The organism is Stenotrophomonas sp. 22DLJC03 (genome assembly GCF_056861405.1).
Genome location: NZ_JBSPUG010000005.1, coordinates 226188 through 282459, shown reverse-complemented (window position 1 = coordinate 282459; position 56272 = coordinate 226188). Strand labels below are relative to the sequence as shown.

Here is a 56272-nt window from a genome sequence, read left to right as displayed (position 1 = left end):
GCGGTTCATGAGGTTGCCGGCTCCGTGTTGCATCCACCCGGTAGTGCCGGCCGCTGGCCGGCAACCGCGTCCATCTCCGATCAGCGCAGCAACACCTCGCGCAACGCCGCATAGTCGGCGGCCAACGGGTCGGCATGCGCCGGTCGCTGCAGCAACGCCTCCAGCGCCGGCGGCACCACTACTGCTTCGCCGATGAGCGGCTCGACCACGGATTCGAACTTGGCCGGATGCGCGGTGGCCACCACCGCCCAGTCCCCCTTGGCACCGCCACTGCGCAGATCCTGCAGCACCTTCACTGCGGTGGCCGTATGTGGGCAGAACAGCTCGCCACGGCTGGCATGCTCAGCCGCAATCGTGGCGCGGATGGTCACGTCATCCACCGCGAACGCACGGAACGCTGCACGCAGTTCCGCGTCATCGCCGTGGTAGAGCCAGCGCAGGCGCTCGAAGTTGCTGGGCGCCCCCACGTCCATCGCGTTGGCAACGGTGGCAACACTGGCCTGCGGCTGATAGTCGTCGCCATTGAAGTAGGCCGGCAGTACGGCATTGGCGTTGGTGGCCAGCACAATCTGCCCGATCGGCACGCCCAGCGCGCGCGCCAGCACTGCCGCCATTGCGTTGCCGAGGTTGCCGGTGGGCACCACCAGGTTGAGCCGGCGTCGATGTGCGGCATGATGGCTCAACGCCGCATGCGCGTAGTAGCTCATCTGCGGCAGCAGGCGGCCCAGGCTGATGCTGTTGGCCGAACTCAGCGGCACCTGTGCCTGCAGCTCGCGGTCGGCCAGCGCCTGCTTGACCATGGTCTGGCAGTCATCGAACGAACCGGCCACGCGCAGCGCCCGGATGTTGTCACCGAAGCAACCGAGCTGATGTGCCTGACGCGGCGACACACGCCCATCCGGATACAGCACCACCACGCGCACGCCGGGTTGGCGATGGAAGGCCGCGGCAACGGCGGCACCGGTATCGCCGGAGGTGGCGACGACAATCGTCAGATCGCGCTCCTTGTCCGCCTGCAGTCGCGACAGCGTACCGGCCAGGAAGCGCGCGCCGATGTCCTTGAACGCCGCGGTCGGCCCATGGAACAGTTCCAGCACGTGGTCACCATCGCCGAGAGAGCGCAGCGGGACCGGGAAGTCGAAGGCCTCGCGGCAGATCGACGGCAGCGCGCCTTCCAGCGCATCGCCGGCAAAGAACGGTGCCAGCAGATCGGCGGCGGTATCGGCCAGGGTTGCACCGGCCTGCAATTCACGAGGTGCAGGCAGAACCTCGGGCACATACAACCCGCCATCGGGCGCCAATCCTGCGGCGATTGCCGCACTGAGGCCGACAGCAGGCGACTGGCCACGGGTCGAAACGAAATGCATGGGCAAGGTATCCAGTAGAGGGGAAGGATTCAGCACAGCCGCGCTCCCGGCGCGTCCAGCGGCGACACCCAGGCATCGCTGTCAAAGCCGGCCGCTGCAAATGCTGCGCGCACCGGTGCTGCTGCGGCATGGGCCTGATCGGCATCCTCGAACCAGGCGAACACGCTGGGTCCTGCGCCTGAGATGCCCGCGCCCATCGCATGGGCCGACAGCGCTGCGTCGCGTGCTGCTTCGAAACCGACAATCAGTCCGGCGCGACGCGGCTCCACCAGCACGTCGCGCAGGCCAGCGCGCACCAGCGAGGCATCGCTGCGATGGCAGCCACTCAGGACCAGCGCAAGATTGGCACTCTGTGCGACGAATTCACCCAGCGCATAGCTGCCCTGCAGCGCCTGGCGTGCACGGCGCGTTTCCAGCACCGCATGCGGATGCACCAACAGGCTGTGCCAGCTGGCCGGAACCGGAATCGGCAGCAGGCGATCAGCGGTGCACAACGCCAAGCCGCCCAGCAGCAGCGGGCCGACGTTGTCACCGTGGCGGCCGCCACTGGCCACCGCCTCGCCATCCAGCGCAAACGGGTACAACGCCTCGCGCGGCAGCGGTGCGTCCAGCAGTGCATTGGCGGCGACCAGGGCTGCAACGCTCGACGCCGCCGAACCGCCCATGCCGGAGCCGAACGGAATGCCCTTGTCGATCTCGATCGCGAAGCCGAAGTCCAGACCCAGCCCCTCGCGCAACGACATCAACGCGGCCCCTGCGGTATTGCCGGCAGCGTCCAGCGGCAGCTCGACCGCACTGCCACGGATTGCCTCGATCCGCACCACCAGTTCATCGATGCGACGCACGCTCACGGTATCGCCGACACCGGCAATGGCATGGCCGAGAATATCGAAGCCCACCGCCACGTTGGCCACCGAGGCCGGTGCGAACGCACGTGCGATCACAGCCGCGCTCCTTCGCCGGCGGCCACCCGCAGCAGGTCGGCGAACACGCCTGCGGCCGTGACTTCCGGGCCGGCGCCTGGTCCCTGCACCACCAGCGGGTTGTCGCAGTAACGGCGGGTACGGAACTGGACCACGTTGTCGGTCAGCCGCAGATTGGCGAACGCATGCTCGATGGGTAGTTCCTGCAGGCCGACCGAGGCACCGTCGGCACCCAGCCGCGCCACGTAGCGCAACACCGCACCGCGCTGCCGTGCGTCCTGCAGGCGCTGCAACAGGCTGGCATCGCTCTCGCCCAGGCGCGCCATGAAATCGTCCACGCCACCCTCGCGCAGCAACGCTGGCACCAGGCTTTCCACCTGGACCTGTTCCAGGCTGAGCGGATGACCGGCTTCGCGAGCCAATATCACCAGCTTGCGCGCGACATCGATGCCGGACAGATCGTCACGCGGATCCGGCTCGGTGTAACCCATCGAGCGCGCCTGCGCGACCAGTGCCGAGAATGGCTGGCTGCCGTCGTAACGGTTGAACAGCCAGGCCAGCGTGCCGGAGAAGATGCCTTCGATGGCCAGCACCTCGTCGCCGGTATCGACCAGGTCGCGCAGCGTGGTGATCACCGGCAGCCCAGCACCCACCGTGGCTTCATAGCGGAAACGCGCGCCGCTGGCAGCGGCAGCAGCGCGGATGCGCTGATAGCGCGCCAACGGACCGGCACCGGCCTGTTTGTTCGGAGTGACCACGTGGATGCCGGCGGCCAGCCAGCCCTCGTAGCGCTCGGCCACCTCGGCACTGCCACTGCAATCGATCACCACCGCGTGGGGCAGGTGCGCGGCCAGCAGGTGCTCGGTGAAACGATCCAGGTCACTGGCCTCACCCGCCTGCTGCAGCGCCTGCCGCCAATCGGCATGCAGGCCATCAGCCTCCAGCCGCATGCGCGAACGCGAGGCCAGCGCGCGCAGGCGCAGGTCGACATTGGCCTTGGCCAGCAGCTGTGGGCGCGCCGCCAGCAACTGGTCCAGCAGTGCGGCGCCGACATTGCCCGGCCCGATCACACCTACCGCAAACGTCTGCGGCGACAGCCAGAAGCCGGCATGCGCAGCGCGCAGCGCACGGGTGGCATCGGCACTGTCCACCGCCACCGAGATGTTGCGTTCCGACGAGCCCTGCGCGATCGCCAGGATGTTCACCTGCGCCCGGCCGAGGGCCTCGAACAGGCGCGCGGCGACGCCGGGCTGGCCCGCCATGCCGTCGCCAACCGCCGCCAGCACGCTGACACCGTCGCCGACCTGCACGCGCTGCACGTGGCCTACCGACAGTTCATGCGCAAATGCCTGCAGCAGCGCCTCGCGGCCACGCGCGGCCTCGGCCGCACGCACCACGCAGCAGATCGAATGCTCCGACGACCCCTGCGAGATCATCACCACCGAAACCTGCGCCTGGCGCAATGCCGCGAACACGCGTTCAGCGGTGCCGGGTACGCCGATCAGTCCAGTACCTTCCAGATTGAGCAGGGCCAGTCCGGGACTCAGGGTCAGGCCTTTCACCGGCCCGCGCGGCGAGCGCTCGGCACTGATGCGCGTACCCGGATGCGCCGGGTGGAAGGTGTTGCGGATGAAGATCGGCAGGCCAAGGCGGATCGCCGGCGACATCGTCTGCGGATGCACCACCTTGGCGCCGAAATAGGCCAGCTCGCAGGCTTCGTCGTAGCTCAGTGACTCCAGCTGCACCGCTTCCGGGACCAGCCTCGGGTCCGCCGACAGCACGCCGTCGACGTCGGTCCAGATGTGCAGTTGGTCGGCGTTGAACAGTGCCGCGAAGATCGCGCCGGAGTAGTCGCTGCCATTGCGACCGAGCGTGGTGATGCGATCGTGGCGGTCGCGGGCAACGAAACCGGTGGCGACCAGGCGCGACTGCGGATGCTGCAGGCGCCACCTGGCCAGGCGGTCGGCGCTGGCTTCCCAGTCCACGTCCACACCCAACTCGCCGTGCGCGACCACCAGCACGTCGCGCGCATCGAGCACGGCGCAGTCCTCACCCAGCGCGCGCAGGTGGGTACCGAGCAGCTGCGCGGAGAACACTTCGCCCAGACCCTGCACGCGATCGAGCACCTCGCGCGGCAGTTCGCCGATGACCGCCAGTGCCGCCAGCACTTCGGCCAGCTGATCGAAACGCACGTCAATCCATTCCACGGTCTCGCCCACCTGCTCGCCGAGCAGGGCCACCGCCGCGCCGCGGTGGCGGGCGCGCAGTGCATGCCAGGCCTCGCGCCAGCCTTCGTCACCCTTTGCTGCCATCTGGGCCAGTTCGATCAGCGCGTCGGTGACGCCCTTCATTGCCGAGACAACGGTGACCTGCAGCGATTCGGGGCGGGCCAGCAGCAGGCCGGCAACGTGGCGGTAGCGCTCGGCGTCGGCCACCGAGGTGCCACCGAACTTGTGCACGACAGTGGACGGCGCAGCCAGATCGGACGGAGCAGCGAGATGGGCGGGGGCGTGGGAAGACATGCAGACCTCGGTAGGAGGCCCCGTCGCATGCAGGTGTCGAGTTTCCCCGTCACCTGTATGGTGCGGGGCCGTGGTTTTCGGGAGTTACACGAAGACGACGGGCCGCACCAGGGCAGTGGTGACGGTGGTGGTGGTAATGGTGGTGGTGGCGACCGGCGCAGTCGAACGGCCCGCAGTGGCGGGGGCGATCAGGCTGGCGTGGGCGGCATCAAGGACCATGACGCACAGAAAACACCGGCCGCCGGGGTGCTGTCAAGTGCTGCGGTGCAAAAAATCGCTGCGACGATCATCGGTCATCGTGCCGCCATTTGGTTGCATCTGTGACAAAACCGGCATCAGCGCGCTTGACGACGGCATTCAGCCGGCATGTTCGGCGATCGCCCGTGGCGTACGGTGGGCGTGCGCGCACAGCATCACGCCCGCCACCAGGAAGACGATCGCCAGGGCTTCGAGCAGCGAGGGCCAGCGCTGCTGCCAGGCGAATGCGTAGAGCAGCGCGAACAGGGTTTCGAACACGATCATCTGCCCGGTCAGGGTCAACGGCAGCAGGCGGCTGGCGCGGTTCCAGAACGCATTGCCGAGGATCGAGGCCACCACCGCCACGCCGGCACTGATCGCCCAGAAGCCACTCCACTGCGCTGAGGTGTGGCTGCCGGTGTGGCCGATGAACGCCATCGGCACCAGCAGCAGGGCCAGCCCGCCGGTGGTGACGCCGGTCAGCAGTGACCAGTCGTGGCTGGACAAGTCGGAACGGCGCGCCAGCCAGCGGCTGTTGCCGATCGAGTACAGCGCCCACGAAAACAGCGCACCAAACGCGCACAGCAGGCCGATCAGGCGCTGCCGCCAGGGCGTTGCCAGATGCTCGGACATCAGTGCTTCCCAGCCAACCAGCGCCACGCCGAGCACGCACAGGCCCAGTGCCGGCAACAGCTGCTTCAACGGCACCGCGCCCTGCTCGCGCACACCAACCAGCGTCACAACCACCGGAATCAGGCCGACGATCAACGACGCCGCCGCACCTCCGGCCCACTGCACGGCCGTGGCCAGCAGCAGGAAGTACACCAGGTTGCCAGCCAGGCTCAGCCACAGCAGACCGATCCACTCGGCACGACCAAGCCGCGGGGCCAATCGCTTCCAGCGCGGCAGCAGCAGTACCACAGCGATCAGACCGTAGACCAGGTAGCGGCCGGCAGAGAGCTGCAGGGCATTGAACGACTGCAGCACGGCGGGCGCGAGGAAGACCACGCCCCACAGCGCGCCGGCGGCAACGCCATTGACGATGCCCAGGGCCATCGGGTTGTTGCGCATTTCGGGTTCTTGGGGGGAGAACAGGCTGCGCAGTGTAAGCGGTGGCCAGCGCGAGCTCTTGACCGAGGCTACTGCCCTGCCGCCGTTGTAGAGCCGAGCCGTGCTCGACTACTTTTGCACGACCCCTCGCGAACGGCAGTCGAGCACGGCTCGACTCTACAATCCGGCACCCCTGCGCCAGGCGGCCGGGGTCTGCCCACACTCACGCCTCAGCGCGCGGGTCAGTGCGCTCTGCTCGGAATAGCCTGCGGCCAGCGCGATATCGCTGATCGGCGCGGCGCTCGTACGCAGCTGGTGCTTGGCCCAGCGCAGCCGGCACGCACTGAGCCAGGCCTGCGGGCTGAGCCCGAATTCTCGCTGGAACAAGGCATGCAGACGGCTCTCGCTGACGCCCACGAATGCCGACATGCGTGCCACCGGCCACGATAGTCCCGGGTCGGCCTGCACCGCCGCGCACAGCCCCTGCATCCGCGCACCGCTACCAGCGGGTGCGAACACCTGCAGCAGCTGCGGAAGCAGGGCCGGCATCGGCTGGCCGCCCTGCACACCCGCCAGGCGGTGTCGCAGCGCCAGCGGCAGGTGCAGCCAGCGCTGCCGGCACAGATGCTCCTGCGTACCGTCATCGAGCACGCCCGGGGGGCAATCGACAATCACGAAACCATTGGGGCCATCGGCCATCTGGTCATGTGCTTCACCAGCAGCCACGAAAGCGCCCTGCAGCAGGTCCAGGCGACCGCCGCGGCCTTCCATCTCGAACTGCAGTTCGCCCTGCAGTGGCAGCACCCATTGCGCATAGTCATGACGGTCCAGGCCGGTGGCCTGTCCGTAGTGCCGCAGATGGAAGATGGCGCCCATCCTGACAGTGTGCGCGTGTAGCAACGGCCGTGCAAACCGCTGCTATAGTCGGGCCGTCATCCAACGCAGGGAGTGCAGGTCATGACCCATCAACACGTGTTTGTGGTGCTGGCCGCAAGTCTCAGCCTGGCAGTCGCCAGCTCGGCATCGGCACAGGAACGCACCCCGCCCGCTCCGCACTGCATGGATGCGGTCGGCGTGCAGGAAGTGGAGCAGGCATCACCGCGCTCGATTGCATTGCGCGCCGCCTCCGGCCAGGCCTATCGCATCGATTTCAACGAAGACTGCCCCGGTGTCCGCGGTGCCAGCACGCTGAAACTGGAAGCACCGGCCGGCTGGGCCTGTGGTCGTCCCAGCGAACGCGTCGTGGTCGACGGCCGCAGCTGCGCCGTCAGCGCGGTTACCCCGGTACAGGATCGCGACTACGCCAGCGTCGCCCGTGACAGCGATCGCCTGCGCACGGCCACCCTGCCCGCCGTGACCATCCGCGAGCGCAAGGAAATCCGCCGCAGCTTCGGCGGCTCACCGTCCTACTGCTTCGCCACCCGCAACGTCCGTGCCTGGTCATCCGACCCGCAGGGCATGCTGGTGGAGACCAACCCGCGTCGCAATGGTGGTCACCGCTACTACCGCGTCGAACTCGGCGGCCACTGCCGTCAGCTCGACCGCGCGCCGCAGCTCAGCTTCCGCTCCGGCATGCAGAACGGGCTGATCTGTGGCAATGCCGGCGATCGCATCCTCACCGCCGATTTCGAGAATGGCGACCTGCGCAACGATGCGCTGGCGCCGCTGCCGCAGTACACCCGCGGCAGCTGTACGATCCAGGCCGTCTACCCGGCATCCAGCCAGGCGTCGAACTAACTTTCGACGCCGAGGAAGGTGAACGGCGCGCTGGGCACGAAGTGGCCCAGTGCGTCGCCGGCGAACGTGTTGCGCTGGTCCTTGCCGAGCTCGAGCTTGAGCACCTGGCCACCGAAATCGACCTTTTTCAGATCGACCCAGAAGGTATTCGGGGTCAACGCCGATTCGAAGAAGTACAACCGCCGCTTGTGGTCGGCCACGGTGCGCCAGCGCGTGGACGAGATGTTCGGCTCGCCCGGCGTGGTGATGCCGTACGGCACCGACGCGTTGCGGATCACGCTGAACACACTGGCCAGGGCCTCCACCGGATCCTCGGCCTTGGGAATGGCATTGATGTAGAACGAAGCCCGCGCGAAGCGGTCGGATGAGCGGTTGGTACCCGGCAGCATCACCGTGCCACCGATCTGCTGCCAGTAGCTGTTGAGTGCCAGCTGCTGCTCGAAGATCGGCGAGTTGGTCATCACCTGGTAGCGGCGGTCGTGATGGATCACCTGGCGGCCGCCGATGTATTCGACAATGGCGCTGTCGCCGGTGGCATCGGACAGTGACAGGTGCAGCGTCGCCTGGCGGTCTTCGCCGGGAACCTTGTCGGTGACGATCGAGTACGGCTCGCGCTTCAGCGCCGCCACCGCCTCTTCCACCGTTGCGAAATTGTCGAGCACGTACTGCGCCCACAGCGAGATGGCCAGTCCCGGCTTGTTGCCGCGCTGCTGCGGGTACTCCGACTCCACCAGCCACAGCAGGTTGGCGACCAGGCCCTTCTCGTTCATGCCATCGGTGGTCGATACGTCGTAGCCGGTGGCCACCACGCTGCCGTAGCGCGCGGTCCACGCCAGCGACTTCGGACCCGCCTGGCCGGTGCGCGCAATGCCGCGCGGCAGGACGTAGAGATTGGTCGCTACGTCGACCTTCCAGTCCATCGAACGTGCGGTGATCACATCACCGTTGTCACCCAGGTACACCGCGCGCGTACAAGCCAGTGCCGGTGTGATCGCGGCGGCCAGCGCCACGGCCAGCATCGCCCTACCCTTCCACTTCATCCGTGCCATATCAGTACGCTCCTTTCCCCGTGGTCCGTGGATCTGACCCGATCCATCGTGACACAGCGGTGAAACCTCAGCGTACGAAGCGGTCGTGCAGCCAGAAGCCCAGCAGCATCGCGGGTACGAACCACAGCGCTTCGCGAGATGCCACCGCCAGGCCGGCAATGGCCGGACCGGGGCAATAGCCTGCCCAGCCCCAGCCTATGCCGAACAGTGCGGCGCCCAGCAGCAGGCGCGCATCGATATCACGTACGGTGGGCAGCTGGAAGCGGGCCGCACACCAGGGGCGCGTGCGTCGCAGCACCCAGCGCTGCCCGACCGCACTGACCAGCATCGCCGAGGCCAGCACCCACATCAACGTGGGATCAAAATCACCGGCCACATCGAGGAAGCCGAGCACACGACGCGCGTCGGTCATCCCGGAAAGCGCCAGCCCAGCGCCAAACAGCGCACCAGCCACAGCGGCGGCCCATAATGCGCGACTCATGCCAGACCTCCGCCGTGCCGGATCAGGAAGGTGGTCAGCATTGCGCAGGCCATGAACACCAGCACTGCCAGCAGCGAACGCTTCGAGCCGCGGGCCATGCCACAGACGCCGTGGCCACTGGTGCAGCCGCTACCCAACCGGGTACCAAAGCCCACCAGCAGGCCGGCGCCGACCAGCTGCCAGGCCGGCAACGCATCACGCAGCGGCACCTGCGGCGATGCCTCCGGCACCGATTGCCACAGCAACACCAACCCCGCCGCAGTGAGCAGTCCGAGCAAGAACGCCCAACGCCAGCCGCGCTCCCCTTTTGCTGCGCGCAGGCTACCCGCAGCGATTCCGCTGATGCCGGCCACACGCCCGAGGGTGGCGAGTAACAGCACCGCGGCGGCGCCGATCAGCGCCCCGCCAGCCACTGCACTCCATGGCAGGTTCACGCCCTGCCCCTGTCGATTCCGTTCATCGGCTTGCCTTTTTATTTAGCTTTTTCTAAATTAGCTTCTTCTAAACAAAAAGGTCAACCATGGCCCACATCGAGCTCGACAGCGCAGCAATGGCCGAGCACGCCACGCAGGCCGCCGCTCTGCTCAAGCGCCTGGCTCATCCTGCGCGGTTGCGCGTGTTGTGCCGGCTGGTGGAAGGCGAAGCGCCGGTGCCGGAGCTGCAGGCGCTGACCGGGCTCAGTGCATCGGCGCTGTCGCAGCACCTGGCGGTGCTGCGCGAACTGGATATCGTTGCGACCCGGCGCCAGGCGCAGGCCATCCACTACCGCGTGGTCGATGGCCCGGCGCTGGGTGTGCTGAAAGCGTTGCATGCCGCCTACTGTGGTGGCGACCCGCGCTGAGCGGGGATGCGGGCTCAGCCGACGTGCAGGACCGGCTGCACTACCCTGTCGAGCAGATCCACCGGCGTCGGCGCGGAACGGTCGCCCTGCAGTGCGCGGGTGAAGCCCGACCAGTCACTGGAAGACAGCTGGCGCAGCAGCGCAGCATCCACCGGCAGCGCGCGCATCGACCAGTACGGGAACTGGCGCTGGCCCAGCCGGCCGCGTGCCAGCTCGACGATGTCGATATGGCTACCAGCCTGCAGGATGCGCTCATACACCGAATCGATGCCGTCCGGTGGGCCCTCGATGTACTGCAGGAAACGGTCGCCGTCATGCAGCAGCACGCCGGTCACCCCGGCCAGCTTGTTGAAGCGTGCCGCGTCCTCGACCAATACATGCAGGCGTTCGGCGGAAAGATCCGGCAGCACCTTGCTGACGTAGGCGATGGCACGCAATGGCATGGAGCTTCCTTGGCAACGTGAGTCGCCACGGTAGCAGTTGCGGACGAGCCCGTCTCAGTATCGGGAAACGTTTGCTGAAGAATTCAGCTTGCGGCCGCCAGCGCTCCGTCACTGCGCCTCGGCAACAACGCCTCGAACACCACCTGCCCTGCTTCGTTGCGGGCACCGATACGACCGCCATGCGCCCGCACGAACTGATCGACGATGTACAGGCCGAGGCCAAGTCCGTTGCTCTGGTGGAAGCTGGCCTTGAACGGTTCGAACAGGCGCGGCAGCAGCGCCGCATCGATCTCCCCGGCATTGCGCACCCGCAACAGCACGTTGCGCGGGTCACGGCCATCCACCTCGACCTGTGCCTCGTTGCCATGCGTCAGCGCATTGCCGATCAGGTTTGCTGCAACCTGTCCCAGTCGATCCAGGTCGCCCTGAAGCTGCGTGTCGCCGTGTGTATCCAGTCGGATCCGGCCCGCACCATGCGCACTCCCCACCTCCGCCACCACCGCCCGGGTGACCTCGGCCAGATCGCAGGTACTGGCCTGCAGGCGCAGGCCGCCGCTGCGGATCCGCGAGAAGTCCAGCAGCTGCTCCACCATCCGCGCCATGCGCAGGGTGCTGGCCTCCAGGTACTGCAGCGTCTGCTGCGCACCCGCGTTGCCTTGCGGAAGGTCCAGCGCCAGCTTGTCGGCGCACAGCAGGATCGCCGACAGCGGCGTACGCAGGTCGTGGGTCAGTACCGCAGCCATCGTCTCGTTGAGCTTGAGCGCACGCTCCAGCGCTTCGTTGCGCGCCTTCAGCAACTGCCGTTGCTGGTACAGCTCGATGAAGACGTTGACCTTGCTCAGGATCACCTGCGGCGCCACCGGCTTGTGCAGGAAATCTACCGCGCCGGTTTCGTAGCCCTTGAACGCGCGCACCGGATCATCCGGCGAGGCGGTCAGGAAAATGATCGGTACCGTGCGGCTGCGATGCGAACCGCGCATCAGCTCAGCCAGGGTGAAGCCATCGATCTCCGGCATGTGCACGTCCAGCAGGGCCAGCGCGACCTCATGCTCCAGCAGCAGCTCCAGCGCCTGCGCACCGGAGCTGGCCAGCAACAGATTGACGCCCTCGCGCTGCAGCAGCGCCTGCATGGCCACCAGGTTCTGCGGCACGTCATCGACGATCAGCAGGTTGACCGGGGACTGCGACTGCGCAGGGTCCGGTGGCAGCAGGTTCATGCAAACAACTCCTTCAGGCGACGACACATCAGTTCAAGGGGCAGCACGGCATCGGCGCCGGCATGCTGCAGGGCGGAAGCCGGCATCATCGATGCCTCGGCCTCCTCGGGGCATTGCAGCCAGGCGCGGCCTCCGGCGGCGCGTACAGCGGCTACGCCTTCGCTGCCATCGCTGCTGGCACCGGTCAGCAGCAGCGCCAGCACCTGCGGACCAAACACCGCAGCGGCCGATTCAAACAGCGGGTCGATGGCCGGGCGCGAGAACAGCACTGGCGCGTCCACCGACAAAGCGACCGCGCCGGCATCCTCCACCAGCAGGTGGTAGTCCGGCGGGGCGAACGTCACCGTTCCGGGCTGCAGCGGCTGCTTGTCCTCCGCCTCGCGCACCTGCAGCGCGCAGTACGGCGCCAGCACTTCGGCAATGCGGCTGGAGCGGTCGCGCGGCAGGTGCAACACGGCCAGCACCGGCGCCGGCAGCCTGGCCGGAAGCGCACCCAGCACAGCCTGCAGCGCCGCGACGCCTCCTGCGGAGGCACCGACCACCAGCACCGCTGGGCGAACCTGCACCGCCATCAGGCCACCTTCCGGTACAGGCGATGCTCGCGCGAACAGACCTCGAAGGCATCGTGGTGGCGCCCGAACTGCAGCGACTCCTTGCTGCCCAGGCCGAGGAATCCCCGGTGCACCAGCGCCTCGCGGAACAGTCCCACGGCCCGGTCCTGGAGATCACGGTTGAAATAGATCAATACGTTGCGGCACGACACCAGATGCACTTCGGAGAACACGGTATCGGTGGCCAGGCTGTGGTCGGCGAACACCACGTTGCGACGCAGCTGGCGGTCGAACACGGCGCCATCGTAGGCCGTGGCGTAATAGTTGGACAGCGACGCGGTGCCACCGGCAGCCAGGTAGTTACGGCTGAACTGGGCCATCCGGTCGATGCCATAGGCGCCCGCCTCGGCCGTGGCCAGCGCGGCCGGATTGATATCGGTGGCATAGACGATGCTGCGCTCGAGCAGCCCTTCTTCATGCAGCAGGATCGCCAGCGACCACACTTCCTCCCCGGTGCTGCAACCGGCCACCCACAGCTTCACCGACGGATAGGTGCGCAGCACCGGCACCACCTGTTCGCGCAGCTCACGGAAATAGGCGGGGTCCCGGAACATCTCCGAGACCTGCACGGTGAAGAACTGCATGGCCTGGGCGAACAGCTCCGGCTCGTGCAGCAGGCGATGCTGCAGGTCCGCCAGGCGCTCGCACTCATAACGCTGCATGGCCTGGCGGATACGCCGGCGCAGCGACGACACCGCATAGCTGCGGAAGTCATAGTGGTAGCGCTGGTACAACGCCTCCAGCAACACCTTCAGTTCCAGATCGAACAGCGCCTGCTCGTTCATTGCCGCGAGCACCAGACCCGGCACAGCGAGACCAGCTTGTCGACATCGATCGGCTTGGCGATGTAGTCATTGGCACCGGCCTGCAGGCAACGTTCGCGGTCGTCCGGCATGGCCTTGGCGGTCAACGCGATGATCGGCAGGTCCTGCAGGTGGCGCTGCGCGCGGATCTCGCGCATCGCGGCCAGGCCATCCTTCTCCGGCATCATGATGTCCATCAGCACCAGGTCGACCTCACGCTCGGCCAGGCGGTCAACCGCCTCCTGGCCGTTGCGCGCGATCTCCAGGGTCACGCCAAGCGGTTCGAGCACGCTGGACAGCGCGAAGATGTTGCGCACGTCGTCCTCGGCCAGCAATACGGTGCGGCCGTCGAGCACGGTGTCACGGCGGCGCGCCTCCCGCAGCAGACGCTGCTGGTCGCTGGGCAGACTGGCCTCGACGCTGTGCAGGAACAGGGTCACTTCGTCCAGCAGGCGCTCCGGCGAACGCGCGCCCTTGATGATGATGCTCTTCGAGTAACGGCGCAGGCGCTGCTCTTCTTCGCGGCTGAGCGCCCGGCCGGTGTAGACGATCACCGGCGGGAAGCCGACGTCATCGTTGTTGGCCATGTGCTCGAGCAGGTCGTAACCGCTGCCATCCGGCAACGACAGGTCCATCACCATGCAATCGAAGGTAACCGTGCTGAGCTGTTCCAGCGCGCCGGCAAGTGTACCGACGGCGACAATCTGCAGTTGCTCGCGGCCCAGCAGCAGCTCCAGGTTGCGGCGCAGCTCGCTGTCGTCCTCGACGATCAGCAGGCGCCGTACATCGCGCCGGCTGGTCTGTTCCAGCTGCTCGATGGCCGCTGCCAGACGCTCACGTGTGGTCGGTTTGATCGCGAAGCCGATCGCGCCCAACTCGCGCGCCACCTGGCTGCGGTCCATCGCCGAAACCACATGCACCGGGATGTGGCGCGTATCCGGATTGCGCTTCAGCCGCTCCAGCACGCTCAGACCGGAAACGTCGGGCAGGCCGATATCGAGCAGGATGCCGTTCGGGCGCAACTCGGCAGCCAGCGCCAGCGCTTCTTCGGCCGTGCTGGCTACCACGCAGTCGAAGTCCAGCTCATGGGCCAATGCCACAAGCGCCTCGGCGAAGGTGGTGTCATCCTCCACCGCCAGGATCAGCCGACCGGCGCGCTGGCGCCGGCCCCGGTCATCCGCCACGCTCGCAGTTGCCATCGACACAGCGGCCGGGGGCACAGCCGCAGACGCAGCCACAACACGAGCGGCTGCCGGTGCCGGTGCCGCCGCTGGCAACAGGACAGTTTCCGTCGCCGTCGCCGTCGCCGTCCCCGTCCCCGTCCCCGTCCCCGTCCCCGTCCCCGTCCCCGTCCCCGTCGCCGGGAGAGCTTCGGACGCCGGCGCACCCTGCAGCGGCAGCTCAAGGATGAAGCAACTGCCGCGTCCCGGCTCGCTGTCGACCTGGATGCTGCCGCCCATGCGCTCGGCCAGGTCGCGCGAGATCGACAGGCCCAGGCCGGTGCCGCCGTAGCGGCGACGCGTGCTGCCATCGGCCTGGCGGAACGCCTCGAAGATGACCGGCAGCTGCTCGCGGGCGATGCCGATGCCGGTATCGCAGACATCGAAACGCACGCGTCCACTGCCGCCAGCGCGCACGTGCAGGCTGACCTTGCCGTGCTCGGTGAACTTCAGGGCATTGGCCAACAGGTTCTTCAGGATCTGCTGCAGGCGCTGGTTGTCGGCCATCAGCTGGGTCGGTGCCAGCGCATCGGCCTCGATCTCCAGCGCCAGGCCCTTCTGCCGCGCCATCGGCTCGAAGGTCTCGCGCAGGCGTTGCAGCACACTGTCGACCACCACCACTTCATCGGCCAGCTCAACGTGGCCGGCCTCGATGCGGGACAGATCGAGGATGTCGTTGATCAACGCCAGCAGGTCATTGTTGGACGACAGGATCGCACGGGCATACTTCACCTGCTCCTCGGTCAGCGTGCCGTCCTTGTTGTCGGCCAGCAGCTTGGCCAGGATCAGCGAGCTGTTCAGTGGCGTGCGCAGTTCGTGCGACATGTTGGCGAGGAACTCGGACTTGTAACGCGAGGTGGCAGCCAGCTCATTGCTGTTGCGGACCAACTGCCCCTGCGCAACCAGCAGCGCCTGCTTCTGCGCCTCCAGTTCATGGGTGCGCTCTTCCAGCTGGACATTGCTCTGCTCCAGCTCGGCCTGCTGCTCTTCCAGATGGCTCTGTGACTGCAACAGGCTGCGGCTCTGCTCTTCCAGCTCCTCGTTGGCCACACGCAGCTCTTCCTGCTGGGCCTGCAGTTCTTCGCCCTGACGCTGCGATTCTTCCAGCAGGACCACCAGCTGCGCCCTCAGCAATGACGCACGAAGGGCCATGCCGATGGTCTCGGCGCAGCGCTCCAGCAGTTCGTCGTCCAGGCCCTGCTGGTCACCGACGCGCGCCCGGCCCAGCTCAATGACACCCACCACGCTGCCATCGCTGTTGATCGGCGCAAGGATGCGTTCGCGCACCGGCAACCGGCCCAGGCTGGTCTGCAGTTCGAGCACGGCTGCCTCGTCGCCGTGCAGGTGACGGATGCGTTCATCACGCGCGACCTGCCCGGCCAGTCCTTCCTGCAACGACAACGAGGCGGGTGTGCCTGAGGGCAGCGCCATGCCACCGGTCAACTGCAGCCGTCCGCCCTCCAGCCGATAGACCGCCCCCACGTCGGCGCGAAGCTGCTCCGCCAGACGGGTCACTGCCGCATCGGCGATCTGCTCCGGCCCCAGGTCGCCGCGCAGGCTCATCGCCACCGCGTTCTCCGCCTCCTGCAGCCACAACGCGCGCATCGCCTGGCGCCGGGCCTGGATCGCACGGGAAACAATCAGCGCGATCATCAGGAATGCGCCGCCGCCGATGCTGCGATTGACGAACGAGAATGCCGAGTTCGAGCTGGCCGGTGCGATGTTGTAGCCGACGATCAGCAGGATGCAGGCAAGCACCGCCACAATGAACGGTGCCCGTGCGCTGCGCTGGAACACCGTCACGCCCACGGCAAGGAAGTAAGCCAGCCATACCGCATAGCCCAGCGGTACCACCAGCTCCAGCGCGATGGTTGCGGCCAGCAGCACAGCGGAGGTCATCCAGATCCAGCGGTCACGCGTGGTCGCACCAGGACGCATGCAGGTCGGCTCCAGTAGACAAAAAGGTGGGTGATGGTACTCCGTGTCGCATTCAGCCGCACAGGACCATTGGCACGCGCCTCGCCTGCACGCATCCTTCACACTTCAATGCCTAGCTTTTCGTCCCTCACAGGGGTAATGCTCATTTCAACGTGGACGCAGCAGCTTCTACGGCGTCCGTGCTGACGGACCCTTCCCGACAACTGCGATTGCTGATCGACAGCGTGCGCGACCATGCGCTGTATCTGCTTGATCCCGATGGCAGGGTATGCAGCTGGAACCCGGGTGCCGAGCGCATCAAGGGCTATTCAGCCGACGAGGTCATCGGCACCCATTTCGGTCGTTTCTATCTGCCTGCCGATCGCGAGGCGGGTGAACCGCAGCGCCTGCTCCGTCTTGCAGCGCAGCACGGCCATCATGCAAGCGAGGGCTGGCGGGTCCGCCGTGACGGCTCTTCATTCCGCGCCAGCATCGTGATCGAGCCGGTCTCCGAAGCCGGCGAACTGCTCGGCTTCGTCAAGATCACCCGTGATATCACCGAGCAATGGCAGGCACAGCGGCTGCTGCGCGATGCCCAGCGGGCACTGCGCCATACCCAGCAGTTCGAGACCGTCGGCCGACTCAGCCGCGGGCTGTCGCATGAGTTCAACAATCTGCTGACCACCATCGGCAACGCGCTGGACCTGCTGTCCCTGCGCGTCAGCGGTGACGACGTACGCGCCGCCGAACTACTGGATGCTGCGCAGACCGCCACCGACCGCGGCGCCCTGCTGACCCGCCAGCTGCTGGCCTTCAGCACCGGCCAGACGCTGATCCGGGAGGCAGTGGACATCAATGCGCTGGTGCAGCAGTGGCTGCCCGACCTGCAGCGTGCCTGCCCTCCTTCGGTCGTGCTCGATGCCCGCTTCACGCCGGATCTGCCACCGGTCAGCACCGATGCGATGCAGCTGCAGACCGCACTGGCCAACCTGGTGGCCAATGCCGTGGAGGCGACCCTCGACGGTGGTCGCATCCTGGTCGGTACCGCCCTGGAACATCGCCTCGACCCGGATGCGGACACCACGTTGCAACGTGGCTACGTCACCCTCAGTGTCTGCGACGAGGGCCATGGCATGGCCGCTGAAATCGCCGAGCGGGCAACCGAACCGTTCTTCACCACCAAGGACATCGGCAAAGGCAGCGGCCTGGGCCTGAGCCAGGTGTTCGGATTCACTACCCAGAGCGGCGGCTTCGTCGACGTGTCCACCACGCCCGGTGTCGGCACCACGGTCAGCCTGCTGCTTCCCGCAATGGAGGAACCTGCCCATGACCGATGACCCGATCCGTGTATTGATGGTGGAGGACCAGACCGATCTTCGCGAGATGATCGGCCTGGCCCTGCGCGATTTCGGCATCGACGTGGCGACGACCGCCGATGCACACGAAGCGGCCGCCCTGTTGAAGGGTGAAGCACGCTTCGACGTGGTGTTCAGCGACATCAGCATGCCCAACGGCATGTCCGGCATCGAACTCAGCGAACATGTGGCGCGCGATCAGCCGCAGGCGCGGATGATCCTGTCATCCGGCTACGCCCGCTCGCAGCTGCCGCCGCTGCCCGAGCAGGTCGAGTTCCTGCCCAAGCCCTATCGCCTGCGCCAGCTGGTGGAGCTGTTGATGCAGGCGTGAGGCTTGCCCGGGCAATGCCCGGCACGTCCGTGCCGTAGAGCCGAGCCCACCCTCGGCTGCCTTCCTCAATAGCGCCCTACCAGGTTCAGATACCAGCCGCGGTGGGTGTAGTCGAACTTCGTCAGGTCATCGCTGAAGTCGGTGAAGTTGTAGCCGACGCCGACGCGGAAGTTGCGACCGATATCGCGATCGACACCGGCCAACCACCCCTGACGGCGGCCGCCGTCACGCACATCCAGCAGGCGGTATTCCAGCAGGCCATGCCATTGGTAGTACAGGTCGTAGCGCAGCTGTCCCGAGGCAAAGCTGGTGGCTGAATCGAACCACGGGCCGGTGCCACGCCCGTAGCGCACCTCGCCTTCGCGGCGGGCGGCCTTCGCCGCCACTTCCCAGCGCTGATCGATGCGGTAGACCCCTTCCAGCGACAGCACCTGGGTGCGCTGGTCGTAGTCCACGCCGTTGACCTGGCCCATCGTCGACAGGTCATACAGGTAGCTGTAGCGACCGAACAACGCCCAACGGTCGTTGTCCCACGGACGGTAGGCGAAGCCGAGGTTGCCTTCGATGAAGCGCGCGCCCGCGACCGGATTGATCGCATCGTCGGTATCGGCGTAGTTGAAGCGCGCCGCAATGCGCCAGCTGTCGTTGAGGCGATGGCTCAGCCGGTTGGTGCTGACCCACTGCGTGCGCCGCTCCGCGCCGGTATCGCGGCGCCACTCCAGCTTGCTCTGCCAGTCGGTGCCCGGCGAGGTACGCCCGCCGGACAGGCTCACCGCCTTGCGGTCGACCTGGCCGGTGCTGGCGTCGAGCTTGCCGTTGCTCAGCGTGAAGCCCGCATTCCAGCCCACCGCTGGATAGAAATCCATGCCGAAGGTGTGCGCCAGCCCGGACTCCTGCCCGGATTTCAAGAACTGGCTTTCGTTGAACACGTTGACCTGGTCGGACAGCCGCCAGCGCTGGCCCAGGGTCCATCCATCCTGCGCATTGGGGCTGAACAACGGGTCGTACTCGCTGCGGTCGGTCGACTGGGTAAACGCACCGTAGAAGCTGTGCTGCGGGGTCAGCCGGTACTCGGCGTTGATCTGCGCCGCGGTTCCGCGATCGCCATCGCTGACTTCAGCGCCGACGGTGGACAGGTTGGCAAAGGTCCAGGTGCCGCCGGCCACCACCGCATCGTTGTCGGCATAACGGCCATGGTCGTCGTCCACGGTCAGCTGGCCACCACCATACACATCCAGCGAGGTGCCGATGCGATGGGTGTAGCGTGCGGCCGCCAGCACGCCGGCCACGTTGCCGCCACTGCCGCGATCCTCCTGCACCCGGCGCAGCTCGGCCGACAGTCGATCGTTGTCGCCGATCCGCCATTCGGCGGTGGCCTGCGCCTGGATCAGCGACTGCGCGCCACGACGTGCCTCGCTGTAGCGCGCGTACAGGCTGAAGTCGTCGGTCACATAGCCGAGCAGCTCAGCGCCCTGCTCGCGCACGCGCTGGCCGGTGTCGAAGCGCCCAACCGAGTAACCTCCGTCCACCTGCCGCCACCAGGCACCGGCGCTCCAGTCGCGCTGGGTCCAACCCAGCTCGCGCAGGTTGATGCGGGCCTCGACCGCCGTCGCCTCACCTTCGCGCGGCCCCTCTGGATTGAGCCGGCTGAAGCTGAGTCCGCCGTTGTCGGAGAAGAACACCGGCGCACTGGTCGCCTCGCTGCGGCTGTGCTCCACCTTCAGGTAGGTACCGCGGCCTGCCTGCAGAGTCAGGTCCGCACCCTTCAGCGAGTAGTCCTGACCGGCGCGCTGTTCGTCCACATAGGTGGCGCCCAACGCCACGTGATCACCGAACCAGTGCTTGCCACGAACGCCGGCGGTGATGTCATCACTGTCAAAGCCGGTCGGCACCCATTCGTAGTCGACAATCAGGCGCTGTTCGTAGCCGTCCAGCGGTACGTCGCGACTGATCCGGCGCAGGTTCTCGCGGCTGACCTGGGCCAGCGGCCGGGTCAGCAGGATGCGGCCCTGCAGGGCATCGATCTCGTAGTCGGCGCCGCGCACCATCGGCACGCGTTGCTCGACACGGCCGGTGGTACGGTCGCGGATCTCCAGCACCACCTGGTCCGAGCCACTGAGGATGCTGGCATGGCGCAGGTAGTACAGGCTGCCGCCGGTACCGATGAACTCGCTGTGGCCGGGCGCGGTTTCGGCCTGCGACCCGAACAGGCGCAGTTCGCTGCGCGCATCGCCCCAGGCATTGGCACCACGGGATCGCCACGACAACGCCGCACCGTACAGAGAGCGCACATACTGCGCGTACTCGGTGCCGGTCAGCCCGGTGTTGTAGTTGCCCCACAACGCCTGGTTCTTGTCCCAGTCCAGGCGCAGGTAGAAGCGCCCCATGCTGTCCACATCGCGCTGGGTCAGCGAATCATCGCCGTAGGTCGGGTAGTACAGGTCGGGGTCGAGGCTGCGGAACAGGTCGCGCGGATCGGCGGTGGTGAAGCCGGTGAACAGCTCGTCCAGCGGACGGTTCTGGGTGTCGGCCTGCGCAGTCAGAAGGTAGCGGCCACGGGTCTTGGCCTTCAGGTAGAAGGCCAGACGACCATCGCTGAGCACGTCATCGTTACGCTCGCCGCGGGCAAGGTCCTGCCCTGCCCCGCTGGCCTTGTTCTGGTACACGGTGATGTCGGCCAGGCCGACACCGAACAGGTACCGGCCACTGACATCGACCTCCAGCGTGCGTGCGATGGCCGGCGCATCCGGCCGTTCGACGCGCACGTCGAAGGCGTGGTGGCCGATCGGCATCAGGTACTCGGCAGCGAACTTGCGGTCCTGGTCCAGCGGATAGCTGTCGCCGTTGATCTTCAGCGCGGCGCCGAGCGGCAGGTCACGGCCACGCAGGCGGACCCGCGAGCCGTACACCGGGATGTTCTGCTGGCGCAGGCCGTTGCTGTCGAACACCTGCTGCAGCAGCGACAACGTCGCTGCCTGGTTGGCATCCACCGCAGTCCCGCGGCGGTCCTCCAGCGCGTCACGCAACTGCTGGTTGCCACGCTCGAACTCCGCCGGGGTCACCAGCTGCATGGACTGCGCGGTGGTCTCATCCACATTGCCCTCGGCATCGAAGGCACGCAGCACATAGACCAGGCGGTCGCCACGACGCAGCGGTGTCGAAGCCGGCAGCGTGCCATCCCAGCTGCCCTGTGCGACGGCGGCCACCGGCAGTTCGAACTGCGCCAGCGGTGCAACGCGGTCGGTGTCGCTGCCGCGATAGAGGCTCACTTCCAGCCGCTGGATGAAGGCGGTGTAGTTGCCACGCACATAGAACTCGACCGGTCGCACGATGCGACCTTCGTCGAAAGCGACCATGCCCGGTGCCGACACCGACAGTTCTGGCTGGCCCATGGCCGGGTCTTCGGTGGCCCAGATCGCGCCCCCTTCCGGAAGGCGGATCATGAACTCGCCCCGGACCGTCGCTTTGCCTGGTTCATCGATCGCCACGCTGACCCGGCGATCCGGCTGCAGCGCCTGCGAGCTGGAACGCGTCGAGGTGCCTTCGGTCACCGGCTCGTCATAGCTGCGCGAGCGCAGGCTGAACAGCAGTTCGCCCTCGGCATTGCAATGGTTGCCGTCGCAACGGATCGGTGTTGGCTCGGCGGCGGGCGGCGCCGCCTGGACGGCACCGGCCAGCCCGAGCAGCATCGCCTGGTACAGAACGGCGCGCTGCAGGTGGGCCGCGCGACGCGCGGTAGAGTGATGCGCGCTCATCGGCGTGCCTCCTGTTGGCGGGCGGCCGCGCGGGTGGCGGCGCTCTCCTCGTTGCGCACGCGCAGGCGCTGCTGCACGGCTGGGCTGAGCTGGCTGCGCAGCGCCTCGAACACGGCATTGGCACGACGCAGGCCCAGCGCCTGGTTATAGGCATGGCTGCCGCGCACATCGGTGTGCCCGACCAGGCTGACCTGACCACCCCCCATCTTCTCCAGGCGCGCGGCGATGGCCGCCAGCAGCGGCTTGAACTCCTCGCGTACGACCGCCTTGTCGGTGTCGAACAATACGTTGCCCAGCAGCGCGCCAGCGGCATCGACACCGGCCAGCAGCGAGTGCGGATCCTGCACGTCGGTACGCAGCTGCACGGTCAGGCCTGCGCGCGCACTCTCTGCCACTTCGGCCTGCAGCGCATCGCGCACCACCGCCGCACGGGCGAATGCCAGCGCCTGGCTTTCGCCATTGGCCGCGATCACCACGTCCCCGCCCTGGTAGCGGTCCACCACCTCGGCCATCTTCGCCAGCACGGGGTGATAGCTGGCACGCAGTTCGCTGCTACCCGGAGCGAACAGAACTTCGCCGAGGGCGAGCTCCATGCGTTCGGTCGCAGCCTGCGGCGACGGTGGCAGGCGCACGCCGAAGCTGAAGCGCGTCGGCACGCCTTGGGTGACCCGTCGCAGCAGCGGATTCTCGGTGGTCAGCTCGGCTCCGGCCGGTATCGTGGCCGGGTCCAGCTTGATGATGAAGTTGCGCCCCAGGCGTGCATCACCGCCGTGGACATCGGCCAGGTGGTAGCGCCCGAACGGATCGGTCTCCACCAGCAGGCCTTCCACCGTGGCCAGGCGCACGCCCGGAATGCCCTGCTCCTGGATGCCCTCGTTCCCGATCACATAGGCCACTTCGTAGCCATCGGCCACGCGTGCGATCTCACGGCGGACGGTCGGCGCGGCGGCGGTCAGGCCCTTGCCGGCATCGCCACTGAGCTGCACGCTCGTGCCCCCCTGCGCATCCATCCGCAAGCGATGCCCCTGTGCGCTCTCCAGCACGAAGTCATCGCTGAAGGCCAACTCGCGCAGGCGCTGGCGCAGCACCACCTGATGCACCTCGACGGTATCGGAGGTCGACGCGCGTCCGTGCACCACACCGATCTGCACGCCATGCAGCAGCGGCGCACTGGCATCGGCCAGCGGTTGCGGGCCTTCACCACGGTCCAGCGTGGTCGAGCCCGGCACATAGGCCGCAGCAGCGAACCCGCCTTGCACTCGCACGCCGCTCAGCTCGGCACTGTCCTGCCAACCGTCGCCGTCGCGATCGTCGAACACGGTGCCGAACACCAGGCTGTCTTCCAGCAGCGGGTCCGCATCCATCGCCACTTCAGCAGTGGCCACGTTCGACAACGGACTGCCGTCATCGGCAGTCGCTACCGCCTGATTCATGTGGGTACCGCTGCGCACACCGGCGCCCACCCGCAGCAGATAGGTGATGGTGGCACTGCGACCCACCGCGATGTCCACCGCACCGATGCGCAGCGGCGACTGGCTGCTGGCCAGCGCGAATGCACCGTCATCGTCGGCCACGCGCATCGAGCCATCCACGTAGCTGAAGCCCGGCGGTGGTGTATCGACCACCACGCCATCGCGCCAGTGGCTGCCTCCCACGTTCTCCACCACCAGCTGGTAACGCACCAGGTCGCCCACTTTCACCCGACGCGGGTTGGCGGTCTTGGTGATGCGCAGCGAGAAATCAGAGATCACCTTGTGATGCGTCTCGCAGGTCGTGCACTCCGGGGGCGGCGAGCCATCCGGGTACTGCCCGCGCAGACGATTCAGCACCTGGGTCCGCGCTTCCTGGTTGACGATCGCCTGGTAGACGTATTCGTGGCGACCAACCGGTGTACCGCTCGGCACCGTGCAGACGATGTCCGCGCCCTGCTGCGCACATCCAGCGGGCAGGCTTTCGATGCTCAACCCTGCATCAGGTGTATCGACCAGCTGCAGCGGCTGGCGCAGGGCAGCGCGCTCAACGGTGGCAACCAGGGTGTAGCTCAGGCGGTCACCTGGGCGAACATCGGTGCCGCTGGCCGGGCCGGACTGCTTCTCCAGTACCACACGCGGGTCGGCCAACGCATGTTCGGTACTGCAGTCGCCGCTGCAGGTGGGCGTATCACCGCCACCGCCGAGCACCGCATTGCGTACGCTGCCGGTGGCCTGCGCATTGACCCGCGCGCGATAGCCCAGTGTGTAGGTGCCCGGCGCGGTCCCGGCCGGCAGCGTGCACACCAGTGGGTTGCTGCTGTTGCAGGTGAACGGACCGGGCTGGGTGACCGACTGCAGGTCCAGGCCGCGGCCCAGCGTATCGGTCAGGGTCACCACATCCAGCGTCTGCGAATTGGCGACCGTCACCTCGACGCTGTAGTCCACCGCATCGCCGATATCGATCGGCGCCACCGTGCTCGATTGCTTGCGGTAGGTCACCACCGCCGACAGCACCGGCGTGGTGGTGCCGCAGTTGCTGGTACAGGTATTGGTGCCGGTGCCACTGCCCAGCACCGCATTGCTGACGCTGCCCTTGGCCTGCGCGTTCACCTTTGCGGTGTAATCCACCGCATAGGTGCCCGGCGCGGTACCGGCCGGCAGCGTGCACACCAGCGGATTGCTGGCGTTGCAGCTGAAGCCCTGGCTGGCGGTGACCGCGCCGAAATCGAGACCCGGGCCCATGGTGTCGGTCAGGGTGAACAAGGACGTGGTACGCGAACGGCTGACCACGGCGGTGAGCGTGTAGGCGATGCTGTCGCCCACTTTCACCGCACCTGCAGCGGCCGAGGTCTTGCGGTAATCGATCTCGCTACCTGCCACGGGCGTGGTGGTATCGCAGTTGGCCGTGCACGACGGATTGTCGCCACCACTACCCAGCACCGCGTTGGTGACCTGGCCGCTGGCCTGCGCATTCACTACGGCGGTGTAGGACAGGCTGTAGCTGCCCGGCACGGTACCGGCCGGCAGCGTGCACACCAGCGGATTGGCGGCATTGCAGCCGTAGGCGCCTGTGCTGGTCACGGAACCGAAGTCCAGACCGGTGCCCAGGGTGTCGGTCAGGGTCACCACAGCGGTGGTACGCGAGTTGGTCACCACCGTGGTCAGTGTGTAGGTCAGGCGATCGCCCACCGACACCGGACCGGTGCTGTTCACCGACTTGGCGTAGCTCACGCCCGGCGTTGCCACCGGCGTGGTGGTGTCGCAGTTCACGCTGCACGACGGCGTGTCGGTGCCGCTGCCGAGCACGGCATTGCGCACGCTGCCGCTGGCCTGTGCGTTGACGGTCGCGCCGTACGTAAGGCTGTAGGTGCCAGGCACGATGCCCGCCGGCAGTGTGCAGACCAGCGGATTGGCGGCATTGCAGGTGAAGGCTCCCGCACTGCTCACGCCTGCGAAGTCGAGGCCGTTGCCGAGGGTATCGGTGAGGGTGAGCACACCCGTCGTGCGTGCACGAGTCACGGTCACGCTCAGCGTGTAGTCGATGCGGTCACCGACGCGCACCGGGCCGCCGGTGGATGCCTGCTTGGCGTACACCACCTGCGGACTGGCCATCGGCGTGGTGGTATCGCAGCTGCCCACGCAGGACGGGTTGTCGGTGCCGCTCGGCACCACCGCATTGCGCACCTGGCCGCTGGCCTGCGCGTTGACGATGCCGGTATAGGAGAACGCGTAGCTGCCCGGCACGGTGCCAGCCGGCAGCGTGCACACCAGTGGGTTGCCCGGCACGCAGCTGAAACCGCCGGCATTGGTCAGACTGCCGAAGTCCAGGCCGGTACCCAGCGTATCGGTCAGCGTGGCCACCGCCGTGGTACGCGCATCAGCCACCACCACGGTGACGGTGTAGGCGACGCTGTCGCCCACCGCGACCGGACCGGTCGTACTACTGGCCTTGGAGACCGAGATCTTCGGTGCCGCCACCGGGGTGGTGGTGGTGCAGTTGCTGCTGCAGGTCGGCGTATCTGTGCCGGTGCCGACCACGGTGTTGACCACCTGGCCGCTGGCCTGCGCGTTGACGGTGGCGGTGTAGCTCAGGCTGTAGGTGCCCGGTACCGTGCCGGCCGGCAGCGTGCACATCAACGGATTGGCCGCATTGCAGGTGAACGAGCCGGCATTGCTGACACTGCCGAAATCCAGGCCGGTGCCCAGCGTGTCGGTCAGGATCAACACATCGCGGGTATTGCCATCGGCCACGGTGACGTCGACGGTGTAGCTCACCGTCGCACCCACCGCGACCGGGCCGGCCGTGTTGGAACGCTTGGCATAGCTGACGCGCGTCACCGGCACGGTCACATCGCTGCGCGTGCAGTGGTCGGCGTCGTTGCAGCTGCTGCCCGGCGTTGGCGGCGTACCGTTGTTGAACGGATCGTGGCCACCGCCCACGCTGGCGTGGTTGGTCAGCACACCAGTCGCTGCGGCGGTGACCGTCACCGGCAGGGTGAACGCTGACGTTGATCCAGCGCTGCCCGCTGCGGAGAGAACCTGGTTGCTGGTGCAGGTGACATCCTGGCCGCTGGCGGTGCAGCTCCAGTTGCCGCTCACATGCACGCCCGCCCAGTTCGCGACGATGCCGCCAGGCAGCTGGTCGCGCACGGTGATCACACCCGCAGGCACGTTCGGCGGGTTGCCGGTCGGCACATCACTGGTGTTGCTCACCGTCAGCGTGTACTGGGTTCCGGCCTGGCCGTAGTTCCAGATGCCCCCGGTAGCGTTGTTGCTCTTCACCACCTTCAGCGATGGCGCGGTGATGGTGATCCGGTGATCTTCCACCTCGCCGTCATCGGCCACGCCGGTCGGGTTCTGGATCTGTGCCGCGTTGGTGGCATAGCGCAGGCGCACATAGCTGGTGCCGGCACTCACTGTGTTCGGGACACTCCAGCTGAGGTTGGCCTGCCCGCCGCTGCACGCCGCGATAGTGCTGCGCTCATTGGCATCGAAGCTGCCATTGCGGTTGAAGTCGACCCAGCCGGCCACACTGCCACTGCCCACGCAAGCCACCGGTTGGTTGATCTGCGTGCCGGCCTGCATCACGGTCAAGCGGTAGCTGCTCGGCCATGCATCTTCTTCGCGGCTGCCAGCAACGGGCGAGTTATCGTCACCCAGCGCATCCAGGCTGTAGCTGCTCTGCTGTTCGGTATCCGGGCCGAGGCTGCCGAGGAAGTCGGTCAACGGTGGCGCCAGGCCACCCGGTGTGTACGCCGCGGTGTTGATATTGAAGTTGCTGCTGCCCTGCGGAATGCCATCGGAGCGGAACTGCAGGTCATCCACCACGTGCATCGCATCGCCGTAGCTCTGCGGCGCATCGCCGAAGTCGGCGTAGGGCACCAGCAGGCCGATGGCGATGGCGGTGGTCCCGCTGCCACGCATCGAGAAACCCATGTTCACGGCCAGGTTGCCAGGCGCATGCGCAGCGTTGTCGAAGCTGAGGAAGGTGACCGCCGCCGTGTTGTCGTCGTTGCCGGGGCCGAAGCGGATCACCTGGTTGGCGCCGCTGGTCGACTTGTTGACCAGATACGGCGTGCTGTTGGCCAGGTTCTTGCGGACCTCGACCACGTTCCAGGTGCCCTGCGCGCTGGCTTCAACGAACTCGCCACTGTTGTTGATCGACTCGGCGTCGGCCATCACCACGCCACGCAGGCGATAAGGCGCCCCCCCCACGGTCGAGGTGCAGGTGATGCTGAAGCTGGATGTACCACCGGCACGCGCAATGCCGGCAATCAGCTGGTTGCTGCTGCCGGTACCGCCGATGTTGTACAGATCGTCGAGGCTGTCACCGCCAAAGTTGCCGGGACGATAGCTGCGCAGCACGTTGGTCTCGGCCGTGTTCAACCGGCAGTCGACGCGCAGGTTGATGCCCGATGCGATGGGCAGGTCGATCGATGACGTCGCACCATCGTTGAGTACGACGTTGTTCACTCCGTTGGCACCGCCGCCCCAGGTCAACCACAACACCGTGTTGCGATACGGGCTGCTGCCGCCGGTCGCATACGCGGCCGCCCACCCCAACGACGGCACTGCCATCGACAGCAGCAACAGCAGGCCGCGGGTGATCCAGCGCCCGGGTTTTGAGCACTGCTGGGTTTTCTTGGGATGAACGCATCCACCGCCCGCGCGAATGCGCGACGTCGTCGACTGCCACATGGTGATTTCCCCGGTCGGCTCGCGTGGAGCCGCTGTTCAGTGGGTCGCGTGGGACGAGCTCATGGGCCTGGCCACACGCGCGGACGCACGTTCTGCCGGCTCCATGGCCACTACAACCGTCCCTGGACCCCGTTGGTCAGGTATGAAGTTCTGCAACTACGATACCGCACCGCAACAAACGTGTGATGAAAGTCTCATTTAAATTTGCCGCTTCCGGCGTTGTTCGACGACCACAGTTGTAGCAACCCGGAAGTGCGACACCGTGCACGATTCCGGCAGTGCGAACGCCCTTTCCGGCAAGACGTCACGCGAATTCGGCGCGAGTTGCACGCCGCAGCACATCGCGGCGCATTGCGCGCCGCGGACACCCCTATCAGGCCGTCCCAGCACCATGACGGAACGATGCGAGCAGCGTGGAAGCTGCAGATGCCGGTGCCATGCGGCCACGCGCAAGCGACCAGGTAATGCCGTAGAAGCAGGTCCAGTAGAAGTCCGCCAGCCACACCGCGCTGAATTCGACGTTGAACTCGCCTGTCTTCTGACCACCCAGGAAAAAGGCTTCGAATCGATCGCCTATCGGTGCCCAGCGTTCTGGCAGCAGATGCAGGTCACCCTGCCGCTGCTGCTCTTCCATCATCCGCGCGAACACCAGGGTCACCAGCTCCCAATCGGCGAGCAGCGTGGTGGTGACCTGCTCCAGCACATGCTGTGCATCCGCGCCATCGTCGAACCAACTGGCCGCTGCCTCCAAGCGCTCGAAGCCTGCGGCGAACAACGCCTCGTCGATCGCCTCGCGGGTCGGCGCGAACCGGTACAGGGTGGCGCGACTGATGCCGGCCCCCCGCGCCAGCTCACTGAGCGTGCAGCGCGGATGACTGACCAGGGTTGCCGCCAGGGCGTGGTGCAGGTCGCGGCGTGGGCGGGCGGTGGCGGGTCGCATGAAAGGGTCGGAAACCGGGAGTACGAACACGCTAGCATGAATCATCAATTAATAAACTGAATCAAAATTGATTCACCCGAATCACAGATGCGCTACAACGGAGCTGCGTCCGGTGCACCCGGGTCGGTGCATGGCAGGGAACGCGTCACAGGCATCGAAGGAGAAAGGCCATGCTGCATCCACTGCGCGATATCGCTGTGCTGTTCGATGCCAGCGACACCGGACAACGCGTACTGAACATCGCCTCCCACCTGGCACAGGCACAGCAGGCACATCTGGTCGCAGTGTCCACTGCCCAGCATCCCACCGACATCGCCAACGGCTTCGCGCGTGGCGCCGGCATCGCCGCAGCGCTCGATCATGAAGCGCGCGCCGACGCGGCCTGTACCGCACAGTTGATGCAGAACCTGCGCGCACTGTCCGAACCACTGCAGATCAGCACCGAGCTACGCATCGTTTCGGATTATCTGGGCGGAGCCGACCTGGCCCTGCAATCGCTGTACTGCGACCTGATCATCGCCGGCTATCCGCATACACCCGGGGCCCCCAGCGGCTGGCGGCCCCTGGGCACACTGCGCCAGACCGGCGTGCCGATGCTGCTGGTGCCGCCGCACTGGCAAGGCGATCAGGTCGGCCGCCGCATCGTGGTGGCCTGGAATGCCAGCAAACAGGCGCGTCGCGCAGTGGCCGATGCGCTGCCGCTGCTCGCCCGTGCGCAGGCCGTGCACCTGCTGATGGTCGACACGCCCAAGACCGAAGGCGCACCCGGTACCGAGATGGCCCAGCATCTGGCACGGCACGGCGTTGAAGTGGAAATACAGGCGATCAACTCGAGCCAGGGCGGCATCGCCGCGACCATCCGCCAACACGTGCTGGACGCCGAAGCCGACCTGCTGGTTCTGGGCCCCTACAGCCGCAGCCGGGTGGTGGAGCGCGTGCTTGGCGGGGTCACCGAGGACCTGCTTGCCGAAGTGCCGGCGCCACTGTTCGTATCGCACTAGTCCCACCCTGCCCCGCTCGGCGGTAGCCGGTCAGCGATTGACCGGTATGCCGCCGGAAATACCGGCACAGGTACGACGCATCCTCGAAACACAGGCGATCGGCAATGCGTCCGATCGGCAACTCGCTGTACGTGAGCAGCGCCTTGATCTCCAGCACCACCTGGCGGTCGATCAACGCCTTCGGCGTTTCATCGAAGCATTCGCGGGTGAGCTGCGAGAGATAGAACGGGGTGATGCACAGCGCCTCCGCATAGGACTGCACGTCACGCTGACGCGTGCTGCGCTGGCCCACCAGCTCCCAGAAGTTCCAAGCCAGGCGCTCTCGCCGGCTGACCTGCGCGGGTACCCTCTTCTGCTTCGGCAGCAACGTGGCCATCTTCAGGAAGAAGCTCTGCAGCAGATTGCGCAGCATCACATGGCGGTGCCGTCCACCGTTGTGCTGCGCGTCCATCATCAGCTGCAGCCACCCCTGCAGCAACGGCACATCCAGCGGTGATGGCCGGCAGTGCGGCTGCTCGTGCAGGAACTGGAACAGCGCATTGGGCAACACATAGGCCACCTCCGATGCCAGCGCCTTGGGCATCAGACAGACCATCACCACGAAACCACGCGAGCGCTGGCGCAGCAACGCCAGCGTGTCCTCGGCCAGCACCAGCACATCGTGCCGTTGCATCGCCACCTCGCGAAAGTTCAGCGCAAAGCGCGCTCGCCCGGACACACACACCAGCACCGCCAGGTAGGCATGCCCGAATGACAGCGGGACGCCCTGCCCCTCGGCCAGCGTGCTGACCTCGAGGCGCATGGATTCGTCCTGATCCAGAAGCTGGGGTATGCGGTCCATGGGCCGTTCCGGCTGGATTCCGGGGCACAGCATAACGGGCCTCGGCATTGAGTTGTGAAAAGTACCGAAATCATCAAGGTACGGCCCTGTGCCCGCGATGCGCCGGAACCTAGCCTGTGCACTCTCTTTCCGTATCTGGAACTGCCATGCAGCTACACACCGAACGCCTGATCCTGCGCCCCTGGCGCGACACCGATGCCGCCGATCTGTACGAATACGCCCGCGACCCGCGCGTGGGCCCCATCGCCGGCTGGCCGGTGCACACCAGCGTCGAGGAAAGTACCGAAATCATCCGCACCGTCTTCAACCGGCCAGAGGTCTACGCACTGCAGAACCGCGAGGACGGCCACGCGATCGGCTGTGTCGGCATCCTGATCGGCGCTGACAGCAATTTCGAGATCAGCGACCGCGAAGGCGAGATCGCCTACTGGATCGGCGTGCCGTACTGGGGGCGCGGGCTGGTGCCCGAAGCAGTGCGTGAAGTGATGCGGCACGCCTTCATGGATCTGGAGCTGGATGCGCTGTGGTGCGGCTACTTCGCCGACAACCTGCAGTCGCTGGCCGCGCAGAGCAAATGCGGTTTCCAGCATCATCATACCGAGGTGGACAAGTTCAACAGCTTCCTCGGCGACTACCGCACCGAGCACATCAGCCGCATCACCCGCGAGCAATGGTTTGCCTTGCAGGCCACCTTGCCGGCATGAGCGGAGTTCAGGCCGACGTGCGCTGCATGAAAAGAAGTTCTGGTGTTGAGGACGCTTCAACCTGCTGGAAACCGAGATCGCGGTACAGGGCCACGGCGGCCGTGTTGTCACGATAGACGCGCAGGGTGAGCCGCTCGATACCGTCTTCGCGCATGGCCTGTGCACTCATGGCCTGCATGAGCAGCCGGCCAAGGCCGCGCCCGCGTGCCAGTGGGGAAACAATGATGCGGCCCAGGTGCGCAGTGCCGGCGTCGGTTACCCAGTACTGGCCAAAGCCCAGGCACCGGCCCTGCTCTTCCAGCAGCGCCCAGCCCGGCCGCGATCCGAGTTCGAGCACCTGCGCGAACCCTTCCGGCGGCAAAGGAAACGGCACGCCGGGGCCAGCCCAGCGCTGGGTGGCCTCGGCGGAGTCAAGCCAATCGGCAATGGTGGCGTAGTGGGAAGGCTGGACGGCGCAAAGGTTTGGTTTCATGACGCTCATGGTGCGCCATTTTGTACCGGGCAGACACGCTGCACGAGGAGGGCGCCATGGCCCTCTCAGCACGACTGGCGCCGGTGTGGTCTTTGTATGACCGGCTTGGCGGGATTCGCGTCATGGCCTGCGCGGCGGCCCTGCTGGGGCTGTGCGGCGAAGACTGCCTGCCACTGCCGTTACAGGGGCTGCGGGGCGGTGAGCGCGAGGAGGTGGCGGCGGTGCTGGGTGTGCTGGGGCTGTTGTAGAAGCCCGGCGAGCGGTTGCCGTGCGGTGTGGCGGGTGGTGAGCCCGGCCCTCGCCCACAGCCTCACCGGGTTCTTTGCCTTGGTTCAGATCACTTCCAGATACTGGCCGACCTCAAGACTGCACCGTTGAAGCTTCCTCATGGTTGCGTCACAGTTCCCCACTTCCGATGGAGGTGCAGAATGCATGGAATGATCCAACACATCAGGATGGCAACAGCTGGAAGCACACTTATGCTGTTGGCTGCCTGCACCTCTGTCGGCGACACGCGAAGTTCCGGACCTGTAGCCACTTTCTCGTCCAATCAGGACCCCTTAGCCGCCGCCACGTGTGTCCGCGACGCATGGGGAGAGGTGAGCATCGGAGGATCACGATGGCAGTATGTACTTGAGCCCCGTTCCGATGGCTACTCCGTGTCGACCTCCAGCGGCGGCGTCCCGGCAGAGTTTGTTGAGGTCAGCCCTCGAGCTGGAGGGGGAAGCGATATCAAGTTCTACAGTAAGTTCCTGAAGCGTCGACAGGCTCGCTACATCGAAGCCGTCACCCAATGCGGTGTCCGCTCACCGTAACTCCAAGTCTTGAGCCTCGCGAAGGTCACAGCCTTTGCCGGGATGCTGGCCCTGACGTCAGCCGGAAGGATACGACCGGCGGTCGAAGATCCTGCGAACGCAGCAACGATCTGCCTGAATAGCTCGGACCGGACGCCGACGCGACGCTGCTCGCCCGCACCCGGAGGGTCCGTCGAAACCACTTCGGTCTTGGATTGGGTCAAGGCTCACTCACCGGCATATGCGCCGCTTTGCTTTTGGGTCAGCCATCCGGCCCCGCTCCGAATAGGCGGCAGTGATCTGGAAGGAGTAGTACATGGCAGCAATCTGTCCGCGGTGCCTTTTGGCTACGTAATGGAGGCCTGCCACCTCAGCCGCGCGGTGAACGCGCCGCGGAACAACAGCTTGAATCTGCTGGTGCAGATCGCCTGGGATTGGCGACACCAAGACGCGAATTGCGCTCTGTAAGGCCCGCGAAAGCCCAGGGCCATACCTTTCCCTTCGCAGTACAACACAAGCAGCAGAGCGCTATTCGCGCATCAATCTTTGCATGGGGGCAACGTGGCGAGCTTGGGTTGGTTCGACGGAATGGTCCTCGGCTTCTTGCTGGGCGTCGCTGCAAGCGCAATTGCCGCATTCCTCGCCCTTCGTGAGAACAGGCGGGACAAATGACCGCAGCTCAAGCCTCCCCAAAGAGGATGACGCCGACGGAGTAGAACTCCGGCACCATTCGGCCGCACCTGCCACCGGGGCCGCGCGATGGAGGCTTGCCGCCTCGGCCGAGCAAATGGCGCGTCAAGACATTCAGCCGGCCCGCCAAATGCCACAAGCCATTGATATATGGTGACCCCGGCCCGATTCGAACGGGCGACCTTCCCCTTAGGAGGGGGACGCTCTATCCAGCTGAGCTACGGGGCCATTGGCAGCGGGAAAGCATACCTCGTCTGGCTGAATGGACCAAGCGCGAGGCGTTCTGCAGGACGCCCAGCATCAGTATTCTGTGCGCATCTACCCGCTGCACTTAATACCGTCGCCGCATGATGACCTTCTGGGAGAGCCTGTCTGCACTCGGCGACAGCCGCGCCTTGTTTCCGCTTGCCATTGTACTCGCCTTGTTCCTGCCAACCTCTCACCGCCACCTGCTGTGGCGCTGGGCCGTGGCCGTCACTGTAGTCGCCGCGACAACGCTGGCCAGCAAGATCGCCTTCATGGGCTGGGGTTTTGGGATGGAGCATCTGGATTTCACCGGCATCTCCGGGCATGCCGCCATGTCCAGCGCGCTCTATCCCGTGGCCTTATGGCTTCTGGCCAGCGGCCGCAGCCGACACTTGCGGGCCTGGGCCGTCGCCGGCGCGGGGCTTGCAGTCGCGATCGGCTGCTCTCGACTGCCTTTGCGGGCCCATTCTCCCTCCGAGATCATCATAGGACTCAGCCTCGGCCTGGCCGCGTCGGCTTGGGTGCTGCGTCACGGACAGACGCTGGGCAACATCCTGGCGGTGCATGGCCGCGCGGCACTGCTGGCCATTGCCGCCGCCATGACCACGCCGATATTGCTCGCAGACTTACACACTCATGACCTCGTGAAGGCCGCTGCCAAGACACTGTCCGGCCGCGCGCAGGCATTCGAGCGTCAGGATCTACGCGGCCACTCATCGCCAGACAGAAGCCATCATCAGACACGAAGTTTTCACAAATCTTGACAGCAAGTGTTCATCCGCAGAATATGTGAAGGGAATTTTCCCTGACGGAGCAGGCCTCCCATGTTCAAGAAGACGATCGCAGTTGTGGCACTGGCGGCCCTGTCCGCCTCCCCGATGATGAGTTTCGCGCAGGAAGCGCAGGCTACGGCCGGCACGGAGGCTACTGCGGCGGAAGTTGCCGGCGCAGAAGCTGCTGGCGTCTCGACCGCTGCAGTCGTGGGCACCACCGTAATCGGCGTGGCCGCCGCTGCCGTTGCATACAGCATCGGCGGCGACAGCACCAGTGGCAGCAATGACGGCGGCAGCGGCACTGATCCGGGCGGCCCGGGTCCGGGCGGCCCTGGCACGGGTGGCACCGGCGGTACGGGCGGCACCGGTGGTACGGGCGGCACCGGCGGCTGATCAGCGCACCGCGTACCATTCAGGCCCTCGCCGGGCGCGGCCCGGCGGGGGTTTTTTATGCCTGCCAGACTCTCATTCCCATGAATAACCTCACCCCTCGCCTTCTCGCCGCTGCGTTGACCGCACTGGCGCTGTCCAGCTGTGCGCTTGCGCCGGGACAGCACCTGCGTCGCAGCGACGTCGCCGTTGACCGCAAGAGCGGCGATGGTCAGCTGGAAATCGTCACCATCACACCGAAGCTGATCGCGCAGGAAAACGCCGCGCGGACGCAGAATTCACTGCCAGCTGCATTGTTCGATTACCAGCCGGCACCATACACCGTCGGCGCCGGCGACATTCTCTATGTCACCGTATGGGATCACCCGGAACTGACGGTGCCAGCCGGCCCCCAGCAGCAGGGCGCTCTGGCAGGGCGCCTTGTGCAGAGTGACGGCACGATGTTCTACCCATACATCGGCAAAGTCGCAGCCTCGGGCAAGACGCCGATGCAGCTCCGCGAGGAGATCAGCACCCGCTTGGCCAAGTACGTGGAATCACCCCAAGTGGACGTATCCGTCCTCACCTATGGCAGCCAGCGGGTCTGGGTGACAGGCGCTGCCCAGCGATCCTCGCCGATTGCTCTGGGCACCTCGCCGCTGACGCTGGCGGATGCGATCAGCCAATCCGGACTGGACAACCAGCAGGCCGACTTGTCGGGTATCCAGCTCAGCCGGGAGGGCGTCACCTACACGATCAACCTGGAAACCCTGGCCCGCGAGTTTGGCGGCCGCCAATTGCTCCTCAAGGATGGCGACTCCATCTTCGTGCCCTACCTTGATCGCAAAGAGATCTTCGTGGTGGGCGAAGTCAATCAGCCCGGCGCCTACAGCTTCCGCACCGGCGATGTCTCGCTGAACCAGGCACTCGGCCGTGCTCGCGGTCTGCTTCAACAGACCGCAAACGGTAACGCCGTGTATGTCATCCGCGGCAGCACGGACCTGCAACAGGAGCCCTCGATGGTCTATCAGCTGGAGGCGCGCTCGCCGACCGCGTTTGCCGCTGGTAGTCAGTTCCATCTGCAGCCAGGGGACGTGGTATTTGTCGGCGCAGCCGGCGTCAGCCGTTGGAATCGCTTCGTGAATCAGCTGCTGCCCTTCACCAATATCCTGTACAACGCGGCGCGTACCGGAACCGAAATCAAGGACAACTGACATGGCTCGCATGGATGCGGCCTGCCAATGCCCGGCACATCGCGCCCGTGGCGCGGTGTTGCCGGTCATCGTCGCCGCCCTGCTGTTCACCGGCTGCACCACCGGCAGCCGCTCCACAGTGGATACCTTCCGGCTGATCACCCATCGCCCGGCACAGGCGACCGCGGAAGGCGTGGCCAGCAACCGCTTCCCGCAGATGCAGGTGGACACACCTGACATCGTCGCCGTGGCAGTACTGGGCTACATCGATGCGGGCCGGCAGCAGTGGTTCGCAGGTACACACGCGGTGTTCGAGATGGACCACCACGGCCTGCTTCTGGGCGGCAGCGGTCTGGGACAGCAATGGCGTGCCCGCATCATCGGTCCGTCACCTTTTGATGACCTGAGGGGCGTGACCACGCCCGTGAGCGTGCAGCGCCGCTACGACTGGGTGCCCGCCTACCAGGTCGACGTCACCGTGACTGGCACCCTGAGCAGGGGTGCACTGGAGCAGGTGGACATCCTTGGTTCGCGCCGAACCCTGCAGCGGTTCGACGAACAGCTGCGGGGCGGTGGCATGAGTGGCCGCAATGTCTACTGGGCAGACCCAGCCACCGGCTTCATCTGGAAGAGCCGACAGCATCTGGCGCCCGGTCGCGTCGCAGAACTGACCCAGCTCAAACCCTATCGCACGGCCAAGGATTGAGCCATGACGTTCAGATTTTTCAGCGCGGCTATCCTCGCCGCGCTGCTGGCCACCAGTGCTACCCAGGCCGCGCAGATCCATATTGAGGGCGCCGCTGAAGCGACCGGGGTGTACGAGCTGAGCGCCGGCGCCCGCTTGGCCGAGGGCCTGCTGCTGGCCCGCCCAAGCGCCGACGCCTACCTGCTGGGGACAAGCCTCGAACGCCCGCAGGCCCTGCAGGCCCAGGTGCGGCTGCGCGCGGGGCTGCAGTATGGCGCCGGGCAGCTGGCAGAGTCTGCCGACGCACAGGTCGTGGCGCTCGCGCAGGCTCTGCAGACCTGGCTGGAGACACATCCCGCCACCGGCCGGACGCCCATCATCGGCTCCGCACGCCTGATCCAGGTGCAGCCCGCAAGCAACCCTGTACTAGCGACAGGCGACAGGCTGCGGTTCCCACTGCAGCCACGCACGATTACTGTCATGGGCGCAGTGGAGCAGGAATGCGAACTGCCGCACGTCCCGCAGCGCGACGCACGCGACTATCTGCGTGACTGTCATCCCAGCCCTCTTGCCGACCGCAACGACATCTACGTGATCCAACCCGACGGGCGAGTCCAGCAGCTGGGTATCGGCCTGTGGAACCGCGCAGATCCGCAGGCTGTCGCGCCAGGAGGTACGGTCTTCGTGCCCGTACGTGCCTCCCTCATCAAGCGTATCGACCCGCTGTTCAACAGCGATTTCGCCACGTTCATCGCCACCCAGCCCATCAATCCGTGATGACCCAGTCCTGCCTGCGGGCGCGCCCGGTGCGCCCCGCCCGTTTCGCACTGAGCGCGCTCGCCTTGTCGCTATCCTGCGCACTGCATGCCCAGGAGGCGCCGCCACCCACTGCCAACGAATGGGGCGGGATCGGCCTTCTGCAGACGCCTACCGCGCGCATGGCAAGCGACGGAGACCTGAGCTTCACTGCGTCGTACAACGCTCCGTATGCACGCTACAACCTGACCATGCAGCCATTCCCATGGCTGGAGGCATCATTCCGCTACATTAATGTCAACAACTTATTGTATGGGCCCAGCGTTGCCGGCGATCAGCATTACAAAGACAAGTCGATCGACTTCAAACTGCGCCTGTGGCAGGAATCACGCCTGCTGCCGGAACTTGCCTTTGGTGTGCGTGACCTGGGTGGTACCGGATTCTTTTCCAGCGAGTATCTGGTCGCCAACAAGAATTTCGGTCCGTTCGATGCTTCGATCGGACTCGCCACCGGCTACATTGGCAACCGAGGTGACTTCTCCAATCCACTCGGCGCCATCGATGATCGTTTCAAGGACCGCCGCTCCATCGCCAACAGTGACATCACCCAGGCCGGCAAGTTCGGCCTGAGCAACATGTTCAAGGGGCCGGTCGGTATCTTTGGCGGCATCACCTACCAGACACCGATGGATGAACTGCTGCTCAAAGTCGAATACGACGGCAACGACTACCGCCGTGAACCCCGCAACAACAACCTGCGCCAGCGCACACCCATCAACGTGGGCCTTGTCTATGTCCCCAGCCGTAATGTCGAGCTGACTGCTGCCTGGGAGCGCGGGGACGCGGCGATGTTCTCGCTCACCCTGCGTGGCAACCCGGGCAATACGCCTGCTGCACCGAAACCGTTCGACCCGCCACCGCAACGGATGCTGCCCGCGACCGCTGTCGCCGAGCAGCGCGCAGCCGTCACCAGCGGCGACGCCTCCGGTGCCGCACCCGTCACCAGCACCGACTGGGCCGCAGTCACCGCCGAACTGCAGCGCAATGCCGGCTTCCGCGTCGAACGCATTTCGCGCCGCGGCGACGAGCTGTATATCGACGGTTACCAGACCCGCTACCTGCATGCCGCCAAGGGCCTGGGCCGCGCCACGCGTATCCTTGCCAACGCGACCGGCGATGACTACGACTGGTTCACCCTGCGCACCACCCGCGTGGGCATGCCGATCGCCGATCTGTCGATCAACCGTGAAGCATTCGCCGGCTACCTGGATGGCACGGTCAGCGAAGACGTCCTGCGCCGGAGCACGGAACTGCAGGCATCCGACACGCGCGCGCGGGAGACGCTGTACAAGCCCAAGCGCACCCCCTTCGGCGGCGGCTTCAACGTCGGCTACCGGCAGAACCTGGGCGGCCCCGATGGCTTCATCCTTTACCAGATCGCAGCCAACTACACCGGCAGCCTGTTCCTGCGCGACAACATCTGGCTGACCGGCACCGTCAGCGCCGATGTCACCAACAACTACCACAAGTTCAAGTACAACGCGCCCAGCCGCCTGCCGCGCGTGCGCACCGACATCCGCCAGTACCTGACCACCTCCGACGTGATGCTGCCCAACCTGCAGGCCAATATCGCCGGACGGCTGGCACCGGACCTGTATGGCATTGCCTATGCCGGTTACCTGGAGTGGATGTATGCCGGCGTTGGCGGCGAGCTGCTGTATCGCCCAAGCGGCGAGCGCTGGGCGGTTGGTGCGAATCTCAACCGGGTGCAGCAGCGCGACTACGACCAGCACTGGGGTCTGCGCGACTACCGCGTCACCACCGGCCACGCCACGTTCTACTATGCCTTCGACGCCCGTGAACGCATCATCGGCTCGCTATCGGTCGGTCAGTACCTGGCTGGCGACAAGGGCGCCACTCTGGACCTGGCCCGCGTGTTCAACAATGGCGTGACCATGGGCGCCTATGCGACCAAGACGAATGTCTCGGCGCGCGACTTCGGTGAAGGCAGCTTCGACAAGGGAATCTACTTCAGCATTCCGCTCGACGGCTTCTTGCCGCGCTCCACGCGCGGCCGCGCAGCCTTCAACTGGAACCCGCTGATCCGCGACGGCGGCGCCATGCTCGGCCGCAAGTACGGCCTGTACGGTATGACCGGTGACCGCGACGAGCGCTTCTTCTACGACAACCTGCGCAACGTCGGCGAATGAAAAAAGCCGGGGGCCTGACGGCTCCCGGCTTTCTGCCTCCAGCGCACCTTCAGTAGGCGCCGGGCACTCAAAGGTAGCGGACCCAGCTCTTCACGCCTTCATCCATCAGCGTGTAGACGTGTTCGAATGCCGCCCGTTGCTGGCGATACGGATCGGGAATCTCGCGGTCGGACTGCCACTTGCCCAGCAGGAAAGTCTTGCCCGACGCCTCTGGCGCGATCTCGATGATGCGATGGACGTGCTTGCGCTCCATCACCAGCACCAGATCCGAGGCACCCAGGATGCTGCGGTCGATCTGCCGTGCACGATGGCTGCTGCCATCCAGGCCATGCTCGGTCAACAGCGCCTGCGCGGTCGCGTCCACGCCATGGTTGACCAGCGCCCCCAGGCCGGCCGAGGACACCGTGATGCCCTTGCCCCGCACTGCCTCACGCAGCATCACTTCAGCCGACGGACTACGGCAGATGTTGCCGACACATACAACCAGAATATTCTTGAACACGGACAACGGCTTCCATCAGTTCTTCGGTACATGAAACGCAGCGCCCGGCCGCTGCTGCAGATCGGGCGCTTCCACGCGGGCGCGGCCGGCATATCGCCAGCGACAGTCTCGGTGCCTAGTATGCCGATTTCTGGCCCAGCACCTTGAAAGCCGTCATCACAATGATGCGCACATCCAGCGTCGGACTCCAGCGCCGGATGTAATCGATGTCGTACTGGACCCGCTTCTTCATCGAGCGCAGCTCCGGAGTCTCACCACGCAATCCATTCACCTGCGCCCAACCGGTAATACCCGGCTTCACATAGTGACGATGCATATAGCGCTCGATCACACGCTCATAGTGGTTGTTGTGCTGGATAGCGTGCGGCCGCGGCCCCACAACCGACATGTTCCCACCCAGCACATTGAAGAATTGCGGCAGCTCATCCAGGCTGCTGCGGCGCAGGAAGGCGCCGAACCGGGTCACTCGCGGGTCACCGCGCGTCGCCTGGGTGATCTGACCCGCCCCCTCGGCATGCACGCGCATGGAGCGGAACTTGAGCATCCAGAATTCCTTGCCGCCAAGCCCATGACGCTTCTGGCGGAAGAAAACCGGCCCCGGCGAACTCAGTTTCACGCCAATGGCCAGCACGGCAAACAACGGCGCCAGCAGGATCACCGCCGCACCGGCAACCAGGATGTCCTCGACGCGCTTGAACAAGCGGAACCGATGATCCACCAATCCTTGGCGTACACCGATCATCGGTACATCACCCACCTGGTGCACACCAGGGTTGAGCACCCCAAGGCCAGTCGTATCAGGGATCAGACGTACAGGTACCGGGAATCGCTCGATCTGCTTGAGCATGTCCTTGATCGCGGATGCGTCCCCCATTGGCATCGAAACCCAGACCTGGTCGAACTCGCCGCGGTGCTGATCCATGTACTGCGGAACGTCTTCCAGCCGCCCCAGCCTGCACGGCGCGTCCCCGCCGCGACGGGTGGCGATATCGCCCGCACCGGCAAAGTAGCCGATGACGTCCTTCCCAAGCTCCGGCTTCCCACGCAGCAGGCGATGCAGCCTCAACGCGGGGGCCCTTAGCCCGACCAGCAGGATCCGCTCATGGTCCATCCCGCGCGAGCGCAGGCGATGCAACTGCACCCTCAGTAGCACTCGCAGCGCCGCCATCGATCCCAGGCCAAAGGCGTACCAGCCAACCAGCCATGTCGAAGGCACCACATCGGCAAGCCCGACCAGCACGACATAGAGCGAGAACAGCGCAAAGGTGGCAGACCAGGCCAGCAACAACAGCCAGAGATCCGCCAGAAGGCCACGGATCCGCCAGTTGCGGTACACCGGCGCCACAGAGAAGCAGACGATGGCACTGAGGATCACCGCGCCGAACACGATGCGCTGGGATGAATCAGGCGCACCTGTTCCGTACAGCAGAATGTGGGAAAGAACTGCCATGCCCGGCAGCAGCAGCATGTCGCCCAAGCGCAGCCCCAACTCCAGGGCAGCCCGGGCTTCGACGCGGCGGCGACCCACCCGGGCCCGCTCTGCGGAAAGATCTTCTACTGATCCATGTAGCAACGCACTTCTCCATTCTCGGCTCGACGGGACGCGGAATTGCCTGCATCCACGTGCATGGACTCCCCAGCCGGCACGGAATCATCGAGGTTGTGTCAATCAAATGTGGAGGAATTGTGAATGAAGATTGAGCCAAAAGATAGGAATTTCGACAGACTGCGGGCCCAAGTGAGCACCCCAGAATAGTCATACCTCACTGAAATCATTAATAAATCTTTATTTTTCAATTTGCATCGACATGAGTCATTTCACGTCAAAAAATGAACGCCATTGCGCACTTCATGTCGGTTTGCTGGCGCTCAACCCACCCCACGCCACCCCGCACCGCACCAAAGCCCAGCAACCTCCCTCTGCTACCATCGCCGGCTCTGTTCATCGCGTCCCCCACCTGCCCGCGATGGCGCCAAACAACGTAACGAAACACAGGAGTCTGCATGTCTTCCGAGCTGCTCAAGTCCCTTGGCCTGGACGCGATCAACGCTGGCACGTACCTGGGCAACGGGGAGTGGTCGAGCGCGACCAGTGGTGAGCTGATCACCCCGGTCAACCCGACCACCGGCGAGCCGATCGCACAGGTCCGCGCCACCACCGAGGCCGAGTACGAGACCGTCGTCGCCCGGGCCCAGGAAGCCTTCAAGATCTGGCGCACCACGCCGGCCCCGCGCCGCGGCGAAGCCGTGCGCCTGTGCGGCGAAGCACTGCGCAAGCACAAGGACGCCCTGGGTTCGCTGGTTGCCCTGGAAATGGGCAAAAGCAAGCCGGAAGGCGATGGCGAAGTGCAGGAGATGATCGACATCGCCGATTTCGCCGTGGGCCAGAGCCGCATGCTGTACGGCTACACCATGCATTCCGAGCGCCCCGGCCACCGCATGTACGAGCAGTACCACCCGCTGGGCCTGGTCGGCATCATCTCGGCCTTCAACTTCCCGGTCGCGGTGTGGAGCTGGAATTCGTTCCTGGCCGCCATCTGCGGCGACGTGTGCATCTGGAAGCCGTCCAACAAGACGCCGCTGACCGCCATCGCCTCGCTGAAGATCTGCAACGACGCCCTGCGCGAAGCCGGCTTCCCGGACATCTTCTTCCTGATCAACGATGCCGGCACTGCGCTGTCGGAAAAGATGGTCGATGACCGTCGCGTGCCGCTGATCAGCTTCACCGGCTCGACCCAGGTCGGCCGCACGGTCAACGAGAAGGTCGCGCGCCGCCTCGGCCGCTGCCTGCTGGAGCTGGGTGGCAACAACGCCATCATCCTGGACGAAACCGCCGACCTGAAGCTGGCCGTGCCGGGCATCGTGTTCGGTGCGGTCGGTACCGCCGGCCAGCGCTGCACCACCACTCGCCGCCTGATCGTGCACCGCTCGATCTACGCCGACGTGCTGGCCACGCTGGTCAAGGCCTACAAGCAGGTGGAAGGCAAGATCGGTGACCCGACCGATGCCGCCAACCTGATGGGCCCGCTGAACAGCGATGGCGCCGTGCAGCAGTTCCTCGATGCCATCGCCCAGGCCAAGTCCGCCGGCGGCACCATCGAAACCGGTGGTACCCGCATCGACCGCGCAGGCAACTTCGTGCTGCCGGCGATTGTCTCCGGCCTGAAGAACAGCGACGCCGTGGTCCAGCACGAGACCTTCGCGCCGATCCTGTATGTGATGCCATACGACAGCATCGACGAAGCCATCGATATGCAGAACGGCGTGCCGCAGGGCCTGTCGTCCTCGATCTTCACCCAGAACCTGAAGACCGCCGAGAAGTTCCTGTCGGCCGCCGGCAGCGACTGCGGCATCGCCAACATCAACATCGGCACGTCCGGTGCGGAGATCGGCGGCGCCTTCGGTGGCGAGAAGGACACCGGCGGTGGCCGCGAGTCCGGCTCGGATGCGTGGAAGGTCTACATGCGTCGCCAGACCAACACCATCAACTATTCGGATTCGCTGCCGCTGGCGCAGGGCATCAAGTTCGATCTGTGATGGCAAACGACGCGGACACGTCTGTGGGTCAGAGCCCCTCCGGGGATCTGACCCCAGCGAAGGGTCGGCCCCCCGCAGGGGCCCCGACCCTCGATTTCACCGGCCGCCGCGTGTTGATTGCCGGCGGCAGCAAGGGCATTGGCCGTGAAATGGCGCTGGCGTTTGCCGGCGCCGGTGCGCAGGTCTCGGTCTGCGCGCGCGGCCAGGCCGGCCTGGATGCCCTGCGTGCCGATGCACGGGCACAGGGCGTCGAGTTGCACACGCTTCCTGCCGATCTGGCCGATCCCGGCCAGATCCAGGCCTGGCTGCAGGCCGCCGCCGATGCACTCGGTGGCATCGACGTGCTGGTCAACAACGCCACTGGCTACGGCATGGCCGACGATGAGGACGGCTGGGCCGCCAGCCTGCAGATCGACCTGATGGTGGCCGTGCGTGCCTCGCGCATGGCCCTGCCCTGGCTACGCGCATCCAGCGACGCCTGCATTCTCAACCTGTCGTCGATTGCCGCGCAGCAGCCGCGCCCCGGTGGCGCCCCCTACGCCGCCGCCAAGGCCGCGCTTTCGCACTACACCACTTCGCAGGCCCTTGCGTTGGCCAAGGACAGGATCCGGGTCAATGCCATCGCACCGGGCTCGATCGAGTTCGATGACGGCCTCTGGGACCGCCGCCGCACCGAAGACCCGGCCCTGTACCACGGCACCTTGGCGAAGATCCCTTTCGGCCGCTTCGGCCACCCGCGCGAGATCGCCGATGCCGCCCTGTTCCTGTGCTCGCCGCTGGCGCGCTGGGTCACCGGCAGCGTGCTCAACGTGGACGGCGGCCAGGTGTTGATGGGCTGACACCGGCACTCCGGTAGCTGCCAACCTTGGTTGGCATGCCTTTCGTCGACCAAGGTCGACGCCTACCCTGGCTGAAATGCCCTTCGTCGACCAAGGTCGACGCCTGCCATCGCATCCGCCGGGCATGGGATTGCCAGGGCAGAGGCACTATCATGTGCGTACTGCCAAGGAGGACCCCGATGAGCGTGGCACCCCGACAGACAAGCGCCCTGGCCGTGGTCAGCCTGGTCATGGGCATCGCCAGCTGGACCGTCCTGCCCTTCGTGGCCAGCATCGTGGCCATCATCACCGGCCACATGGCCCGCGCCGAGATCCGCCGCCGCCCCCATGAACTGGAAGGCGATGGCTTGGCCGTCACCGGACTGGTGCTGGGCTGGGTGATGGTCGGCGCAGTGATCGCCGCCATCCTGGTCTTCATCCTGTTCTTCGGCGGCCTGGCCTGGCTCGCTGCGATGTCGAACTGACTGCCATGACCGCCTCCGACAGCACTGAACGCTTCAGCAGCCGCGTCGCAGATTACGTCCGCTATCGACCCGATTACCCGCCGGCCCTGCTGGACTGGCTGCACGGTCCGATGGGCGTCAGCCACGAGGCTCTGGTCGCCGATATCGGCGCCGGCACCGGCATCTCCAGCCGTCAGTTTCTGGCCAGCGGTCATCCCGTTGTTGCGGTTGAGCCCAACGCCGCCATGCGTGGCGCGGCCGAGGAATGGCTGGCGCCGCAGTATCCGGACTTTTCCGCAGTCGACGGCCGCGCAGAAGCCACCGGACTGGCCGACGCCAGCATTGATCTGGTCAGCGTCGCGCAGGCCTTCCATTGGTTCGATGCCGTGGCGGTGTGCGCCGAATGGCAGCGAATCCTGCGCCCCGGTGGCCTGGCACTGATCTACTGGAACTCGCGCCTTCTCGATGCCAGCCCGTTCCTGGTCGGCTACGAACAGCTGCTGCTGGACTACGGCACCGACTACTCCGCTGTGGCCGAGCGCTACCAGGATGACGCCACCATGCTGGCCTGGTTCGGCGCAGGCCTGCGCGGCATGGTGGAGTTGCCCAACGTGCAGCACCTGGACTTCGACGCTCTGCGCGGGCGCCTGCTGTCCTCCTCCTATGCCCCCCAATCCGGTCATCCGCGCCACGCGCCGATGATCGACGCTTTGCAGGACCTGTTCGCCGCCCATGCGGTCGACGGCCAGGTTGCTTTTGAATATCGAACCCGAGCCTTCCTCGGCACGCTGGACTGAACCGACGCATGTATTCGCTTGCCCGCCCCTTCCTGTTCTCGCTAGACGCCGAGCGCGCCCACGGCCTTGGCCTGTCCGCATTGGACCTGGCCTATCGCACCGGCACCACGCCGCTGCTGGCCGCACGCATCGCGCCGATGCCCAGCACGGTGTTCGGGCTGACCTTCCCCAATCCGGTCGGCCTGGCCGCCGGCCTGGACAAGAACGGCGAGCACATCGACGCACTGTTCGCATTGGGCTTCGGCTTCGTCGAGATCGGCACCATCACCCCGCGCCCGCAGGCGGGCAACCCGCAGCCACGGCTGTTCCGCCTGCCCGCACACAACGCGATCATCAACCGCATGGGCTTCAACAATGCGGGCGTGGATGCGCTGGTGCGCAACGTCGAGCGCGTGCGCAACCGTCGCGGCATGCTCGGCATCAACATCGGCAAGAACAAGGACACCCCCAACGAACAGGCCGCAGATGACTACATCGCCTGCCTGGACAAGGTGTACCCGCTGGCCGACTACATCACCGTCAACATTTCCTCGCCGAACACCGCCGGCCTGCGCGAACTGCAGGAAGAAACCTCGCTGCGCCAGCTGGTCAGCCAGCTGCGTGAGCGCCAGGAAAGCCTGGCCGCCCGGCATGGCCGCCGCGTGCCGATGCTGGTGAAGGTTGCACCGGACCTCAGCGAGCGCGACATCGACGCCGCCGCACGCGTGCTGGGCGAACTGCAGGTAGACGGCGTGATCGCCACCAACACCACCGTCGACCACAGCAAGGTGGCCGGCGACCCGCTGGCCAACGAAGCCGGTGGCCTGTCCGGTGCGCCGGTGCTGGAGCAGTCCACGCTGGTGCTGCGCCGCCTGCGCGCGCGCCTGCCCGAATCGGTGCCGCTGATCGGCGTCGGCGGCATCCTGTCCGGTGCCGATGCGGTGGCCAAGATGGCTGCTGGTGCGGCGCTGGTGCAGTGTTACAGCGGCTTGATCTTCCGCGGCCCGTCGCTGGTATCGGAGTGCGTGGAGGCGATCCGTCGCCGCCGCGAAGCGCCGAGCCGCGGCGCGGTGGCCCCGCTGTGAGCGCGCCCATGGATACCGTCGACGGCAATGCCCCGCTGCGCTGGACGCTCACCCGCAACGCGCCGCTGCAGGCACTGAACACCTTCCACGTGCAGGCCAGCGCAGCCCAGCTGCTGGAACTGCACGATGCCGCACTGCTGCCGGAAGTGCTGGCGCTGCCCGACGTGGCCAGCGGCCCGCTGCTGGTGCTGGGTGCCGGCAGCAACGTGCTGATCGCCGAAGACCTCCCCGGCACCGTACTGGTGTTCGGCAACCGCGACATCAGCTTCCTCGAACACCGCGCCGATCATGCGGTGATCCGCGCCGGCGCCGGCGTGCCCTGGCATGGCCTGGTGATGTGGTCGCTGCAGGAAGGCCTGTCCGGGCTGGAAAACCTGGCCCTGATTCCCGGTACGGCTGGTGCCGCGCCGATCCAGAACATCGGCGCCTACGGCGCGCAGGTTGGCGAGTTCATCCAGGCGGTCGAAGCCTGGGATTGCGAGGAGCAGGCCTGGGTGCGGCTGGACAATGAACAATGCGCTTTCGCCTACCGCGACAGCGTGTTCAAGCAGCAACCGGATCGCTACCTGATCACCGCCATCGAACTTAAGCTGCCGCTGCTGCACGATCTGCGCATGGACTACGCCGGCATCCGCGAGGAACTGCAGGCGCAGGGCGTGGAATTGCCGAGCGCGGTGGACGTGGCCAATGCGGTGATCGCGATCCGCCGCCGCAAGCTGCCCGACCCGGATGTGCTCGGCAATGCCGGCAGCTTCTTCAAGAACCCGGTGCTGCCGCTGGAACAGGTCGACGTGCTACTGCAGCACTTCCCCGAGCTGCCGGTGTTCCCGTCCGATCAGGACGGCAAGCGCAAGGTCTCGGCGGCATGGATGATCGAGTCCTGCGGCTGGAAGGGCTTCCGCGAAGGCGATGCCGGCGTGGCGCCGAGCCACGCGCTGGTGCTGGTCAACCACGGCAACGCCACCGGCGCTGAGCTGCTGGCGCTGGCGCGTCGCATCTCGGCCTCGGTGCTGGAGAAGTTCGGCGTGCCGATCGAACCGGAGCCCCGCCTGCTCGGCGCACAGTGGTGAACAGCCCCGCCCTCTCCCCCAGCGCCACCCCGATGCGGGCGGCGCTGCTGATGCTCGGCAGCACGATGGCATTCGGCCTGATGGCGGTGGCAATCCGCTATGCCACCCGTTACGTGCCAACCCAGGAAGTGGCGTTCTTCCGCAATGCCTTCGGCCTGCTGGCGCTGCTGCCGATGCTGCTGCGGCCGGGTCACGCACCGCTGAAGACCCAGCAGCTGCCGCGCTATTTCGTGCGCAGTGCGATCGGCTTGGGTTCGATGCTGTGCGCATTCTGGGCCCTGGGCCATCTGCCGTTGGCGCAGGCGGTCTCGCTCTCCTACTCCACACCGTTGTTCGTCACCATCGCCGCCGTGCTGTGGCTGGGCGAGACCGTGCGTGTGCGCCGCTGGGCCGCGGTGGTGGTCGGCTTCATCGGTGTGCTGGTGATCGTCCGCCCCGGTACGGCGGGCTTCACTGCGGGCAGCCTGGTGGCGGTGGGTGCGGCCGTGCTCAGTTCGCTGGTGGCGATCCAGATCAAGCAGCTGACCCGCGTCGACAGCGCCGACACCGTGGTGCTCTATACCTACGTGTTCTGGGTGCCGCTGTCGCTGATCCCGGCAGTGTTCGTCTGGGTCTGGCCGACCGGCTTCGCCTGGCTGTGGCTGCTGGCAACCGGCGTGCTCGGCACCATCGGCCAGCTGCTGTGGACACGTGCGCTGCGCCTGGGCGAAGTCTCGGCGCTGACGCCGATCAGCTTCCTGCAGCTGCCGCTGGTGACGCTGTGCGGCTGGTTGCTGTTCAACGAAACCGTGGACCGCTGGACGATCATCGGCGCCGGCATCATCCTCGCCGCCAACGCCTACATCGCCCACCGCGAAGCCGTGCTGTCGCGCCGCGCAGCGAGCGCAGCGGCCTCGTCAGCAGCCAAGCCCGCCGAATGAAAACCGCCTCGATGGACAAGCCCTTGGTAGAGTCGACCGTTAGTCGACTGCTTTCCGTTCGGATCCTGCAAAACCCGCGCTGCGCGCGATAGTCGACTCTACCCGGGCGATCCCGGCAACGGCCCAGAACCTAATCTAACGCGCTATACACCCGCTCCGCAGCATCGAACACATTGCCCGGCGCGAACTGCTCACCCAGGTAGTGCAGCGACTGCCGGCGCAGCTGCGGCGAGCGCTCCTCACCGTCGCTGCCCAGCAGCACCTGCTGGAACTCGATCAGGTCCTGCAGGATGCGCCAGTGCCGGTACCACGCGATCCAGCGCGGATCCCCAAGGTCGCCGCCATAACCCTCCGCGAAATCGAGCGGATTCTCGCGACCCCAGCGACCGCCCACGGCGCCACCGATGAACATCAGGTCGCGCTCGCGCGGCGCCAGTGACAGGCCATCCCAGTCGATCAGATGCAGGCCGCCGTCGTTGCCCATCAGCAGATTGCCGGCATGCAGGTCGGTGTGGCACAGATGCAGGTCGACCGGCTCATCCTTCAATGCAGCGCGCAGCTCCAGCGCATGCGCATGCAGTGCCGCGATGCGCGCATGCTGCTGATCCCAGACCGAAGCGAATGCGCGCCCCAGCCCATCCTTCGCCACCGCCAGCCCTTCACCGGCCAACCATTGCCCCACCGTCTCCAGCGCCGCGGTTTCCAGCCGTACGATCGGCAATGCCTGCTGCAACTCCGGAGGCAGCCGCGCACCGTGCAGGCGTCGCAACACCTCCCCCAGCCGCCGCCACTGCGTGCGGCTCAGCGCCGCCTCGAAGCCGGACTGGCCTTCGATATAGGGGAACAGGGTGAACTGCAGGCCCCAGCGCTGCACCGACGCGCCACCGGTCAGCGCCGGCCATGGCGCGACGATTTCGTCTATGCCGAGGGTGCCGCGCAGCCAATGCAGGCTGTCCCAGACCGAGGGATCAACCTGGTAGTTCCGGCATTTCAGCCACCATTGCCCGTGCCGCGCATCGATGCGATACACGCTGGCATTGGCGTCGGCGCCCACCGGGCGCGGCACCACCGCAGTGGCCGTGATGCCATAGGATTGCTGAAGGACTTCGCCGAGATGCTGCGCCGAAGCGAATGACATGGATGCAAGCGGAAAGTATTGCCTGCCGCCACTATCGCAGATGACTTCGCTGCGACACAGACATGTCCGTCACAACATCGTGCGGCGCGACCAAAGGACTAGCCTGCAATACGGCGCATCACCGCCTCCAGCGGACCGCGCGCGAACTGCCATGACCACAGCCACGCCGCAGCAGTCGCGAGCATCAGGAACAGCAGTGCCCACAGCAGTACCGAGGCCAACGACGCGCTGCCGCCCAGGAGGCCCAGGCTTTCCAGCGTGCCCATGCCCAGCAGGATGTGGCCGACATACAGGGTCAAGGTCATGCGTCCGGCCGCCGTGAAAGGCTCCAGCCAGTCACCCGGGTGCACCCGCGTGAGCCACAGGCAGGCGGCAATCACACTGCAGGCCGCGCCCGCCCCGGTCAGCACATAGGCAGGACCCGGCGGCATCGGCTGCGTTCCCAACCACGCCTGCCACGGCGTTCCCTGGGCCAGATGCTGCACACCATGGCCCGCGCTGGTCAGCAGCAGGCCCAGCACCAGCAGCGCGCGCTGGACCCTCGGCTGCGACAGTTGCAGGCGTGCCAGCAGCATCCCCAGCAGGAAGAAGCACAGCCACGGCAGCAGCGGATGGAAGCCATTGAACAGCAGGTTGCGGACCGCGCCCGGCCATTGCCACAGACCGGCGTATTCCAGCGTCTGCCAGTTCCATCCCTGACTGTAATCCCAGTGCAGCAACGCCCAGAACGAACAGGCCGCCAGGCCCACGATGCTGCCCAGCAACACCCGCGGCGAGGCGCGCAGCCACACCACGGCCAACGCGAAATACACCGCGTAGTAGTGCAGGATATCGGCCGGGAACAGGGTCAGGTTGAGCAGGCCCAGCGCCAGCAGGAACGCAGCACGCCGCCAGGTCTGCATGCTGGCCTGCCACCAGGGCTGCCGCTGCGTTGCCAGCACCAGGCCAAGACCGGCCAGGGTGACGAACGTCGCCGAGGCCTTGCCTTCCAGCAGATGGAAGAAGCCTGCCAACCAGCTCGTACCCTCTGCAGGCACGGCCATCGCCAGGCGGAAGTTGACCAGCACCATGCCGGCCAGTGCGAGGTAACGCGCCAGGTCCAGCCCGTGCAGTCGCCGGTCCACGGCGCTCATGCACGCGCCCCCAGCAGCAGCGCGAGCAGGCCAAGATCCAGCGATGCATCGTCGGTGCCATTGGCTTCGCCCAGCCCCCGACGCAGTGCATCGCTTTCGATCGCATCCAACAGCACCTGCGCCTGCAGCGCCGGGGCCAGCGCGGGTCGCCGCCGCTCGCGCTGCGCAACACGCTGCAGGGCATCGCCCAGCGCCTGCTGCAGCTGCCTGCGGTTGGTCGCAAAGGCCTCGGCCACGGCAGGGTTGCGTGCACTCTCGGCCAGCACCTCGACCGCAAGCGTTGCCCATTCCGGCTGCCGGCACAGTGCGTGGAAGTCCTGAAGGAAAACCAGCACCTGTGCGCGCTCGCCATCGGACGCGGCCAGGCGCTGCAGCATCGGAGCCAGCTCTTCGCTCTCGGCCACCGCTACCGCAAGGATGATCGCCTCCTTGCCCGGGAAGTAGTTGTAGAGATTGCCCAGGCTGACCCCGGCCGCCTGCGCGATGTCGCGCATGCTGGTCTGGTGGAACCCCTTGGCGAGGAAGCACTGCAGGGCGGCCTGCAGGATCAGGGTCACGCGCTGCTCATTGCGGTCGATTCGGCTCATGCCTCAAATAGTGAACGAACGTTCGTCCATTTTAAAGATGGCAACCTGACCACCATCGGGCTTCGTTCAGCCAGCCTTGACCTCAACCGCTGTTGAGGCCCGATGCTGCCTGCCCTGCCCAACGCTCGACCCGGAGTTCCTGCATGCCACGGATGATCGCCACTCTGCTCGACAGCCGCGTTCTGTGGTTCCTCGCCCGCCTGCTGTTGGCCGTGGTGTTCCTGTCCTCGGGGCTTGCCAAGCTGCTGGCATGGGACAACAGCGTGGCGGAGATGCAGGCAGCCGGGCTGCAACCCCCTGCGCTGTTCAACATTGCCAGTGCGGTGGTGCTGCTAGGCGGCGCGCTGTGCCTGCTGTTCGATCGCCTGCTCTGGCTAGGCAGTGGCGCGCTGGCGGTGTTCATGCTGTTGACCATCGCCATCGTGCACACCTTCTGGAGCAAGCACGGCGCCGAACAGCAGCTGGCCATGTTCTTCGCGCTGGAGCACCTGAGCGTGGTCGGCGGCCTGATCTGCGCCGCCATTGCCAGTCACGCGCGGACTCAGAAGAACTCATCCAGCAACCGGTAGAAGGCCAGCCGCCGTTCGTCGGCTACCGCACCATAGCGCTGCAACAGCGGCGCTACCCAGCGCGTATCACCGAAATTGTGGACAAGGCTGCGCGCGGCCAGCGCAAGGTCCTGATAGCGGTCGGCCACACCCAGCCGGCCACAATCGATGAAACCACTGAAGCGGCCCTCGGCCACCATCAGGTTGGGCAGGCAGGCATCACCGTGGCTGACCACCAGATCTTCATGCGCGGGCTGGCTGGCGAGCAGCTCGGCAACGACCTGCTGCGCACTCTGCCCCAGGCGCTCATCATCGAAATCATCGGCATCGACCAGGCCCGCTTCGACGCGCGCCACCGCGGCCTGCACACGCGACGCCAGCCGCTGGTCGAACGGGCAGGCCGCCACCGGCAAGGCATGCAGCCCGCGCAGCGCGTCGGCCAGCACCTCCACCAGCTGCTGCGGGGCGAGTTCCGGCGAGGACGCCAGATCACGGCCCGGCAACGCGCTCATCAGCAACCAGCGCCGGCCCGCGTCCTCGGCGGTGGCGATCACCGTCGGCGCCGGCTGGCCCTGCGCCTGCAGCCAACGCAGGCGGGCGATCTCATGACCCAGCTCACTGAAGGCATCGATCACTTCCGATTTCAGGAAGGCATCGGCCTGCCCCGGTCGATGCACGCGAGCGACGTCCGCACGCGAAACCCCGATCGACTGCCGCTCGATGCGCGCGCCGGCCAGCGCTTCGCGCCACGTCGATGGCAACGGCATGCCGTCGCTGCTTGCGGGTGTTGCCTGCATGCCGGGGTGCTCCAGTTGCCGGTGACCCCATGGATTCTCGCTCATTCCGCGCCGACCGCCGCCAACAGCGCGGCCGCAAGATACAGGCCCAGACCGAACACACTGTGTGCGACCAGGCTGCGCAGGCGGGCCTTGCCCGGCGCAGGCGTCTTCGATGCCGCGATGCCCGCGCCCATGCACGGCTGCAGGATGAAGAAGGGCGCGGCCACACTGAGAATGCCGAACAGCAGTGCGGGCAGCACGGTAGGGGCACGCAGCCAATCTGTGCCGACCACCGCCAGCAGCAGCCCAGCGAAGATCACCCCGATCAGGTAATGCGCGGTCCAGCCCAGCGCGCGTTCACCGTCGACCACCGCCGAGCGGCCGATGCCATCGTGGCGGAAGCGCCCGCGCGGCAGGTGGCCCAGCCAGCGCCCCACCATCGCGAAATCCAACGAGGGAATGCCAAGCAGGCGCCGTTGCAGCAGCGCCCACAGATCCATCACTGCGGTCGCTCCCACACCGATCAATACCGCATCCACTGCCCATGTCGCCAGCCCGCTCATATCGCACACCTTCAATTATTTGCTTGAATGATAGAGAGATGCTAGCGTGAGCCGCATGAACACCGCAACCGATCCGCCACCGTCGCCGCTGGAAGCACTGGCCGAGATCGCCCGCACCCTCGGCCATGCTCATCGCCTGGCCCTGCTGGAACACATCGCCCAGGGTGAACGCGCGGTGGAACGGCTGGCCGAACTGACGGGGCTGTCGGTAGCCAATACCTCCCAGCATCTGCAGCAGCTGCGCCGCGCTGGCCTGGTACAGACCCGTCGCGACGGCAAGCGCATCCTCTACCGCAGTGGTGATGGCCCGCTGGGCAACCTGATTGCCGCGCTGCGCGACTACGCCGACCACCAGCGCAGCGAAATGCACGATGTGATTGCCGACAGCGTGCTGCGCCGCGATGCATTGGATGGGCTGACGGTGGAACAGCTGCTGCAGCAACGAGACAGTGTGGTGCTGCTGGATGTGCGGCCACAGGAAGAATTCTCGCTGGGGCACCTGCCCGGCGCGCTGAACATTCCCGTTACGGAATTGCGTGCACGGATGGATGAACTACCGCGTGCCGTCCACATTGTGGCCTATTGCCGCGGGCCCTACTGCGTGCTTTCCAACGATGCGGTGGCGATGCTGCGCGAGGCCGGACTGACCGCGCAGCGGCTCGCCGCCGGTTACCCCGAATGGAAAGCCGCGGGCCTGCAGGTCGATCTGCCCCAGCACTGAGTGAGTTGCGTGTCATGGATGATGTGTTCTCCCCGTTGATCGACAGCTGCTGGCGGCGCCTGTTCGCGGGCGAAGGCGTCCTGCAGGATGGCCCAGCGCTGCACATTGCCTGCAGCGACGAGCTCGATGAGGGCGAGGACGGCATGCTGCTGCAGCCGGTTTCCGGCCCTGCGCGCGCACTGCTGCGCCCTGCGCTGGCTGAACGCCTGCAACTGCAGGCACGCGCACACTGGACCCTGGAACATCTGCAACAGCGCCTGGTCGACATCGGCCAGCGCACGCATGGCGCAGACCGCATTTTCTATTTCCCTGCCGCATCCCTGGCGGCATTGGCCGAACACCCTGCTCCACCCCACATCCGCCGTCTCGGCCCGGCCGACGCAGCCGCGTTCGACGTGTTCCAGGCCAGCGGCAGCGAGGAGGATCTCGATGCGGCCTGGGTCGAACTCGATCACTGGCAGGTATTCGGCGCCTTCGCTGGCGAGCGGCTGGTTGCTGCGGGAAGCATGTACCCCTGGAGCCTGGATCCAGCCCTGGCCGACATGGGCGTGCTGACCCTGCCCGAGGCCCGCGGCCGCGGGCACGCGCGCCAGCTGGTACACGCCATGGCCGTGTCCGCGCAGGCGGCCGGGCTGCAGCCTCAGTACCGTTGCCAGCTCGACAACACCGCCTCGATCATTACCGCCGAGCGCAGCGGCCTGCGTGCGTTCGCCGATTGGGACACCCTTCTGGCGGCCGACTGAGGCCGCCGCAGTACAACAAGGAAGCAACATGAAATTGATGGTCATCGGCGCCAGCAGGGGCCTGGGGCGCGCGTTCGTGGAAGGCTTGTGCGGCCCGGGTGACACCGTCATCGGTGTCTCGCGCACCCGCCCCCGCGACATCGCCTGCCCCGAAGGCGTCACCCTGCAATGGATCGAAGCAGACCTGTCCCAGCCGACCGGGGCGGCCGACCACATCGCAGCGCAGGCACCGGCCGATATCGATGTACTGATGCACAACCTGGGCATCTGGGAAGACAAGGCCTTCAGCGACGCGTACGACTTCCTCGATGAAAGCGATGCCGCGCTCACGCAGCTGGTCGACGTCAACATCAGTGCGACCCTGGTGCTGCTGCAGCGGCTGTTGCCACGCGTGCTGACCTCGCCGCGCCCGCAGTTGGTGCTGACCGGCTCGACCTCGGCACTGCCGCGCAGCGGCCGCCCGGAAGTGGCGTTCGGTGCGTCCAAGTTCGCACTCAATGGCATCGCCGATGCGCTGCGCGAAGGCTTCCGCGATCGCTACCTGGCGGTGACCAGCCTGCAACTGGGCTACCTAAACACCGACGATGCACTGTCGGTGCCGGTTGCAGAGGCCGCAGCCCGCGGCGACGGCGCACTGGTGCCGGTGCATGACGTCGTCGCGATGGTGCGCGCGTTGCTGCAGTTGTCACCGTCCGGCTTCGTGCGCGAACTGGTGCTGCCGGCCATCGCCGACCCGCGCTACTGACCGTAGAGACCTTGGTCGGGACCCATGGTGGCCGCGTACGCGCCTGTGGTTTAACCTGCTCGCACTGGCCGTCGGTCACAGGCGGGAACCTGCTATGGATGCGCTATCACGGGTCTCGGCCCAGGTCCTGGACAGCGCCCTGCCCAGCCTGCCGTTGTACCTGCTGCAGGCCACGGCGGTGATCGGCATGATCGGCGTACTGCTGATCGCCACCCGCCGCTCCGGCCACGCCATTGAAGGCCGCCGCCTGTATGTAGGCGTAGCACTCGGCCTGATCTACCTGTTCAACGCCTGGTTCGTCGCCGGCTACACCCAGGGCGTGGTCAAGCTCAATCTCGGCTTCGACGTCCTGCTGATCAGTGGCCTGCTCGGTGGCTGGCGCGGCGGTCTGGCCTGCCTGGCCGCCAGCCTGCTGGCCCGTTACCAGTTCTCGGGCACCC

Annotated in this window: 51 protein-coding genes and 1 tRNA gene (1 of these 52 running past the window's edge); 26 read left to right on the top strand and 26 right to left on the bottom strand. The window is 66.2% G+C overall.

Features of this window, described 5'->3' with window-relative positions:
- Positions 1-80 precede the first annotated feature (80 nt).
- From thrC to thrA, 3 genes are read right to left on the bottom strand one after another with little or no spacing between them, the layout of a single operon-like run.
- Positions 81-1367 (bottom strand): threonine synthase, encoded by a 1287-nt coding sequence (thrC, locus tag AC13GA_RS17775; protein ID WP_482998669.1) that lies wholly within the window; start codon positions 1365-1367, stop codon positions 81-83.
- Between the two features lie 29 nt (positions 1368-1396).
- A complete protein-coding gene (locus AC13GA_RS17770; RefSeq protein ID WP_482998668.1) occupies positions 1397-2311 on the bottom strand; it encodes a homoserine kinase in 915 nt (304 codons plus the stop codon).
- Positions 2308-4812 (bottom strand): bifunctional aspartate kinase/homoserine dehydrogenase I, encoded by a 2505-nt coding sequence (gene thrA, locus AC13GA_RS17765; RefSeq protein ID WP_046984728.1) that lies wholly within the window; start codon positions 4810-4812, stop codon positions 2308-2310. Before thrA ends, AC13GA_RS17770 begins: the two co-directional genes overlap by 4 nt.
- Positions 4813-4839: 27 nt before the next feature.
- Here thrA and AC13GA_RS17760 point away from each other — a divergent pair, with 27 nt between their 5' ends.
- The gene (locus AC13GA_RS17760) at positions 4840-5136 is read left to right on the top strand and encodes a hypothetical protein (RefSeq protein WP_482998667.1); all 297 of its coding nucleotides are present in this window, start codon (positions 4840-4842) and stop codon (positions 5134-5136) included.
- A gap of 33 nt (positions 5137-5169) precedes the next feature.
- Here AC13GA_RS17760 and AC13GA_RS17755 read toward each other — a convergent pair whose 3' ends face one another.
- Positions 5170-6120: a DMT family transporter gene (locus AC13GA_RS17755; protein ID WP_046984727.1), complete on the bottom strand. Its 951-nt coding sequence runs from the start codon at positions 6118-6120 to the stop codon at positions 5170-5172.
- Positions 6121-6276: 156 nt separating this feature from the next.
- Positions 6277-6975: a helix-turn-helix domain-containing protein gene (locus tag AC13GA_RS17750; protein WP_482998666.1), complete on the bottom strand. Its 699-nt coding sequence runs from the start codon at positions 6973-6975 to the stop codon at positions 6277-6279.
- A gap of 81 nt (positions 6976-7056) precedes the next feature.
- Between AC13GA_RS17750 and AC13GA_RS17745 the strand changes: the two genes are divergently transcribed.
- A complete protein-coding gene (locus AC13GA_RS17745) occupies positions 7057-7836 on the top strand; it encodes a DUF6491 family protein (protein ID WP_482998665.1) in 780 nt (259 codons plus the stop codon).
- Here AC13GA_RS17745 and AC13GA_RS17740 read toward each other — a convergent pair.
- From AC13GA_RS17740 to AC13GA_RS17730, 3 genes are all read right to left on the bottom strand, one after another.
- Complete coding sequence (locus AC13GA_RS17740) at positions 7833-8885, bottom strand: linear amide C-N hydrolase (protein WP_482998664.1); 1053 nt, start codon at positions 8883-8885, stop codon at positions 7833-7835. The genes AC13GA_RS17745 and AC13GA_RS17740 overlap by 4 nt on opposite strands.
- 67 nt (positions 8886-8952) lie before the next feature.
- Complete coding sequence (locus tag AC13GA_RS17735) at positions 8953-9366, bottom strand: DUF6691 family protein (RefSeq protein WP_426353622.1); 414 nt, start codon at positions 9364-9366, stop codon at positions 8953-8955.
- Positions 9363-9800: a YeeE/YedE family protein gene (locus AC13GA_RS17730; protein ID WP_253079291.1), complete on the bottom strand. Its 438-nt coding sequence runs from the start codon at positions 9798-9800 to the stop codon at positions 9363-9365. Before AC13GA_RS17730 ends, AC13GA_RS17735 begins: the two co-directional genes overlap by 4 nt.
- Before the next feature lie 86 nt (positions 9801-9886).
- Here AC13GA_RS17730 and AC13GA_RS17725 point away from each other — a divergent pair, with 86 nt between their 5' ends.
- A complete protein-coding gene (locus AC13GA_RS17725) occupies positions 9887-10207 on the top strand; it encodes an ArsR/SmtB family transcription factor (protein ID WP_482998663.1) in 321 nt (106 codons plus the stop codon).
- A 14-nt stretch (positions 10208-10221) separates the two neighbouring features.
- On the opposite strand, the gene AC13GA_RS17720 is transcribed toward AC13GA_RS17725, so the two are convergent.
- From AC13GA_RS17720 to AC13GA_RS17700, 5 genes are all read right to left on the bottom strand, one after another.
- A complete protein-coding gene (locus tag AC13GA_RS17720; protein ID WP_046984720.1) occupies positions 10222-10650 on the bottom strand; it encodes a BLUF domain-containing protein in 429 nt (142 codons plus the stop codon).
- 83 nt (positions 10651-10733) lie between these two features.
- The gene (locus tag AC13GA_RS17715; protein WP_295378770.1) at positions 10734-11867 is read right to left on the bottom strand and encodes a hybrid sensor histidine kinase/response regulator; all 1134 of its coding nucleotides are present in this window, start codon (positions 11865-11867) and stop codon (positions 10734-10736) included.
- Complete coding sequence (locus AC13GA_RS17710; protein ID WP_046984718.1) at positions 11864-12439, bottom strand: chemotaxis protein CheB; 576 nt, start codon at positions 12437-12439, stop codon at positions 11864-11866. The genes AC13GA_RS17715 and AC13GA_RS17710 overlap by 4 nt, the downstream gene beginning before the upstream one ends.
- Positions 12439-13263: a CheR family methyltransferase gene (locus tag AC13GA_RS17705; protein WP_046984717.1), complete on the bottom strand. Its 825-nt coding sequence runs from the start codon at positions 13261-13263 to the stop codon at positions 12439-12441. The genes AC13GA_RS17710 and AC13GA_RS17705 overlap by 1 nt, the downstream gene beginning before the upstream one ends.
- Positions 13260-16439 (bottom strand): response regulator, encoded by a 3180-nt coding sequence (locus tag AC13GA_RS17700; protein WP_482998662.1) that lies wholly within the window; start codon positions 16437-16439, stop codon positions 13260-13262. Before AC13GA_RS17700 ends, AC13GA_RS17705 begins: the two co-directional genes overlap by 4 nt.
- Before the next feature lie 152 nt (positions 16440-16591).
- On the opposite strand from AC13GA_RS17700, the gene AC13GA_RS17695 reads away from it, so the two are divergent.
- Together AC13GA_RS17695 and AC13GA_RS17690 are read left to right on the top strand one after the other, a co-directional pair.
- Positions 16592-17755 (top strand): two-component system sensor histidine kinase NtrB, encoded by a 1164-nt coding sequence (locus tag AC13GA_RS17695; protein WP_430543756.1) that lies wholly within the window; start codon positions 16592-16594, stop codon positions 17753-17755.
- Positions 17745-18104 (top strand): response regulator, encoded by a 360-nt coding sequence (locus tag AC13GA_RS17690; protein ID WP_482998661.1) that lies wholly within the window; start codon positions 17745-17747, stop codon positions 18102-18104. The genes AC13GA_RS17695 and AC13GA_RS17690 overlap by 11 nt, the downstream gene beginning before the upstream one ends.
- A gap of 65 nt (positions 18105-18169) precedes the next feature.
- Here the strand turns inward: AC13GA_RS17690 and AC13GA_RS17685 are convergent, their stop codons facing one another.
- From AC13GA_RS17685 to AC13GA_RS17675, 3 genes are all read right to left on the bottom strand, one after another.
- A complete protein-coding gene (locus tag AC13GA_RS17685; protein WP_482998660.1) occupies positions 18170-21859 on the bottom strand; it encodes a TonB-dependent receptor in 3690 nt (1229 codons plus the stop codon).
- The gene (locus AC13GA_RS17680) at positions 21856-28029 is read right to left on the bottom strand and encodes a CshA/CshB family fibrillar adhesin-related protein (protein ID WP_482998659.1); all 6174 of its coding nucleotides are present in this window, start codon (positions 28027-28029) and stop codon (positions 21856-21858) included. The genes AC13GA_RS17685 and AC13GA_RS17680 overlap by 4 nt, the downstream gene beginning before the upstream one ends.
- 373 nt (positions 28030-28402) lie before the next feature.
- The gene (locus AC13GA_RS17675) at positions 28403-28969 is read right to left on the bottom strand and encodes a TetR/AcrR family transcriptional regulator (protein ID WP_208043690.1); all 567 of its coding nucleotides are present in this window, start codon (positions 28967-28969) and stop codon (positions 28403-28405) included.
- A 170-nt stretch (positions 28970-29139) separates the two neighbouring features.
- Between AC13GA_RS17675 and AC13GA_RS17670 the strand changes: the two genes are divergently transcribed.
- A complete protein-coding gene (locus tag AC13GA_RS17670; RefSeq protein ID WP_253079299.1) occupies positions 29140-29970 on the top strand; it encodes a universal stress protein in 831 nt (276 codons plus the stop codon).
- Here the strand turns inward: AC13GA_RS17670 and AC13GA_RS17665 are convergent.
- Entirely contained in the window at positions 29918-30811 is an 894-nt protein-coding gene (locus AC13GA_RS17665; RefSeq protein ID WP_482998658.1) for a helix-turn-helix domain-containing protein, read from the bottom strand. The two genes, AC13GA_RS17670 and AC13GA_RS17665, sit on opposite strands and share 53 nt — an antisense overlap.
- A gap of 146 nt (positions 30812-30957) precedes the next feature.
- Here AC13GA_RS17665 and AC13GA_RS17660 point away from each other — a divergent pair, with 146 nt between their 5' ends.
- On the top strand, positions 30958-31515 hold the full coding sequence (locus tag AC13GA_RS17660) for a GNAT family N-acetyltransferase (protein WP_482998657.1): 558 nt from the start codon (positions 30958-30960) through the stop codon (positions 31513-31515).
- A gap of 7 nt (positions 31516-31522) precedes the next feature.
- Here AC13GA_RS17660 and AC13GA_RS17655 read toward each other — a convergent pair whose 3' ends face one another.
- A complete protein-coding gene (locus tag AC13GA_RS17655; RefSeq protein ID WP_482998682.1) occupies positions 31523-31987 on the bottom strand; it encodes a GNAT family N-acetyltransferase in 465 nt (154 codons plus the stop codon).
- Between the two features lie 56 nt (positions 31988-32043).
- Between AC13GA_RS17655 and AC13GA_RS17650 the strand changes: the two genes are divergently transcribed.
- A complete protein-coding gene (locus AC13GA_RS17650) occupies positions 32044-32235 on the top strand; it encodes a hypothetical protein (protein WP_426353637.1) in 192 nt (63 codons plus the stop codon).
- A 1387-nt stretch (positions 32236-33622) separates the two neighbouring features.
- Here AC13GA_RS17650 and AC13GA_RS17645 read toward each other — a convergent pair.
- Positions 33623-33699, bottom strand: a tRNA-Arg gene (locus AC13GA_RS17645).
- 119 nt (positions 33700-33818) lie between these two features.
- Between AC13GA_RS17645 and AC13GA_RS17640 the strand changes: the two genes are divergently transcribed.
- The 6 genes from AC13GA_RS17640 to AC13GA_RS17615 all read left to right on the top strand — a co-directional run bounded on the left by AC13GA_RS17640 (position 33819) and on the right by AC13GA_RS17615 (position 39703).
- Positions 33819-34481, top strand: a complete 663-nt coding sequence (locus AC13GA_RS17640) for a phosphatase PAP2 family protein (RefSeq protein ID WP_136638726.1) — start codon at positions 33819-33821, stop codon at positions 34479-34481.
- A gap of 60 nt (positions 34482-34541) precedes the next feature.
- Positions 34542-34883 (top strand): hypothetical protein, encoded by a 342-nt coding sequence (locus tag AC13GA_RS17635; protein WP_057503544.1) that lies wholly within the window; start codon positions 34542-34544, stop codon positions 34881-34883.
- Between the two features lie 80 nt (positions 34884-34963).
- Positions 34964-36073 carry a polysaccharide biosynthesis/export family protein gene (locus AC13GA_RS17630; protein ID WP_295380956.1) on the top strand — a complete coding sequence of 370 codons (1110 nt, stop codon included), beginning with the start codon at positions 34964-34966 and terminating at the stop codon, positions 36071-36073.
- Position 36074: 1 nt separating this feature from the next.
- The gene (locus tag AC13GA_RS17625; protein WP_482998656.1) at positions 36075-36758 is read left to right on the top strand and encodes a YjbF family lipoprotein; all 684 of its coding nucleotides are present in this window, start codon (positions 36075-36077) and stop codon (positions 36756-36758) included.
- Positions 36759-36761: 3 nt separating this feature from the next.
- Positions 36762-37514, top strand: coding sequence for a capsule biosynthesis GfcC family protein (locus AC13GA_RS17620; protein ID WP_482998655.1), 753 nt, complete (start codon positions 36762-36764; stop codon positions 37512-37514).
- A complete protein-coding gene (locus AC13GA_RS17615; RefSeq protein ID WP_482998654.1) occupies positions 37514-39703 on the top strand; it encodes a YjbH domain-containing protein in 2190 nt (729 codons plus the stop codon). Before AC13GA_RS17620 ends, AC13GA_RS17615 begins: the two co-directional genes overlap by 1 nt.
- 67 nt (positions 39704-39770) lie before the next feature.
- On the opposite strand, the gene AC13GA_RS17610 is transcribed toward AC13GA_RS17615, so the two are convergent.
- The gene (locus AC13GA_RS17610) at positions 39771-40205 is read right to left on the bottom strand and encodes a low molecular weight protein-tyrosine-phosphatase (protein WP_136638723.1); all 435 of its coding nucleotides are present in this window, start codon (positions 40203-40205) and stop codon (positions 39771-39773) included.
- Between the two features lie 115 nt (positions 40206-40320).
- Positions 40321-41673, bottom strand: coding sequence for an undecaprenyl-phosphate glucose phosphotransferase (locus AC13GA_RS17605; RefSeq protein WP_482998681.1), 1353 nt, complete (start codon positions 41671-41673; stop codon positions 40321-40323).
- A gap of 536 nt (positions 41674-42209) precedes the next feature.
- On the opposite strand from AC13GA_RS17605, the gene amaB reads away from it, so the two are divergent.
- The 7 genes from amaB (at position 42210) to AC13GA_RS17570 (ending at position 48875) form a co-directional block, all read left to right on the top strand.
- The gene (gene amaB / locus AC13GA_RS17600) at positions 42210-43742 is read left to right on the top strand and encodes an L-piperidine-6-carboxylate dehydrogenase (protein WP_208043679.1); all 1533 of its coding nucleotides are present in this window, start codon (positions 42210-42212) and stop codon (positions 43740-43742) included.
- Positions 43742-44581 (top strand): SDR family NAD(P)-dependent oxidoreductase, encoded by an 840-nt coding sequence (locus AC13GA_RS17595; RefSeq protein WP_482998653.1) that lies wholly within the window; start codon positions 43742-43744, stop codon positions 44579-44581. Before amaB ends, AC13GA_RS17595 begins: the two co-directional genes overlap by 1 nt.
- 179 nt (positions 44582-44760) lie before the next feature.
- Entirely contained in the window at positions 44761-45045 is a 285-nt protein-coding gene (locus tag AC13GA_RS17590) for a DUF4190 domain-containing protein (protein WP_010484694.1), read from the top strand.
- Between the two features lie 5 nt (positions 45046-45050).
- Positions 45051-45821 carry a class I SAM-dependent methyltransferase gene (locus tag AC13GA_RS17585; protein WP_482998652.1) on the top strand — a complete coding sequence of 257 codons (771 nt, stop codon included), beginning with the start codon at positions 45051-45053 and terminating at the stop codon, positions 45819-45821.
- Positions 45822-45829: 8 nt separating this feature from the next.
- Positions 45830-46885 (top strand): quinone-dependent dihydroorotate dehydrogenase, encoded by a 1056-nt coding sequence (locus AC13GA_RS17580; RefSeq protein WP_253078257.1) that lies wholly within the window; start codon positions 45830-45832, stop codon positions 46883-46885.
- 8 nt (positions 46886-46893) lie between these two features.
- On the top strand, positions 46894-47955 hold the full coding sequence (gene murB / locus AC13GA_RS17575) for a UDP-N-acetylmuramate dehydrogenase (protein ID WP_482998651.1): 1062 nt from the start codon (positions 46894-46896) through the stop codon (positions 47953-47955).
- A gap of 32 nt (positions 47956-47987) precedes the next feature.
- The gene (locus AC13GA_RS17570) at positions 47988-48875 is read left to right on the top strand and encodes a DMT family transporter (protein ID WP_253078320.1); all 888 of its coding nucleotides are present in this window, start codon (positions 47988-47990) and stop codon (positions 48873-48875) included.
- Between the two features lie 130 nt (positions 48876-49005).
- Here AC13GA_RS17570 and AC13GA_RS17565 read toward each other — a convergent pair whose 3' ends face one another.
- From AC13GA_RS17565 to AC13GA_RS17555, 3 genes are all read right to left on the bottom strand, one after another.
- On the bottom strand, positions 49006-50013 hold the full coding sequence (locus tag AC13GA_RS17565) for a phosphotransferase (protein WP_482998650.1): 1008 nt from the start codon (positions 50011-50013) through the stop codon (positions 49006-49008).
- A gap of 98 nt (positions 50014-50111) precedes the next feature.
- Complete coding sequence (locus AC13GA_RS17560; protein ID WP_482998649.1) at positions 50112-51146, bottom strand: DUF418 domain-containing protein; 1035 nt, start codon at positions 51144-51146, stop codon at positions 50112-50114.
- Positions 51143-51733, bottom strand: a complete 591-nt coding sequence (locus AC13GA_RS17555) for a TetR/AcrR family transcriptional regulator (RefSeq protein ID WP_482998648.1) — start codon at positions 51731-51733, stop codon at positions 51143-51145. Before AC13GA_RS17555 ends, AC13GA_RS17560 begins: the two co-directional genes overlap by 4 nt.
- A gap of 143 nt (positions 51734-51876) precedes the next feature.
- Here AC13GA_RS17555 and AC13GA_RS17550 point away from each other — a divergent pair, with 143 nt between their 5' ends.
- A complete protein-coding gene (locus AC13GA_RS17550) occupies positions 51877-52302 on the top strand; it encodes a DoxX family protein (protein ID WP_482998647.1) in 426 nt (141 codons plus the stop codon).
- Here the strand turns inward: AC13GA_RS17550 and AC13GA_RS17545 are convergent.
- Entirely contained in the window at positions 52275-53078 is an 804-nt protein-coding gene (locus AC13GA_RS17545) for an APH(3')-II family aminoglycoside O-phosphotransferase (protein WP_482998646.1), read from the bottom strand. The two genes, AC13GA_RS17550 and AC13GA_RS17545, sit on opposite strands and share 28 nt — an antisense overlap.
- 41 nt (positions 53079-53119) lie before the next feature.
- The gene (locus tag AC13GA_RS17540) at positions 53120-53623 is read right to left on the bottom strand and encodes a DUF2938 domain-containing protein (RefSeq protein WP_482998645.1); all 504 of its coding nucleotides are present in this window, start codon (positions 53621-53623) and stop codon (positions 53120-53122) included.
- A 55-nt stretch (positions 53624-53678) separates the two neighbouring features.
- On the opposite strand from AC13GA_RS17540, the gene AC13GA_RS17535 reads away from it, so the two are divergent.
- From AC13GA_RS17535 to AC13GA_RS17520, 4 genes are all read left to right on the top strand, one after another.
- On the top strand, positions 53679-54344 hold the full coding sequence (locus tag AC13GA_RS17535; protein WP_482998644.1) for an ArsR/SmtB family transcription factor: 666 nt from the start codon (positions 53679-53681) through the stop codon (positions 54342-54344).
- Positions 54345-54358: 14 nt separating this feature from the next.
- A complete protein-coding gene (locus AC13GA_RS17530) occupies positions 54359-55087 on the top strand; it encodes a GNAT family N-acetyltransferase (RefSeq protein ID WP_295380987.1) in 729 nt (242 codons plus the stop codon).
- A 28-nt stretch (positions 55088-55115) separates the two neighbouring features.
- Positions 55116-55832, top strand: a complete 717-nt coding sequence (locus AC13GA_RS17525) for an SDR family NAD(P)-dependent oxidoreductase (protein ID WP_482998643.1) — start codon at positions 55116-55118, stop codon at positions 55830-55832.
- Between the two features lie 94 nt (positions 55833-55926).
- A protein-coding gene (locus AC13GA_RS17520) for an EAL domain-containing protein (protein ID WP_482998642.1) crosses the window boundary here: on the top strand, positions 55927-56272 show its 5' portion. It continues 1601 nt past the right edge of the window; only the first 346 of its 1947 coding nucleotides appear in the window; the start codon lies at positions 55927-55929; the stop codon falls past the right edge of the window.

Bases quoted from the DNA above. Each gene is read 5' to 3' on its own strand.
- thrC (WP_482998669.1), bottom strand. From the start codon at position 1,367: ATGCATTTCGTTTCGACCCGTGGCCAGTCGCCTGCTGTCGGCCTCAGT.
- thrA (WP_046984728.1), bottom strand. From the start codon at position 4,812: ATGTCTTCCCACGCCCCCGCCCATCTCGCTGCTCCGTCCGATCTGGCT.
- AC13GA_RS17760 (WP_482998667.1), top strand. From the start codon at position 4,840: ATGCAGGTGTCGAGTTTCCCCGTCACCTGTATGGTGCGGGGCCGTGGT.
- AC13GA_RS17755 (WP_046984727.1), bottom strand. From the start codon at position 6,120: ATGCGCAACAACCCGATGGCCCTGGGCATCGTCAATGGCGTTGCCGCC.
- AC13GA_RS17750 (WP_482998666.1), bottom strand. From the start codon at position 6,975: ATGGGCGCCATCTTCCATCTGCGGCACTACGGACAGGCCACCGGCCTG.
- AC13GA_RS17745 (WP_482998665.1), top strand. From the start codon at position 7,057: ATGACCCATCAACACGTGTTTGTGGTGCTGGCCGCAAGTCTCAGCCTG.
- AC13GA_RS17740 (WP_482998664.1), bottom strand. From the start codon at position 8,885: ATGGCACGGATGAAGTGGAAGGGTAGGGCGATGCTGGCCGTGGCGCTG.
- AC13GA_RS17735 (WP_426353622.1), bottom strand. From the start codon at position 9,366: ATGAGTCGCGCATTATGGGCCGCCGCTGTGGCTGGTGCGCTGTTTGGC.
- AC13GA_RS17725 (WP_482998663.1), top strand. From the start codon at position 9,887: ATGGCCCACATCGAGCTCGACAGCGCAGCAATGGCCGAGCACGCCACG.
- AC13GA_RS17720 (WP_046984720.1), bottom strand. From the start codon at position 10,650: ATGCCATTGCGTGCCATCGCCTACGTCAGCAAGGTGCTGCCGGATCTT.
- AC13GA_RS17715 (WP_295378770.1), bottom strand. From the start codon at position 11,867: ATGAACCTGCTGCCACCGGACCCTGCGCAGTCGCAGTCCCCGGTCAAC.
- AC13GA_RS17710 (WP_046984718.1), bottom strand. From the start codon at position 12,439: ATGGCGGTGCAGGTTCGCCCAGCGGTGCTGGTGGTCGGTGCCTCCGCA.
- AC13GA_RS17705 (WP_046984717.1), bottom strand. From the start codon at position 13,263: ATGAACGAGCAGGCGCTGTTCGATCTGGAACTGAAGGTGTTGCTGGAG.
- AC13GA_RS17700 (WP_482998662.1), bottom strand. From the start codon at position 16,439: ATGCGTCCTGGTGCGACCACGCGTGACCGCTGGATCTGGATGACCTCC.
- AC13GA_RS17690 (WP_482998661.1), top strand. From the start codon at position 17,745: ATGACCGATGACCCGATCCGTGTATTGATGGTGGAGGACCAGACCGAT.
- AC13GA_RS17685 (WP_482998660.1), bottom strand. From the start codon at position 21,859: ATGAGCGCGCATCACTCTACCGCGCGTCGCGCGGCCCACCTGCAGCGC.
- AC13GA_RS17680 (WP_482998659.1), bottom strand. From the start codon at position 28,029: ATGTGGCAGTCGACGACGTCGCGCATTCGCGCGGGCGGTGGATGCGTT.
- AC13GA_RS17675 (WP_208043690.1), bottom strand. From the start codon at position 28,969: ATGCGACCCGCCACCGCCCGCCCACGCCGCGACCTGCACCACGCCCTG.
- AC13GA_RS17670 (WP_253079299.1), top strand. From the start codon at position 29,140: ATGCTGCATCCACTGCGCGATATCGCTGTGCTGTTCGATGCCAGCGAC.
- AC13GA_RS17665 (WP_482998658.1), bottom strand. From the start codon at position 30,811: ATGGACCGCATACCCCAGCTTCTGGATCAGGACGAATCCATGCGCCTC.
- AC13GA_RS17660 (WP_482998657.1), top strand. From the start codon at position 30,958: ATGCAGCTACACACCGAACGCCTGATCCTGCGCCCCTGGCGCGACACC.
- AC13GA_RS17655 (WP_482998682.1), bottom strand. From the start codon at position 31,987: ATGAAACCAAACCTTTGCGCCGTCCAGCCTTCCCACTACGCCACCATT.
- AC13GA_RS17650 (WP_426353637.1), top strand. From the start codon at position 32,044: ATGGCCCTCTCAGCACGACTGGCGCCGGTGTGGTCTTTGTATGACCGG.
- AC13GA_RS17640 (WP_136638726.1), top strand. From the start codon at position 33,819: ATGATGACCTTCTGGGAGAGCCTGTCTGCACTCGGCGACAGCCGCGCC.
- AC13GA_RS17635 (WP_057503544.1), top strand. From the start codon at position 34,542: ATGTTCAAGAAGACGATCGCAGTTGTGGCACTGGCGGCCCTGTCCGCC.
- AC13GA_RS17630 (WP_295380956.1), top strand. From the start codon at position 34,964: ATGAATAACCTCACCCCTCGCCTTCTCGCCGCTGCGTTGACCGCACTG.
- AC13GA_RS17625 (WP_482998656.1), top strand. From the start codon at position 36,075: ATGGCTCGCATGGATGCGGCCTGCCAATGCCCGGCACATCGCGCCCGT.
- AC13GA_RS17620 (WP_482998655.1), top strand. From the start codon at position 36,762: ATGACGTTCAGATTTTTCAGCGCGGCTATCCTCGCCGCGCTGCTGGCC.
- AC13GA_RS17615 (WP_482998654.1), top strand. From the start codon at position 37,514: ATGACCCAGTCCTGCCTGCGGGCGCGCCCGGTGCGCCCCGCCCGTTTC.
- AC13GA_RS17605 (WP_482998681.1), bottom strand. From the start codon at position 41,673: ATGCTGCTGCTGCCGGGCATGGCAGTTCTTTCCCACATTCTGCTGTAC.
- amaB (WP_208043679.1), top strand. From the start codon at position 42,210: ATGTCTTCCGAGCTGCTCAAGTCCCTTGGCCTGGACGCGATCAACGCT.
- AC13GA_RS17595 (WP_482998653.1), top strand. From the start codon at position 43,742: ATGGCAAACGACGCGGACACGTCTGTGGGTCAGAGCCCCTCCGGGGAT.
- AC13GA_RS17590 (WP_010484694.1), top strand. From the start codon at position 44,761: ATGAGCGTGGCACCCCGACAGACAAGCGCCCTGGCCGTGGTCAGCCTG.
- AC13GA_RS17585 (WP_482998652.1), top strand. From the start codon at position 45,051: ATGACCGCCTCCGACAGCACTGAACGCTTCAGCAGCCGCGTCGCAGAT.
- AC13GA_RS17580 (WP_253078257.1), top strand. From the start codon at position 45,830: ATGTATTCGCTTGCCCGCCCCTTCCTGTTCTCGCTAGACGCCGAGCGC.
- murB (WP_482998651.1), top strand. From the start codon at position 46,894: ATGGATACCGTCGACGGCAATGCCCCGCTGCGCTGGACGCTCACCCGC.
- AC13GA_RS17570 (WP_253078320.1), top strand. From the start codon at position 47,988: ATGCGGGCGGCGCTGCTGATGCTCGGCAGCACGATGGCATTCGGCCTG.
- AC13GA_RS17565 (WP_482998650.1), bottom strand. From the start codon at position 50,013: ATGTCATTCGCTTCGGCGCAGCATCTCGGCGAAGTCCTTCAGCAATCC.
- AC13GA_RS17560 (WP_482998649.1), bottom strand. From the start codon at position 51,146: ATGAGCGCCGTGGACCGGCGACTGCACGGGCTGGACCTGGCGCGTTAC.
- AC13GA_RS17555 (WP_482998648.1), bottom strand. From the start codon at position 51,733: ATGAGCCGAATCGACCGCAATGAGCAGCGCGTGACCCTGATCCTGCAG.
- AC13GA_RS17550 (WP_482998647.1), top strand. From the start codon at position 51,877: ATGCCACGGATGATCGCCACTCTGCTCGACAGCCGCGTTCTGTGGTTC.
- AC13GA_RS17545 (WP_482998646.1), bottom strand. From the start codon at position 53,078: ATGCAGGCAACACCCGCAAGCAGCGACGGCATGCCGTTGCCATCGACG.
- AC13GA_RS17540 (WP_482998645.1), bottom strand. From the start codon at position 53,623: ATGAGCGGGCTGGCGACATGGGCAGTGGATGCGGTATTGATCGGTGTG.
- AC13GA_RS17535 (WP_482998644.1), top strand. From the start codon at position 53,679: ATGAACACCGCAACCGATCCGCCACCGTCGCCGCTGGAAGCACTGGCC.
- AC13GA_RS17530 (WP_295380987.1), top strand. From the start codon at position 54,359: ATGGATGATGTGTTCTCCCCGTTGATCGACAGCTGCTGGCGGCGCCTG.
- AC13GA_RS17525 (WP_482998643.1), top strand. From the start codon at position 55,116: ATGAAATTGATGGTCATCGGCGCCAGCAGGGGCCTGGGGCGCGCGTTC.